The 57,671-nt window shown below is 71.6% G+C and carries 45 protein-coding genes and 1 pseudogene (1 of these 46 running past the window's edge); 32 read left to right on the top strand and 14 right to left on the bottom strand.

Annotated features, from left to right (window positions below; genetic code table 11):
- Nucleotides 1-1,279, bottom strand: the 5' portion of a protein-coding gene (locus IG08_RS0143855) for an MFS transporter (RefSeq protein WP_030617061.1). 263 nt of this gene lie to the left of the window's left edge; 1,279 of the gene's 1,542 nt are visible here — the first part of the coding sequence; the start codon lies at nt 1,277-1,279; its stop codon lies beyond the left edge, outside the window.
- A 95-nt stretch (nt 1,280-1,374) separates the two neighbouring features.
- Between IG08_RS0143855 and IG08_RS0143850 the strand changes: the two genes are divergently transcribed.
- Nucleotides 1,375-1,968, top strand: coding sequence for a TetR/AcrR family transcriptional regulator (locus IG08_RS0143850; protein WP_030617058.1), 594 nt, complete (start codon nt 1,375-1,377; stop codon nt 1,966-1,968).
- A gap of 21 nt (nt 1,969-1,989) precedes the next feature.
- Here the strand turns inward: IG08_RS0143850 and IG08_RS0143845 are convergent, their stop codons facing one another.
- Nucleotides 1,990-3,213 (bottom strand): helix-turn-helix domain-containing protein, encoded by a 1,224-nt coding sequence (locus IG08_RS0143845; RefSeq protein WP_030617056.1) that lies wholly within the window; start codon nt 3,211-3,213, stop codon nt 1,990-1,992.
- Between the two features lie 140 nt (nt 3,214-3,353).
- The gene (locus IG08_RS60355) at nt 3,354-3,500 is read right to left on the bottom strand and encodes a hypothetical protein (protein ID WP_158812341.1); all 147 of its coding nucleotides are present in this window, start codon (nt 3,498-3,500) and stop codon (nt 3,354-3,356) included.
- A gap of 214 nt (nt 3,501-3,714) precedes the next feature.
- On the opposite strand from IG08_RS60355, the gene IG08_RS0143835 reads away from it, so the two are divergent.
- The 11 genes from IG08_RS0143835 to IG08_RS0143785 all read left to right on the top strand — a co-directional run bounded on the left by IG08_RS0143835 (nt 3,715) and on the right by IG08_RS0143785 (nt 19,509).
- Nucleotides 3,715-4,920: an NAD(P)-dependent malic enzyme gene (locus tag IG08_RS0143835; protein ID WP_030617054.1), complete on the top strand. Its 1,206-nt coding sequence runs from the start codon at nt 3,715-3,717 to the stop codon at nt 4,918-4,920.
- A 284-nt stretch (nt 4,921-5,204) separates the two neighbouring features.
- Complete coding sequence (locus tag IG08_RS0143830; protein WP_030617052.1) at nt 5,205-6,491, top strand: adenylosuccinate synthase; 1,287 nt, start codon at nt 5,205-5,207, stop codon at nt 6,489-6,491.
- Between the two features lie 82 nt (nt 6,492-6,573).
- A complete protein-coding gene (locus IG08_RS54970) occupies nt 6,574-8,103 on the top strand; it encodes an FAD/NAD(P)-binding protein (protein WP_043456640.1) in 1,530 nt (509 codons plus the stop codon).
- A 35-nt stretch (nt 8,104-8,138) separates the two neighbouring features.
- Nucleotides 8,139-9,056, top strand: a complete 918-nt coding sequence (locus IG08_RS56130) for a formyltransferase family protein (protein WP_052425126.1) — start codon at nt 8,139-8,141, stop codon at nt 9,054-9,056.
- Between the two features lie 43 nt (nt 9,057-9,099).
- Nucleotides 9,100-10,179: a thioesterase domain-containing protein gene (locus IG08_RS0143815; protein ID WP_052425125.1), complete on the top strand. Its 1,080-nt coding sequence runs from the start codon at nt 9,100-9,102 to the stop codon at nt 10,177-10,179.
- Between the two features lie 43 nt (nt 10,180-10,222).
- Nucleotides 10,223-11,518 carry an MFS transporter gene (locus IG08_RS0143810; RefSeq protein ID WP_052425124.1) on the top strand — a complete coding sequence of 432 codons (1,296 nt, stop codon included), beginning with the start codon at nt 10,223-10,225 and terminating at the stop codon, nt 11,516-11,518.
- A 108-nt stretch (nt 11,519-11,626) separates the two neighbouring features.
- Entirely contained in the window at nt 11,627-14,731 is a 3,105-nt protein-coding gene (locus tag IG08_RS0143805) for a non-ribosomal peptide synthetase (protein WP_043456639.1), read from the top strand.
- A gap of 32 nt (nt 14,732-14,763) precedes the next feature.
- Nucleotides 14,764-16,350, top strand: a complete 1,587-nt coding sequence (locus tag IG08_RS0143800) for an amino acid adenylation domain-containing protein (protein WP_030617044.1) — start codon at nt 14,764-14,766, stop codon at nt 16,348-16,350.
- Nucleotides 16,347-17,651 carry a hypothetical protein gene (locus IG08_RS0143795; RefSeq protein WP_030617042.1) on the top strand — a complete coding sequence of 435 codons (1,305 nt, stop codon included), beginning with the start codon at nt 16,347-16,349 and terminating at the stop codon, nt 17,649-17,651. The genes IG08_RS0143800 and IG08_RS0143795 overlap by 4 nt, the downstream gene beginning before the upstream one ends.
- Complete coding sequence (locus IG08_RS59520; protein ID WP_052425123.1) at nt 17,648-18,136, top strand: nucleotide triphosphate diphosphatase NUDT15; 489 nt, start codon at nt 17,648-17,650, stop codon at nt 18,134-18,136. The genes IG08_RS0143795 and IG08_RS59520 overlap by 4 nt, the downstream gene beginning before the upstream one ends.
- Nucleotides 18,133-19,509 (top strand): MFS transporter, encoded by a 1,377-nt coding sequence (locus IG08_RS0143785; RefSeq protein WP_052425122.1) that lies wholly within the window; start codon nt 18,133-18,135, stop codon nt 19,507-19,509. The genes IG08_RS59520 and IG08_RS0143785 overlap by 4 nt, the downstream gene beginning before the upstream one ends.
- A 228-nt stretch (nt 19,510-19,737) precedes the next feature.
- Here the strand turns inward: IG08_RS0143785 and IG08_RS0143780 are convergent, their stop codons facing one another.
- The 5 genes from IG08_RS0143780 to IG08_RS0143760 all read right to left on the bottom strand — a co-directional run bounded on the left by IG08_RS0143780 (nt 19,738) and on the right by IG08_RS0143760 (nt 25,328).
- Nucleotides 19,738-20,415 carry an ATP-binding cassette domain-containing protein gene (locus IG08_RS0143780; protein WP_030617034.1) on the bottom strand — a complete coding sequence of 226 codons (678 nt, stop codon included), beginning with the start codon at nt 20,413-20,415 and terminating at the stop codon, nt 19,738-19,740.
- Nucleotides 20,412-21,347, bottom strand: a complete 936-nt coding sequence (locus IG08_RS0143775) for an ABC transporter ATP-binding protein (RefSeq protein ID WP_030617031.1) — start codon at nt 21,345-21,347, stop codon at nt 20,412-20,414. The genes IG08_RS0143780 and IG08_RS0143775 overlap by 4 nt, the downstream gene beginning before the upstream one ends.
- Entirely contained in the window at nt 21,337-23,118 is a 1,782-nt protein-coding gene (locus IG08_RS0143770; RefSeq protein WP_043456636.1) for an ABC transporter permease subunit, read from the bottom strand. The genes IG08_RS0143775 and IG08_RS0143770 overlap by 11 nt, the downstream gene beginning before the upstream one ends.
- Entirely contained in the window at nt 23,115-24,605 is a 1,491-nt protein-coding gene (locus IG08_RS0143765; protein ID WP_030617027.1) for an ABC transporter substrate-binding protein, read from the bottom strand. The genes IG08_RS0143770 and IG08_RS0143765 overlap by 4 nt, the downstream gene beginning before the upstream one ends.
- Before the next feature lie 78 nt (nt 24,606-24,683).
- On the bottom strand, nt 24,684-25,328 hold the full coding sequence (locus IG08_RS0143760) for an HAD family hydrolase (protein ID WP_030617025.1): 645 nt from the start codon (nt 25,326-25,328) through the stop codon (nt 24,684-24,686).
- A gap of 138 nt (nt 25,329-25,466) precedes the next feature.
- Between IG08_RS0143760 and IG08_RS0143755 the strand changes: the two genes are divergently transcribed.
- The 4 genes and pseudogenes from IG08_RS0143755 to IG08_RS60865 all read left to right on the top strand — a co-directional run.
- On the top strand, nt 25,467-25,829 hold the full coding sequence (locus tag IG08_RS0143755) for a hypothetical protein (RefSeq protein WP_199821039.1): 363 nt from the start codon (nt 25,467-25,469) through the stop codon (nt 25,827-25,829).
- A 303-nt stretch (nt 25,830-26,132) separates the two neighbouring features.
- Entirely contained in the window at nt 26,133-26,777 is a 645-nt protein-coding gene (locus tag IG08_RS0143750) for a CatB-related O-acetyltransferase (protein WP_030617021.1), read from the top strand.
- Nucleotides 26,778-27,037: 260 nt separating this feature from the next.
- Entirely contained in the window at nt 27,038-27,889 is an 852-nt protein-coding gene (locus IG08_RS0143745) for a methyltransferase domain-containing protein (protein WP_030617019.1), read from the top strand.
- Nucleotides 27,825-28,077 (top strand): annotated as a pseudogene (locus tag IG08_RS60865) (transposase); the annotation flags it as partial. The gene IG08_RS0143745 and the pseudogene IG08_RS60865, both read left to right, overlap by 65 nt.
- 154 nt (nt 28,078-28,231) lie before the next feature.
- Here IG08_RS60865 and IG08_RS0143740 read toward each other — a convergent pair.
- A complete protein-coding gene (locus tag IG08_RS0143740) occupies nt 28,232-29,452 on the bottom strand; it encodes a PucR family transcriptional regulator (protein ID WP_030617015.1) in 1,221 nt (406 codons plus the stop codon).
- 128 nt (nt 29,453-29,580) lie between these two features.
- On the opposite strand from IG08_RS0143740, the gene IG08_RS0143735 reads away from it, so the two are divergent.
- From IG08_RS0143735 to IG08_RS0143725, 3 genes are all read left to right on the top strand, one after another.
- Nucleotides 29,581-30,507, top strand: coding sequence for a proline dehydrogenase family protein (locus tag IG08_RS0143735; protein WP_030617012.1), 927 nt, complete (start codon nt 29,581-29,583; stop codon nt 30,505-30,507).
- 37 nt (nt 30,508-30,544) lie between these two features.
- On the top strand, nt 30,545-32,176 hold the full coding sequence (gene pruA, locus IG08_RS0143730; RefSeq protein ID WP_030617011.1) for an L-glutamate gamma-semialdehyde dehydrogenase: 1,632 nt from the start codon (nt 30,545-30,547) through the stop codon (nt 32,174-32,176).
- A 92-nt stretch (nt 32,177-32,268) separates the two neighbouring features.
- Nucleotides 32,269-33,102 (top strand): alpha/beta fold hydrolase, encoded by an 834-nt coding sequence (locus IG08_RS0143725; protein ID WP_030617009.1) that lies wholly within the window; start codon nt 32,269-32,271, stop codon nt 33,100-33,102.
- On the opposite strand, the gene IG08_RS56125 is transcribed toward IG08_RS0143725, so the two are convergent.
- Both IG08_RS56125 and IG08_RS0143710 read right to left on the bottom strand, forming a co-directional pair.
- Nucleotides 33,092-34,399 (bottom strand): alcohol dehydrogenase catalytic domain-containing protein, encoded by a 1,308-nt coding sequence (locus IG08_RS56125; RefSeq protein ID WP_052425121.1) that lies wholly within the window; start codon nt 34,397-34,399, stop codon nt 33,092-33,094. The genes IG08_RS0143725 and IG08_RS56125 overlap by 11 nt on opposite strands.
- Before the next feature lie 199 nt (nt 34,400-34,598).
- Nucleotides 34,599-35,591: an NADP-dependent oxidoreductase gene (locus IG08_RS0143710; RefSeq protein WP_030617005.1), complete on the bottom strand. Its 993-nt coding sequence runs from the start codon at nt 35,589-35,591 to the stop codon at nt 34,599-34,601.
- A gap of 102 nt (nt 35,592-35,693) precedes the next feature.
- Between IG08_RS0143710 and IG08_RS0143705 the strand changes: the two genes are divergently transcribed.
- Together IG08_RS0143705 and IG08_RS62625 are read left to right on the top strand one after the other, a co-directional pair.
- Nucleotides 35,694-36,590 carry a LysR family transcriptional regulator gene (locus tag IG08_RS0143705; protein ID WP_052425127.1) on the top strand — a complete coding sequence of 299 codons (897 nt, stop codon included), beginning with the start codon at nt 35,694-35,696 and terminating at the stop codon, nt 36,588-36,590.
- A 223-nt stretch (nt 36,591-36,813) separates the two neighbouring features.
- Nucleotides 36,814-36,945, top strand: coding sequence for a hypothetical protein (locus IG08_RS62625; RefSeq protein WP_106981133.1), 132 nt, complete (start codon nt 36,814-36,816; stop codon nt 36,943-36,945).
- Nucleotides 36,946-37,026: 81 nt separating this feature from the next.
- Here the strand turns inward: IG08_RS62625 and IG08_RS0143695 are convergent, their stop codons facing one another.
- The gene (locus tag IG08_RS0143695) at nt 37,027-38,595 is read right to left on the bottom strand and encodes a purple acid phosphatase family protein (protein WP_030617001.1); all 1,569 of its coding nucleotides are present in this window, start codon (nt 38,593-38,595) and stop codon (nt 37,027-37,029) included.
- A 143-nt stretch (nt 38,596-38,738) separates the two neighbouring features.
- Between IG08_RS0143695 and IG08_RS0143690 the strand changes: the two genes are divergently transcribed.
- Nucleotides 38,739-39,782 (top strand): 3-isopropylmalate dehydrogenase, encoded by a 1,044-nt coding sequence (locus IG08_RS0143690; RefSeq protein WP_030616997.1) that lies wholly within the window; start codon nt 38,739-38,741, stop codon nt 39,780-39,782.
- 247 nt (nt 39,783-40,029) lie between these two features.
- Nucleotides 40,030-41,118: a branched-chain amino acid aminotransferase gene (locus IG08_RS0143685; RefSeq protein ID WP_030616994.1), complete on the top strand. Its 1,089-nt coding sequence runs from the start codon at nt 40,030-40,032 to the stop codon at nt 41,116-41,118.
- Nucleotides 41,119-41,415: 297 nt separating this feature from the next.
- Here the strand turns inward: IG08_RS0143685 and IG08_RS0143680 are convergent, their stop codons facing one another.
- Entirely contained in the window at nt 41,416-42,837 is a 1,422-nt protein-coding gene (locus IG08_RS0143680; RefSeq protein ID WP_030616991.1) for a cytosine permease, read from the bottom strand.
- Nucleotides 42,838-42,968: 131 nt separating this feature from the next.
- On the opposite strand from IG08_RS0143680, the gene ureA reads away from it, so the two are divergent.
- The 7 genes from ureA to cimA all read left to right on the top strand — a co-directional run bounded on the left by ureA (nt 42,969) and on the right by cimA (nt 52,421).
- Nucleotides 42,969-43,670, top strand: a complete 702-nt coding sequence (ureA, locus tag IG08_RS0143675) for an urease subunit gamma (protein ID WP_030616988.1) — start codon at nt 42,969-42,971, stop codon at nt 43,668-43,670.
- A complete protein-coding gene (locus IG08_RS0143670; RefSeq protein ID WP_030616987.1) occupies nt 43,667-45,340 on the top strand; it encodes an urease subunit alpha in 1,674 nt (557 codons plus the stop codon). The genes ureA and IG08_RS0143670 overlap by 4 nt, the downstream gene beginning before the upstream one ends.
- Nucleotides 45,341-45,355: 15 nt before the next feature.
- Nucleotides 45,356-46,372 (top strand): agmatine deiminase family protein, encoded by a 1,017-nt coding sequence (locus IG08_RS0143665; RefSeq protein ID WP_030616984.1) that lies wholly within the window; start codon nt 45,356-45,358, stop codon nt 46,370-46,372.
- Nucleotides 46,373-46,392: 20 nt separating this feature from the next.
- A complete protein-coding gene (locus IG08_RS0143660; RefSeq protein WP_030616981.1) occupies nt 46,393-46,992 on the top strand; it encodes a TetR/AcrR family transcriptional regulator in 600 nt (199 codons plus the stop codon).
- Between the two features lie 123 nt (nt 46,993-47,115).
- The gene (locus tag IG08_RS0143655; RefSeq protein WP_030616977.1) at nt 47,116-49,203 is read left to right on the top strand and encodes a TolB family protein; all 2,088 of its coding nucleotides are present in this window, start codon (nt 47,116-47,118) and stop codon (nt 49,201-49,203) included.
- A 72-nt stretch (nt 49,204-49,275) separates the two neighbouring features.
- Nucleotides 49,276-50,514 (top strand): TolB-like translocation protein, encoded by a 1,239-nt coding sequence (locus IG08_RS0143650; protein ID WP_030616974.1) that lies wholly within the window; start codon nt 49,276-49,278, stop codon nt 50,512-50,514.
- A 302-nt stretch (nt 50,515-50,816) separates the two neighbouring features.
- A complete protein-coding gene (gene cimA / locus IG08_RS0143645) occupies nt 50,817-52,421 on the top strand; it encodes a citramalate synthase (RefSeq protein WP_030616971.1) in 1,605 nt (534 codons plus the stop codon).
- Nucleotides 52,422-52,428: 7 nt separating this feature from the next.
- Here the strand turns inward: cimA and IG08_RS0143640 are convergent, their stop codons facing one another.
- Entirely contained in the window at nt 52,429-52,917 is a 489-nt protein-coding gene (locus tag IG08_RS0143640; protein ID WP_052425120.1) for a hypothetical protein, read from the bottom strand.
- Nucleotides 52,918-53,161: 244 nt separating this feature from the next.
- Between IG08_RS0143640 and IG08_RS0143635 the strand changes: the two genes are divergently transcribed.
- Entirely contained in the window at nt 53,162-56,182 is a 3,021-nt protein-coding gene (locus tag IG08_RS0143635; protein ID WP_030616964.1) for a glycoside hydrolase family 3 N-terminal domain-containing protein, read from the top strand.
- A gap of 34 nt (nt 56,183-56,216) precedes the next feature.
- The gene (locus IG08_RS0143630; protein WP_030616960.1) at nt 56,217-57,557 is read left to right on the top strand and encodes a hypothetical protein; all 1,341 of its coding nucleotides are present in this window, start codon (nt 56,217-56,219) and stop codon (nt 57,555-57,557) included.
- Nucleotides 57,558-57,671 lie beyond the last annotated feature (114 nt).

The raw sequence follows: 57,671 nt of genomic DNA, 5'->3' as shown, positions 1-57,671 counted from the left end.
CCGTACCGATGGAGCCGAGGACCGCCATGCCGAGGGCGCCGCCGAACTCGGCGCCCGTCTCCAGCAGGGAGGACGCGGCGCCCGCCCGTTCCACCGGGGCCGTGCCCATCGCGAGGTCGGTGATCTGGGAGACCACGGTGACGATCCCGACGGCGAGGACACCGCACGCCACCAGCACCAGCCACATCGAGTCCGTACCGGCGCAGGCCAGCAGAGCGTAGCCGCACGCGGCGATCGCGAAGCCCGCGGTGACGACGTGGGCGCGGTTGACGCCCTTCTGCACCAGCGAGGTCGCGATCGGCGCCGCCGCCCCGATCGGCACCGACGGCAGCAGCGCCCACAGGGCCGCCTCCAGCGCGCTCTTGTCGAGCACCGACTGCAGGTACTGCGTGGTGAAGAACGCCGAGCCCATCATCCCGAAGACCGAGATCAGGTTGAGGACGACCGCGGGGGCGAAGCCGCGACCGCGGAACAGGGCCGGGGAGATCATCGGCGAGGCCGCCGTGCGCTGACGGTGGACGAAGAGGGTCGCGAAGAGCAGGCCGACGGTGATCGAGATGACGTAGAGGACGTTCCAGCCCTCGTTCGTGATCTCCTTGAGGCCGTAGATCACGGGAAGCACCGCGGCCATCGACAGCGGGACGCTCAGCCAGTCGAAGCGACCGGGGGAGGGGTCCTTCGACTCGGGGAGCAGGATCGGGCCGAGGACCAGGAGCAGGGCCATCGCGGGCAGGTTGACCAGGAAGACCGAGCCCCACCAGAAGTACTCGACCAGGACGCCGCTCATCACCGAGCCCAGTGCGACGCCGGCCGTCATCACGCCGGACCACAGGCCGATCGCCTTCGCGCGCTCGCCCGGGTCCGTGAACATCGTGCGGATCAGCGCCATCGTCGACGGCATCAGGGTCGCGCCGCCGATGCCGAGGACCGCGCGGGCCACGATCAGGGTCTCGGCGCTGTTGGCGTACGCCGCCACCAGCGAGGCGGCGCCGAACGCGGTCGCGCCGATCAGGAGCAGCCTGCGGCGGCCGATGCGGTCGCCCAGCGAGCCCATCGTCATCAGCAGGCCGGCCAGCACGAACGCGTAGATGTCGAAGATCCACAGCTGCTGGGTGCCGCTCGGCTCCAGGTCCGCGCTGATCGCCGGGATGGCGAAGTAGAGGACCGAGACGTCCATCGAGACCAGGAGCAGCGGAAGCATCAGGACGGCGAGGGCGGTCCATTCGCGGCGCCCGGCGCGGGCTCCGGGGGAGGTGGTCGTGCTCGTCGGATTCGTCATGCAAGGAATGTACGGGCGTATTAAACGCTTGTCTAGAACGTTTGTATAAGTCGTGTGTCTAGGACGGTTGTATGGGCGGCGGTAGGGTGCTTCGCATGGGACACCGTGAGGATCTGCTCGAGGGCGCCAAGCGCTGCCTGCTGGAGAAGGGATTCCTGCGCACGACGGCGCGCGACATCGTCAAGGAGTCGGGGACCAACCTTGCGTCCATCGGCTACCACTACGGCTCGAAGGACGCGCTGCTGGTGCAGGCGTACGTCGCACTGGTCGAGACGACGGGGCATCGCTTCGAACCCGGTGGGGAGGGGGAGGCGGTGACGGCGACGCCCGCCGGATCGCTCGAGCGCTTCCAGCAGGTGTGGACGCACATCACGAGTGCGGTGGGTGAGTCGAAGGCGATCTGGCTGCTGAGCTTCGAGCTGATCCTGCAGGGCGACCGGATGCCGGAGGTGCGCCGGATGCTCGTCGCGGCGGAGGAACAGGGCCGGTCGGGGCTGCTGCCCCTGTTCAACGGCATCCCGGAGGAGGAGCAGCCCAAGGAGGTCGTCGACACCGAAGGCCGCTTCTACCAGACCCTTCTCCAGGGGCTCATGGTCCAGTGGGTGTTCAACCCGGACACGGCGACCGACGCCGAGCAGCTCACCGAGGGCCTGCGGCGCGTGCTCGCGGGCGTGCGCGGCGAAGCCTGAGCCCTGGCACCACCGGTCACCTCACGTCCGAGGCGCCGACCCCTCCGCCACCGCGCGCCAGATCTCGGCGGAGAGGTCGGGGATGGCGGACTGCTGGACCGTCGCGGCGAGTTCGCGCAGGCGGTCGAGGGCGCCGGGCACGTCGGCCCGGGTGTCGAGGAGGCCGCGCAGGGCCCGGAGGCGGATGCGGTCTCGGTAGCCGAACAGGGCCGCGCCCTCCTCCGCCCGGCCGCACAGCTCCTCTGCCGTGAGCAAGTCGCCCTGCTGGTAGTGGAGTTGGGCGCGCAGGAACAGGAACTCGTGCCGGTGCAGTTCGGAGCCGACGAGGCCGAGCGCCGGTTCGACCGCGTCGAGGTACGCGGCGGCCTCCTCGACCCGCGGCGGGTCCGTCTGCAGCGCGAGTGAGGTCGCCGCCAGCCGCAGCCGCATCCACAGGGTCAGGTCCTCGTGGCTGTCCAGGGCGTCGAGGGCCTGCGCGAGCAGTTCGGCGGCCCGGTCGTGGCGGCCGAGACGGGTGTGCGCGGTCGCGGCGACCCAGAAGGACTCCGCGGCGACGGCGCCCTTGGTCCGGGGCAGTGCGTCGCACACCTCCAGGCTCAGCCGGGCGGCTTCGGCGAGGTTGCCCAGCTCGGCCTCGGTCGAGGCCAGCAGCAGTCTGCTGCGGGTGATGTCGGCGGCGGGCACCTGGAGGTGGTGCTGCTCGCACAGGCGCAGTGCCTCCCACACCAGACGGCGGGCCTCGGCCGCCTCGCCGAGGTTGCGCAGGCAGCGGGCGAGCCGGATGAGGGCGTGCACCTGGAGCGCGGGGCGTGCCATCGCGTCGCTGAGCCGGCGCAGCTCGTCCAGGGCGGTGCGCTCGTCCGCGTGGTCGCCGAGGGCGCCGTGGAGGCGCGCCAGATGGGCCTGCGCCTGCCAGCGGGTCTGCGCGTCGGTGGCGCCGGGCTCCGCGAGGGCCAGCTGGAGCATGTCTCTGAGCTCGGCGTCGCGTTCGCTCCCGGAGAGCGTCAGCAGCGTCGCCAGTACGTCGCCGAGATCGCTCGCCGGCGGCTGCTCGAACGATTCGACGGGAAGGCCGAGTCGTTCCGCGAGATAGCCGATCGCGCGGGGCGTGGGCGGGCGCGCGCCGGACTCCAGGCGGGACAGATAGGTGGCGGACATGCCGGTGCCGGTGAGGTCCACCTGTGACTTGCCCTGCTGCAGGCGCAGTTGCCGCAGACGTCGGCCGAACTCCGGTTGTTCCAGCAACCCGCTGTCACCACCTCAAAGAAAACGTTGTCGTGCGTGGAGCGCGGACGGCGGGAACGCCCGCGGTCCGCCTCCCTGGCAAGAATTGCCGAAGTGAGGCAATCACTCTACAGGGAGGCGAACGGCGGGTTGGAATGGGGTTACGGCCAGTCGATGTCGCTCAGCGTCGTGACCATGCCTGCCCGGACGGTGGTCGTGTGGCCCGCCGTCCCGGCGATTTCAAGGGTCAGCAGGGACAGGACGGCCGAAAGGGCCAGGGTCGCCGTTATGCGCAGCGCACTCTTCACTTGGATTGAGCTTTCTGTTGTGTCTTCCTACGGCACCGCCCCTGCCTGTGACGGCCGGGCGCCCCCCTTGGGCCGATGGATGCGAGGGAACGGTAGTCGCAGGTCACGAGGTTTGGCAATGCTTGACAAGATTGGCAAGTTGTTCGTAGCGTCAGGGCGAGCCGCTGAGGCCAGGGCGTGAGACCGCACGTCGGGCCGTGACGAAAGGGCGTCGATGACCAGCCGGACGACCAGCCAGCCGACCAGTCAGTCGGACCGCACCGCAGTGACCGAGGACGCGGTCCTGGCCTACCACCGGGGCGGGAAGCTCGCCGTGTGTGCCACGGCCCCGCTGGCGGACGCGGCCGACCTCGCGCTCGCCTACACGCCGGGCGTGGCCCGGGTGTGCACGGCCATCGCCGAGCGGCCGGAGCTGTCGTACGACTACACCTGGAAGTCCTCGTCGGTGGCCGTGGTCAGTGACGGGACCGCCGTCCTCGGTCTCGGGAACATCGGCCCCGAGGCCTCGCTGCCGGTCATGGAGGGCAAGGCGATCCTGTTCCGGCAACTCGCCGGCGTGAACGCGGTGCCGATCGTGCTGGACTGCACCGACGTCGACGAGATCGTGGACACCGTGGCGCGGCTCGCCCCGGCCTTCGGCGGGATCAACCTGGAGGACATCTCGGCGCCCCGGTGCTTCGAGATCGAACGCCGGCTCCAGGAACGCCTCGACATCCCCGTCTTCCACGACGACCAGCACGGCACGGCCGTCGTGACGCTCGCCGCGCTGTGGAACGCGGCCCGGGTGACGGGCCGTGAGCTGCGCGAGCTGCGGGCCGTGGTGGCCGGTGCGGGCGCCTCGGGGGTCGCGGTCGCGCGGATCCTGCTGGACGCCGGGATCGGCGACATCGTGGTCTGCGACAGCAAGGGCATCGTCCACGAAGGGCGCACGGACCTGAACCCCGCGAAGCGGGATCTGGCCCGGGACACCAACCGGCGCGGGCTGACCGGCGCGATCGCGGACGCCATGCTCGGCGCCGACGTCTTCATCGGCCTGTCCGGCAGCCCCATGGCCGAGGAGCCCTTCGCCACCATGGCGCCCGGCGCGATCATCCTCGCCCTGTCCAACCCCGATCCCGAGATCCTCCCGGACCGCGCCCGCCGGTACGCGGCCGTCGTCGGCACCGGGCGCTCCGACTTCCCCAACCAGGTCAACAACGTCCTGGCCTTCCCGGGCATCTTCGCCGGCGCCCTGAAGGTGCGCACCCCGCGCATCACCGAGTCCATGAAGCTGGCCGCGGCCCGCGCCCTGGCCGACGTGGTCGCCGGCGAACTCACCCCCGACCGCGTCCTGCCCGACTCCTTCGACCCCCGGGTGGCCCCCGCGGTCACGGAGGCCGTCGCGGCGGCGGCCCGCGCGGAGGGCCTGGCCCGCGTCTGACACCGGGACCGGACGCCGCATCGTCCCGCGCGCGGATCGCGGCCGCGGGGCACCGCCGTTGTACGACCGGCGAACGCGACCTGCGGCCGTGCCGTACCGCCCTTCGGACGACCTGCGGCCGTGCCGTACCGCCCTTCGGACGACCTGCGGCCGTGCTGCACCGCCCTTCGGACGACCTGCGGCCGTGCTGCACCGCCCTTCGGACGACCCGCGGCCGCGCCGCACCGCCCCGGGCCCGCCACACCGCCCGCTCCACCCAAGCAACCGAGGAACGAGACACCGTCATGACGCTGCACGCCGTCGTCGGCATCAACTGGGGAGACGAGGGGAAGGGCCGGATGATCGACTACCTGGCCCGGGACGCCGACCTCGTCGTCCGCTACCAGGGCGGCAACAACGCCGGTCACACGGTCGTCAACGATCTGGGCACCTTCAAGCTCCGCCTCGTCCCGTCCGGCATCTTCCAGCCCGGCACGGTCAACGTGATCGGTCCCGGCACCGCCGTCGACCCGGAGTCGCTGGACGCCGAGATCGCCGAGCTGCGCGAGCGCGGTATCGACACCTCCGGGCTGCTGATCTCCGACCGGGCCACCGTCTGCTTCCCCTTCCACCGGGACCAGGACGCCTGGGAGGAGGACCGGCTCGCCGACCGCCCCTTCGGCTCCACCCGCCGCGGCATCGCCCCCGTCTACGGCGACCGCCACCTCAAGCGGGCCATCGCCCTCGGCGAGCTCTTCGACGAGGAGCTGCTGCGCGAGCGCCTCGCCCCGGTCGTCGAGTGGAAGAACCTCGCCCACGCCGGGCTCTACCCCGACCGGCCGCCGATCTCCCTCGACGACATGGTCAAGTGGGGGCTGGAGTACGGCGGCCGACTGCGCCCGTACGTCCGTGACGTGCTGCCCGAGCTCGCCCGCGCCGAGCGCGAGGGCGCCCGCATCATGTGCGAGGCCCAGCTCGGCGCGCTCCGGGACGTCCTGTACGGGATCTACCCGTACACCACCTCGGCCAGCACCCTCGCCGGCTTCGCTCCCGTCGGCTCCGGGCTGCCCGGCGCCCCGCTCGCCCGCGTCACCGGCGTGATGAAGGCCTTCTCCACCTGTGTCGGCGAGGGCCCCTTCGTCACCGAGGAGCACGGCAGCTGGGCGGACGCACTGCGCCGCGCCTCCGGCGAGTACGGCGTCAACACCGGACGCCCGCGCCGCATCGGCCACTTCGACGCCGTCGCCTCGCGCTACGGCGTGCTGCTCCAGGGCGCGGGCGAACTCGCGCTGACCAAGCTGGACAGCCTCAGCGGCCTGCCCGAGCTGCGGATCTGCACGGCGTACGAGATCGGCGGCGAGGCCACCGGGGACTTCCCCATGAACCACCTCCTCGACCGCGCCCGGCCCGTCTACGAGACCGTGCCCGGCTGGGACGAGGACGTCACCGGCATCCGCGACTTCGACCGGCTGCCGCCGGCCGCCCGGGCCTACGTGCTGCGCGTCGAGGAGCTCGTCGGCGCCCGGGTGCGCTGGGTCTCCGTGGGTCCCGAGCGCGACCAGCTCATCGACCGCGGCCCACAGGGCCGTTGACCCCTGCAGGCCCTCCCGGCCCTCTCTCCTCCGCATCCGCATCCGCTGCGACCGTCACGACGAAAGGCTCGACCCAACCACCATGTCAGCCGAAAACGGGGTACTACGGCCGCCCGGCGCGGGTCGCCGCTTCGCGGTCGCCGGCATGGGAGCGACCGGAGTCGGCGTGTTCGTCGCCCTCGTCCGCTCCCTGGCGGCGGGCGGCCACACGGCCGGAGCCGAGGTCCACATCTTCGAGACCAAGGAACGCCTCGGCGCCGGCGTCGCCTACAGCACGCCGCACGACTGCCATCTGCTGAACATGCGCGCCGCCACCATGAGCGTGCGCGCCGAGGACCCCGACCACTTCGTGCACTGGCTCGCCGAGCGGAACGCGCTCGGCCCGGCGGGCGCGGGGGAGTACGTGCCGCGCCGGCTGTTCGCGGAGTACCTCCAGGAGTTCTTCGACGAGGCGCTGGCCGAGGCACGGCAGCGCGGCATCAAGGTCGTCACCCACAAGTCCGTGGTCAGCGACTGCCGCGAGGACGCCCTGGGGGTCCATCTGATCGCGGGCCTGGACCACTTCGTCTTCGGCCACGTCTTCCTGTGCCTGGGCGACCTGCCCTCCACGGAGTACCTGGAGTTCACCAAGCTCCCCACCTACGTGCACTCCATGTGGCAGGGCGCCGGCCTGGAGGCCATCGACCCGGACGCCACCGTCGGCATCCTCGGCACCAGCCTCACCGCCGTCGACGCCCTGCTCCAGCTGCGCGCCGCCGGCCACCGCGGACCCGTCACCTGCTTCTCCCGGCGCCGCTCGCTGCCCAAGGTGCAGGGGCCCCGGGTCCGGCACACCCTGCGGCACGTCACCGAGGACAACCTGCGCCGCCTCACCGGGGACTTCACCCGGCAGCTGGAGTTCGCCGAGGTCGCCGAGCTGTTCCGGCGCGAGCTGGAGGACGGCCTCGGACTCGCCATCGACTGGAAACGCGTCCTGGCCCGCCCCGCGGACCCTGTCACCCACACCCTCGCCAAGGACGTCGAGCTCGCCGAGAACGGCCAGACCCTCTGGTACTCGATCCTCGACGCCACCTCGGAGATCGTCCCGCTGGTGTGGCGGAGCATGTCGCCCGGGGCCCGCGCCTCCTTCATGACCGAGCACCTGTCGATCTGGTCGATGTTCCGCCACTGCATGCCGCTGGACAACGCCCGCCGCCTGCTCGACATGGCCACCGACGGCGCCTTCGCCGTCGCGAGCGAGCTCACCTCGGTGACCTACGACGAGGAGGACGCGGCCTTCCGGATGGAGGCGGGCGGCGCCGCCCACCGCGTCGAGTGGCTCGTCAACGCCACCGGCACCGGCTTCGCCCTCGACTGCAGCGACTCCTCCCTCATCCAGAACATGCTGATGCGCGGCGACATCACCCCGCATCCGCTCGGCGGCATCGACGTCGACTTCGACACCCTGCGCGTGGTGCGCCGCGACGGCTCGCTGTCCGAGCGCGCCCACTACATCGGCCCCCTCACCCGGGGCGTGCACTTCTACACCAACTCCTTCGAGACGAACCTCGCCAACGCCCACAGCGCCGTGGCGGCGGTCCTCACCCGTCTCGACTCCGCTGCCGCGGCCTGACCGGGCCGCCGTACCCCACCGTCAGGAGATCCCTCATGCGGGTGGCGTTCCTCGTCGGCAACGACCTCACGTCCCATCTGATCGTCGGCCAGGCCATCGACGACGTCCTGCGGGCCGGCCACACCCCGTACGTCTGCTACACCCACCAGCGGCCCAACCCGAAGGCCGAACCCGAACTCCGGGACCTGTTCACCTACGAGCGCACCCTGCTCGGCAGCTGCGTCCACCCCTACCTCGACAGCCTCCCGGCACCGCTGCACGGCGCCCTGCTGTCCCCGGCCGGCATCGCCAAGCTGTACCGCGACAAGGTGGTCGTGCGGGTCGTCGAGGACGTCAACTCGCCCGCCTTCATCGACTACTTGGCCGCCGAGGACGTACGCGCCGGCTTCTCGGTCCGCTGCTACCAGAAGTTCCGGGCGCCGCTCATCGACCACTTCCGGCCCGAGCCGGGCGCGCCCGCGCTCTTCGCCAACCTGCACCCCGGCATCCTGCCCCGCTACCGGGGCGTGCTGACCTTCGCCCGGTCCATGCTGCACCGCGAGCGGGAGGCCGGATTCACCCTGCACCGCGTCAACGAGGACTGGGACGCGGGCGGCGTGATCGCGATGTCCAACTCGCCGCTGGACTACGGCCGTTCGGTGCTGGAGAACATGGCCGCCCAGCGCGGACAGGCGGCCGGCCTGCTCCTCGACGCCGTCGAGGCGGCCGCCGCGGACGGCAACTGGACCGACATCCCGCAGGACCCGGCCGAGGCCGGCTACTACTCCCACCTCACCCGCGCCGACCTCGACGAGCTGCACCGCGAGGGCATCGAACTGTTCCGCCCACGCGCGGTCATCGACCTGCTCACCGGCGCCTACACCCCGCCCGGCTCCCCGCAGCGCCTCGAACTCGGCGGCATTCTCGCCGGGATCACCAGCCGCCGCCCGGACATGGCCGGCCTGTCCGTCTGATCACCCCGCTGTCATTCACCCCACCTCACGAAAGGACGCCCCCATGGCGCTGGACCGCGACGAGATCGTGCAGATCGTCAGCGAGATCTGGGAGGAACTCCTCGACGTGGACGTCGAGGACGACGACGACTTCTTCGACCTCGGCGGCTACTCGCTGCTGATCGTCAACGTCGTCACCGAGGCCCGCAAGCGCGGCCTGGAACTGTCGTCCAACGACATCTACACCCACAAGACCCCGGCCGCCCTCGCCGACGCCCTGAGCGCGGCGGCCGCGGGCGCGCAGGCCGACGGCCCCGCCGACCCCGACTTCAGCACGGTCTGGGAGACCGGTCTGAGCCCCCTGGAGACCGAGCCGTCCCCGACGCTCGTCCCGCTCGCCCCCGAGGGCACCGGCACGCCCGTCTTCTGCTTCCACTGGGGCACCGGCAACGTCCGCTTCCTCGCGGACCTCGTCGACTCCTTCCGCGGCGAACGGCCCGCGTACGGCCTGGAGATGGTCGGCATGTGGAGCCGGGAGCGGCCCGCGCTCTCCCTCGTCGAGATGGCCTCCCGCTATCTGCGCGAGATCCGGACCGTCCAGCCCGAGGGGCCGTACCTCTTCGTCGGGCCCTGCGCCGGCGGCCGGATCGCCTACGAGATCGCCCGGCAGCTGGAGGAGCAGGGCGAGCGGGTCGCCGTACTCGCCGTCGTCAACACCATGCCGCCCGGCACCACCGAACTCGACCCGGCCTGGGGCCTGCGCGAGCTGTACGACTTCCGGCTCGCCTCGCTGCGCGAGCGCTACGAGGTGCCCGACCTGCTCACCGACCAGGAGCGCCTGATGCGCGGCATGGTCGAGATCGCCTGGCTCGACGAGCAGGTCGACCCGGCCGACCTGCACTGGCGGCAGGCCGTGTGGGCCGCGGGCATCTTCGCCCAGGAGCACTACGAACCGCGCCCCTACGGCGATGAGGTCACCGTCTTCCAGCTCGCCGAGCACGCCGACCGCCCCGCGGCCGACTGGGGCCGGGTGGCCGCCGCCACCGAGACCCACACCTACGAGTCGGCGGGCACGCTGCCGCTGCTGCGCGACCCGGCCTTCGCCCAGGTCCTCGCCAAGAAGCTCGCGTCGTACGAGAACTGACGCTCCCCGTACGCCAACCCCCGCCCAACTGAGGTGAATTGACATGGCAGGCAACGCAGGCAACCGGGTCGCCACGGCGGTCCGTACCTGGGCCGCCGACATGGTGCCCGCCCCCGGGCCGGCCCGCGGACTCGCCGTGCTGACCGTGGTGCAGTCGGTCGGCTTCGGGCTGTTCCTCAGCTCCAGCGCCATCTTCTTCCGTACGACGGTCGGTCTGACCGCGGGACAGGTGGGGCTCGGGCTGTCCGTCGCGGGCCTGGCCGGGCTGCTCTTCACGGTCCCGGTCGGCAGGCTCGCCGACCGGTTCGGCGCGCGGCGCCCGCTGCTCGCCGTGTACGCGGCCCTCGCCGTGCTCTTCACCGGCTACGGCGGGGTCGGCGGCTTCGCCGGGTTCGTCGCGCTGGCCTGTGCGATCTCGGTGTGCGAGACCTCCTCCCATCCGCTGCGCATGACCCTCACCCACGAGGTGTTCGAGGCGGACGAGCGGGTGAAGGTCAGCGCCCAGATGCGGTCGCTGTTCAACCTCGGCTTCATGCTGGGCGCCGCGGTGGCGGGCGGGGCACTCGCCGTCGGCGGGCGGGACGGCTTCCTCGCCGTGATCCTGCTGACGGCGGCCGCGCACGCGCTGTGCGCGGTGCTGACGGCACGGTTGCCGGGGCGTGGCCGCTCCGACTCCGCCGTCGAGGAGCCGACGGGGCCGAAGCGGCGTTCGGGACTGCGGGACGTCCGCTTCGTGGGGCTGTCCCTGCTGTGCGGGGTGCTGGAGCTGTACCAGCCGATCCTCACGGTGGCGCTGCCGCTGTGGATCATCGGGCGGACGCAGGCGCCGGGCGCGGTCAACTCCGTGCTGCTGATGCTGGACACGGTCCTGGTGATCGCCTTCCAGGTCGCCGCGAGCCGGGGTGCCGAGACCGCGCCCGGTGCCGCGCGGCTGCTGCGCCGCTCCGGGGTGCTGCTCGCGGTGTGCTGCCTGCTCTTCGCGCTCACCCAGGACGCCGGCGCGCTGGTCGCCGTACCGCTGCTGCTGCTCGGCACGGCGGTTCTGGTGCTCGGCGAACTCGGCCAGGCGGCCGGCTCGTGGGGTCTGTCCCTGCACCTGCCGCCACCGGGCCGACAGGGCGAGTACCAGGGGGTGTTCGCCCTCGGCCGCGGACTCCAGCAGACCGTGGGCCCCTACCTGGTCACGGCCCTCGCGGTGACCCAGGGCCGGGTCGGCTGGGCGGTCCTGGCCGTCCTGCTCCTCCTGGCCGGCCTGGCCTGCCCGCCCCTGACCCGGGCGGCGGAGAAGGCCCGCGAGTCGGCCGGGGACCGCCACCCGGAACCCGCACCGACCCCCTGACCGCCGGTCACCTTTTTCTCCGCCGCGACGGCGCTCGACCACGACGCACCCGACCGGCGGTGCCCGACTGCCCTCGCCCCCCTCCCGACACAGGACAAGAGAGGACGCATGCAACCCGACCCGCGCTGGAACCGCACCGCCCGCCCCTACCCGCGGGGCGCGTCCGTGCACGGCATCGTGGCCGCGACCGCGGCCGCCACCCCCGACGCGGTGTGTCTCGTGGACGGCGACAGGACCGTCACCTACGGCCTCCTCGACCGCGCCTCCGACGCCTACGCCGTCCGCCTCGCGGCCCTCGGCGTGGGCCGCGGCGACCTCGTCCCGGTCCGGCTGCCCCGCGGCACCGACCTCGTCGTCACCGTGCTCGCCGTACTCAAGCTGGGCGCCGCCTACGCCCTGGTCGACGGCGCCTGGCCGGCCTCCCGCGTGGCCGACGTGCTCGAACAGCTCGACGCACGCGTCCTGGTGGACACGGCGGACGGCGCACCCGTCCCCGCCGCCCGGGCCGCCCGCTGGAGCCCGCCGCCCGGCGGCCCGGAAGCCGTCGACGGCGAGGGCACCGGCTTCGCACCGGTGGCCGCGGACGGCGACGACCCGTGCTGCGTGTTCTTCACCTCCGGCACCACCGGCCGCCCCAAGGGCGTCCTCACCCCGCACCGGGCGACCGTACGGCTGTTCCGGCCCGGCGCCGGTGTCGCCCGCTTCGCCGCCGACACGGTGATGCCGCAGGCCGCGCCGGTGCCCTGGGACGGCTACTCGCTGGAGCTGTGGTCGGTGCTCCTGAACGGCGGCACCTCCGTCTTCGTACCGGAGCCCTATCTGTCGCCCGGCGCCCTGCGGACAGCGGTGGCCCGGCACGGCGTCGACACGGTGTGGCTGACCGCGAGCCTCTTCAACATGACCGTGGACGAGGACCCGGACGCGTTCACCGGCCTGCGCCAGGTGATGACCGGCGGCGAACGCCTCTCCGTGCCGCACGTCCGCCGTTTCCTCGACCGGCACCCCGGTGTCGAACTCCTCAACGGCTACGGCCCGGTGGAGAGCACGGTCTTCGCGACGACCCACCGCATCCGCCCCGAGGACTGCGACCGGCCGGGCGGCATCCCGATCGGGCGGCCGGTGCCCGACACCCAGGTGCACGTCCTCGACGGCGACCGCGTCTGCGCGGTCGGCGAGAGCGGCGAGCTGTGCATCGCCGGCGACGGACTGGCCCTGCGCTACCTCGGCCGCCCGGAGCTGACCGCCGAGAAGTTCACCGAGGTCACGGTGGACGGCACCCCGGTGCGGGTCTACCGCACCGGTGACCTCGCCGCCTGGGACGAGGACGGCCTGCTGCGTTACTTCGGCCGCGCGGACCGGCAGGTCAAGATCCGCGGACACCGCGTCGAACCGGCCGAGGTGGAGCGGCAGATCGAGGCCCTGCTGCCCGCCGTGCGCCGCGCCACGGTGCTCGCCCTGCGTGACGACGCCGGTGCCTGCCGGGGCCTGGCCGCCTTCTGTCTCCCGGCCCGGCCCGGCGACCCCCTGGACGGGGCCCTGGACACCGTCCGCACCGCCCTGGTCTCCTACCACCGCCCCGACCACCTGCTGAGCGTCGACGACCTGCCGCTGACCGGCAACGGCAAGCTCGACGAACGCGCCCTGCTGGCCCTGCTGTCAGACCCCGCGCAGGCCACTCCGGCACCGGAGACGGCACCCGCCGCCGCGAGCGGCGACCCCCTCGTCGACCTCGTCGCGGGCGTCTTCGCCGAGGTGCTGGGCCGGACCGCCGTACCCGTAGACGAGGAGTTCACCGCGCTCGGCGGGACCTCCCTTGGCGCGGGCCGGGCCTGTGCCCGGCTGAGCGCCCGGCTCGGCCGCCCGGTACCGCTGGCCGCGCTCTTCGAGCACCCCACGGCCGCCGCGCTCGGCGCCCGGCTGGCCGAGCTCGCCGGGGAGGAGGACGGCCCCGGCCCCGACCAGGCGCCCGCCGAAGTGCCGCTCACCGCCACCCAGTCGGGATTCCTGGTCCGCCACCTGCTGGAGCCGGACGACCGCTCGGCACACTGCCTGGCGGCCTGGACCCTGGACGGCGACCTGGACGTGGCCGCCCTGACCGGCGCCCTCGCCGACGTCCACGCCCGGCACCCCGCACTGCACTCCGCGTACCGCGCCCACAAGGCACGCACCTTCGCCGTCCCCGGCGACGCGACACCACCCCCGCTCGCCGAACTCCCGGCCGCGCCCTCGACCGAGGCCGCGCTGATCGCCGTACGAGAGGCGCTCGCGGCGCCACTCGATCCGACGGCCGGCGTCCTGTGGCGGGCGGTCCTCGTGCCGGTGACCGGCACACGCACCACGGTCCTCGGGTACGTCGTCCACCACATCGCCTTCGACGGCTGGTCCGAGTCCGTGCTCGCCGCCGACCTGGCCGCCGCGTACAACGCCCGGCTCGCCGGCCGGGCCCCCGCCTGGGCTCCGGCACCGACCGCCGCCCAGGTGTGGGCCGTACGCGAACGCCACACGCGGGCGGCCGACCTGACGGCTCAGCGGGAGCGGCTGAAGGCCGAGCTCGCCGGCGTACCGGAACTGCGTCTGCCGCTGCCCGCCGCCGGAGCGGGGCGCGAAGTCCTGCGCACCGAGGTGCAGTTGAGCGCGGAAGAGGTCGCAGGCCTCGACCGGCTCGCTTCGGACGCCGGGCTCACCCGGTTCGCGGTGCTGCTCTCCCGCTACGGCCGGGCGCTCGCCGACCTCACCGGGCAGGACGACTTCGGTGTCGGCGTGCCCGTCGCACAGCGCGTGGACCCGCTCCTCGAGACGGCCGTCGGCTGTCACATCGGCATGGTGTGCGTGCGCCTGCGCGGAGCGGCCCTGCGCGGCGACGCCGACGCGACCGGACGGCTCGTCCGGGAGGCCTTCGCCTGCCAGGACGTCGGCTTCGCCGAGGCCGTACGACTGGTCAACCCGCCCCGCGGCACGCGCAGTCCGCTGTTCCAGACGCTGCTCGCACTCCAGGACAACCACACCGCCGAGCTGCCCCTGACCGGGTCGGCCACCGCGTTCCACCGGCTGCCCTACCCGGGCATCCCCGCCGAGATCCAGACGGAGGTCTGGCCGCGAGCCGACGGCGGCCTGCACCTGGTCGTCAACTCCCGTTCGGACGCGGTGGATCCGGACGCGGCGACGGCCCTGACGAAGACGTTCGCGGACCTGATCCGCACCACCACGCCCTGACACACACCGACTCGAAGGACACCCCACCCCACATGACCACGACCTCCACGGCCGCGGCCCGGCTCGCATCCGTGCGTTCGCTGCCCGCCCTCTTCCGGCTGGTGGCCGCCGAACAGCCCGAGACCGTCGCCGTGCGCGACGACGGCCGCACCCTCACCTACGCCGAACTCGACCACGCCTCCGACCGGTTGGCCGCCCGCCTCGCCCACGCCGGCGTCCGCCCCGGCGACCTGGTGGGCCTGCTCCTGGAGCGCTCCGCCGACATTCCCGTCGGCATCCTCGGCGCCATGAAGGCGGGCGCCGCCTATGTGCCGCTGGACCCGTCCTACCCGGGTGAGCGGCTCCGCTACATGATCGAGGACGCCGGCGTCACGACCGTCGTCGGCACTCCGGAGGCGGCCGCCGAGCGCGGCCTGGACTCGGTCTCCGTACTCCTGCCGAACGACGACTCCCACCAGGAACTACCCGTTCCCGCACCGGAGTTGACCGGCGACGAGCCCGCCTACGTCATCTACACCTCCGGCTCGACCGGCAACCCGAAGGGCTGTGTCGTCGGGCACCGGCAGGTGCTCGCGCTGCTGCGGGCCGCGCTGCCCCTGTTCGACGTGGCGGCCGACGACCGGTGGGCGCTGTTCCACTCGTTCAGCTTCGACGTCTCCGTCTGGGAGTTCTGGGCGTCGATGGCCACCGGAGCCACCGCCGTCACCGTGCCCCTGCGCATCGCGCAGTCGCCGGCCGACTTCCTCGCCCTGCTCGCCGCCGAGCGGGTCACCGTGCTGGGCCAGGTGCCGTCCGTGTTCCGTTCGCTGGCGATGGCGTACGAGGAGGCCGGGCGCCCCGAACTCGCCCTGCGCTACCTGGTGTTCGCCGGCGAGTCCGTCGACCTGGACGTGGTCGGAGCCTTCCTCAAGGCCTACCCGGGCACCGCGCCGACCGCCGTGAACATGTACGGCCCGACCGAGACCACCGTCTACGCCACCCACCGCGCCCTGACCGAGGCCGACTTCGGCGGCACCGTCCGCTCGCCCATCGGCGCGAGCCTGCCCCACCTGCGGCTGGAGATCCGCGACGAGGACCTGCTGCCGCTGCCCGACGGGGAGAGCGGCGAGCTGCTCATCGCCGGCACGGGTGTCGCCGACGGCTACCTCGGCCGCCCCGAGCTGACCGCCGAGCGGTTCGTCACCCTCGACGGCCCGGGCGGCCCGGACCGCTACTACCGCACCGGTGACCTCGCCCGCCGCCTGCCCGACGGCTCCTTCGAGTACCTGGGCCGCAACGACCAGCAGATCAAGCTGCGCGGCTACCGCATCGAACTCGGCGAGGTCGAGGCGGCGTTGCGCGGCCACGACAACGTCAAGGACGCCGCCGTCACGGTGATCACCACCGCGGCCGGCGCCACCTTCTTCGTCGCCTGTGTCGTCCTCGCCGAGGGCGCCCCCGCCAAGCCCGCCGCCGAACTGCGCCGGCACGCCCAGACCGTCCTGCCGCGCTACATGGTGCCCGACCGCTACCAGGTCGTCGATGCGCTCCCGCTCACCGGCTCCGGCAAGCTCGACCGGGGAGCCCTCACCGAACTGGCCGCGACCCGCCCGGCCCGCACCCCGAAGGCGGCCCGGTGAACCGGAACGCGACTGCACCGTCGTACGACATAGCCGTCCTCGGCGCGGGCCCCGCCGGCCTCGCCGCCGCCCGCCGCCTGGCCGGTACCGGTGTTTCGACCGTCCTCGTCGACGGCGGCCGGCCCGTCGCCGAGCGCGACCGGTACGCCGCCGAGGACCTCACCCGCGGCCACGGCGGCGCGGGGCTGTTCTCCGACGGCAAGTTCTCCTTCTTCCCGTCCGCGAGCGAACTGTGGGAGCTGCCGCGCACGGACGACCTGCGCGCCGCGTACGACTGGACATGCGCGCTGCTCGGCTCGTACGGCCTCGACACCCCGCCCTTCCCCGAGGACCCGACCGCCTACACCGTGGGCACCGGGGAGTGGGTCCTGAAGGACTACCCCTCGGACTATCTCTCCCTGGACGCCAGGCTCCGGCTCACCGACGACCTCGTCGTCGGTCTCGACGCCACGGTCCTCAACGAGACGGAGGTCGTCGGCGCCGTCCACGACCCGGACGCCGACGTGTTCCGGCTGGCGCTGCGCGACTCCAAGGGCCAGGACGAGGAACTGACCGTGCGCCGACTGCTGTTGGCCGGCGGACGGTTCGGCCCGCTGGGGCTCCGCGAGGTCACCGGCCAGCGGTCGTTCCGGCGGCTGGAGGTCGGCTTCCGTATCGAGCAGCCCGCCGAGCGGGCGTTCTTCCGGGACATGACCCAGCTCGACCCGAAGCTGCGCTTCAGGGAGGCCGACGGCAGCGTCGAGTGGCGCACCTTCTGCGCCTGCCGACAGGGCGAAGCCTCGCTCACCGAGACCCAGGGCCTGTGGACGGTCTCCGGCCGCTCCGACTGCCCGCCCACCGGCCGCTCCAACGTCGGCTTCAACACCCGCATCCTCGACGAGACGGTCGCCGAACGCGCCCTGGCCCCGGCCCTCGCGGCCATGGCCGACGAGGAGAACCACTTCGTCCTGCCGCTGCTCGACCTGCTGGCCGGCCGCACGGAGGCCGTGGCGACCTTCGACCGCGTCTACGGCCCCGAACTGCGCACCGCCATGACCCGCGGCCTCACGCGGCTCGCCGAGGCGTTCCCGGAGATCGAGGACGCCGGCACCCGGCTCATCGGCCCGACCCTGGAGGGCGTCGGCTGGTATCCGGCGGTCGACGGCGACCTGCGGCTGCTGGACGCCCCCGCGTGGGTGGCCGGAGACGCGTGCGGGCTGTTCAGGGGTATCGTCGCCGCGTTCATCAGCGGTCACTACGCGGCGTCCGCGGCCCTGCGGGACCCGGCGATCGCACCGAACGGGGAGGCGGTACGACGATGACAGCCGTGGTCGGGGTCGGCGCGCTGCTGCTCGACCCCCGGGGCCGCATCCTCATCGGCCACCGGATCAAGCGGGGCGAACAGCCCACCTGGTGCCTGCCCGGCGGCCATGTGGAGCCGGGGGAGACCTTCGAGGCGGCGGCTCTGCGGGAGGTCACGGAGGAGACGGGCATCCCCGCGTCCGCCCTGCACGACGCCCGCGTCTTCGCCGTCGCCCTGCACACCGACGCCGCCCGTACGTCGGTGACGGCGTGTGTGGTGGCGCGGGTGGGGTCCGCGCACGACACGGCTGCGGACGACATGGCTGGGGAGGACACGGCCGCGGTCGTCACCGAGCCGGACGTGTTCGCCGAGTGGCGCTGGGTGGACCCCGGGCAGCCGCCGACCCCGTTGTACCCGGCGAGCGCCATGCTCCTCGCGACGTGGCACGGGAACCCCGCGCCGACGGGCTGGACGGTCCACCGGGTTCCGGAGGAGGCACGATGACGGCGCCCGTCTCCGAGGCGACCCCGCCCCGCGTCGCCTTCGACCGCCCCACCTGGATCCGGCTGCTCGTGCTCTGCGCGGCCGTGCTGTTCGAGGGCATGAGCCTGTCCGGGATCAGCATCCAGCTCGCCGACATCCAGCGGGACCTGGAACTGCCCGCCGACCGGCTCCAGTTGGTGGCGAGCGCCTTCCTCGCCACGTACGCCGGCTTCCTGCCCGCGGGCGGCAGGTTCGCCGACCGCTGGGGCCGACGCCGGATGTTCCGTACCGGAGTGGCCGTCTTCGGCGCGGGCTCCCTGGCGGCCGCGCTGGCCCAGGAGTCGCTGCTGCTCGTCGTGGCGCGAGCGGTGCAGGGCCTGGGCGCGGCGGCGACCGCGCCCGCGGCGGTCGCGCTGATCGTGACCGCGTTCCCGGAGGGCGCCGCCCGCAACCGCGCGCTCGGCGTCTTCAGCGCGATGGGCGCGGCCGGGTTCTCCCTCGGTGTCGTCCTCGGCGGTCTCCTCACCGCCGGCACGGGCTGGCGCGGCGGCTTCCTGCTGTACGTGCCGCTGAGCCTGCTCGTCCTGGTATTGGCCCGCCGACTGCCCGCCGACAGTGGACACGCGGCGCCCGGCGAGCGCACCGGCTGGGCGCAGCCCGCGCTGCTGGTGGCCGGCCTGATCACCACCGTCTACGCGGTCGGCCGGGTGGGCTCCGGCTCGCTGCCGGCCGTCGCCGCGGTCGCCGCCGCCGGGGTGAGCGCGCTGGTGGTGTTCGCGATCGTCCAGTCCCGCTCGCGCCGCCCGCTGCTGCCGCCGGGACTCGCGACCGACCGGCGCATGCTGGCCGCCTCGCTCGGTCTGGGAGGTGGCTTCGCCGCCGTCACCGGGGCGATGTTCCTGGTGGCGACCGCCCTGCAGGACGAGCGCGGCTGGTCGGCCCTCGACACGGGCCTGGGGTTCCTGCCCCAGGGCCTGGCCGTGGCGGCCCTGTCGACCGCGGCGGCCGGCCTCGCGAACGGCCGCCCGCCGGCCCGCCCGCTGCTGGCCGGCCTCGCCGTGCTCGCGCTGGGCCAGCTGCTCTACGTCACCGCCCCGACCGGCGCCTACCTCACCGGGCTGCTCCCCGCGGCGCTCCTGGTGGGCGCGGGCATCGCCCTGGCTTATCCGGCAGCGGCGCTGCTCGCCTCCGCGGCTGCGACCGCCCGGGACCAGGGTGCCGCCTCCGGCCTGTTGACGACCTGTCAGCAGGCGGGTAGCGCACTGGGTGTCGCCGCTGTCACCGCCCTGGAGAGCAGTGCTGCGGGCAGCGGGCTGTGGGGCTGCTTCGGCTGCGCGCTCGTCACCTGCGCGGGTTGCGCGCTGCTGTTGCGCCGCGGGGGGCCGAAGGTCTGACCGGGGCTCTCGCGCGGTGATCCGGCCGCCCGGGACCAGGGTGCCGTTTCCGGCCTGCTGGCGACCTGTCAGCAGGCGGGTAGCGCACTGGGTGTCGCCGCTGTCACCGCCCTGGAGAGCAGTGCCGCGGGCAGCGGGCTGTGGGGCTGCTTCGGCTGCGCGCTCGTCACCTGCGCGGGTTGCGCGCTGCTGTTGCGCCGCGGGGAGCCGAAGGTCTGACCGGCGCCCTCACGTGATGATCCGGCCGCCCCGCATCTCCAGCACACGGTCCGCGAAGTGCCGTACGACCGCCCGGTCGTGGCAGATGAACAGGTACCCGAGGCCGAGGTCGTCCTGGAGGTCGGCGAGCAGGTTCAGCACGCCGGCCCGGACGGACGGGTCCAGGGCCGACACCGGCTCGTCGAGGACGAGCAGGCGCGGGTCGGAGGCCAACGCCCGGGCGATTCCCGCGCGTTGGCACTGGCCGCCGGAGAGTTCGTGCGGGAGGCGGTCGCCGTACGCCGGGTCCAGGCCGACCCGGTCGAGGAGTTCGGCCACGCGGTCGGGGCCGCCTTCCCTGCTCCAGCGGCCCTGGACCTTCAGCGGCTCCGCGACCGCGTCACGGATGCGGTGGCGGGGGCTGAGGGAGCCGTACGGGTCCTGGAAGACGGGCTGCATGCGCGGGCGGAGGGGACGGAGCTCGCGTTCGGTGAGGGTCGTCAACTCCCGTCCCTCGAAGCGGACTTCGCCGCTGTCCGGGCGGCGCAGCTGGAGCACCGCATGGGCGGTGGAGGACTTGCCGCAGCCGGACGGGCCGTTGAGGGCGAGGGTCTCGCCGGAGTGCAGGGAGAAGGACACCTGGTCCACGGCGGTGACGGCGCCGTAGCGGACCACGAGGTCGCGCACGTCAAGCAGGGGCGTGTTCACGCGTCCTCCCAGTGGTGACAGGAGACGAGCCGCCCGTCCACCTGCTGCGGCTCCGGTTCCTCGTGGCGGCAGGTGTCCGACGCGAGAGAGCACCGCGGGGCGAAGGCGCAGCCCGGTGGCAGGACGCCCGGGGTCGGGGGCGTGCCGGGGAGGGTGGGGAGGCGGCGGCCGGGCGTGGCGTTCTGGGGGAGCGAGGCCAGCAGGCCCGCCGTATAGGGGGCCAGGGGCCGGGTCAACACCTCTTCCGCCGGGCCGAGTTCGGTCAGGCGTCCGGCGTACATGACGAGCGCGCGGTCCGTGTGCTCTCGTACGACGTCGAGGTCGTGCGTGACGAGAACGAGCGCCGCCCCGGCCGCCTCGCGCTGCTCTGCGAGCACCTTCAGCACCTGGTCCCGGCGCTCCTCGTCGAGGGCGGTGGTCGGTTCGTCGGCGACCAGCACATCGGGGTTGTTGATCGCCGCCATCGCGATGACCGCCCGCTGCCGCATCCCGCCGGAGTACTCGTGCGGGTACGCGCGGGCCTTGCGGGCGGCGTCGGGGATGCCGACGCGTTCGAGCGCGGCGACGGCCCGGGCGCGGGCCTCCTTGCGGGGAACGCGGCTCACCGACCGTACGGCGGCGGCGAGTTGGTCGCCTACGGGATGGACCGGGGAGAGCGCGGACAGGGCGTCCTGGGGGACGAGGGCGATACGGCGGCCGCGCTGGGCGGCGAGGTCGGTCTCGCCGAGGAGCCGGACCTCCCCGCCCGTCGTCGCACCCGGCGGCAGCATCCCCAGCAGCGCCCGCGCGGTGAGCGACTTGCCGGCGCCCGACTCGCCGACGATCGCGAGGACTTCGCCGGGGCGGACGTCGAAGGACAGGCCGCGTACGGCTTCGATGCCGTCGAAGGCGATCCGAAGATCGCGGACGGACAGCAGCACGTCAGACCTCAACGAGGGCCTCCTTCTTCTTGCCGGTACTGCCGGTACTGCCAGCACCGCCGGTACGAGGGACTCGTCGTCCTTGTGCGTACGCCGCCCCCGACACCGCCAGCCCCGCCAGCAGGGCCAGTGCCACCGCCGGGGCGAGGGCGGCCCAGGGGGCGCGTTCCACGTAGGCGCGGGACTCGTCGAGGAGCAGGCCCCACTCGGGGGCGGGCGGCTGGGCGCCGAGACCCAGGAAGCCGAGGGAGGCCAGGGCGAGGGCGATGCCGGGCAGCCGGAGCAGCGCGTGCCGGGCGACGGGGGCGGCGACCGACGGGAGGACGTGCCGGGTCAGGATCCACGACGGGCTTGCTCCGATGGCCCGTTGGGCGGTCAGGAAGGCCGAGGCTCGCACCTCCTGCACCAGTGCCGCCGCGTGTGCGGCCAGCGGTGGCCAGGAGATCAGGGCGACGGCGAGGGCTGCCCCGCCGGTGCCGGGTCCGGCGGCCGCGGCGACCAGGATGCCGACGATGACCGGGGGCAGCGCGTTGGCGATGTCCGCCGCGCCGGCCGCGACGCCCGGCAGGAAGCCGAGGATCAGGGCGACCAGCAGGCTCAGCGCGCAGACGGCCGCCGCCGTGCCGACCGTCGGGGCGGCGCCGTGGCCGAGCCGGGCGATCACGTCGCGGCCGAGGCCGTCCGTGCCGAGCGGGTGTGAGAAGGAGGGCGCGGCGAGGCGGGCGGCTGTGTTCACGGTGTACGGGTCGCGCAGCAGGCCCCAGCCGATGGCCACGGCGAGGACTGTGAGCAGTGTCAACGGGATCGCCGGGTGTGTACGGACCGGACGGGCCGCGGGCAGCGCGAGCGACGCGTCACGCAGAGCCGGGCCCAGCAGTCGACGCCGTGTGAACGCCGCCACCGCGCCCATGACCAGTCCGAGCAGCAACAGCGCGAGTACCGCCCCCTGGAGCAGCGGCAGGTCCTGCGACTTGGCCGCCCCCAGCGCCGTACGCCCGATGCCGGGCACGGCGAAGACGGTCTCCACCGCGACCGCGCCACCGGTCAGCCCGACGGCCGCCATGCCGAACTGCGGTACGAGCTGGGGGAGTACGCGCTTGAGGGCCGCCGCAGAGATGCGCGCACGGCTGACTCCCGCACCCCGCCACAACTCCACCCACCGCTCGTCGAGCACAGCGGGCAGCGCGTCCGCGACCAGCCGGCCGAGCAGCCCGCCCGCCGGAACGCCGAGGGCGAGCGCGGGCAGCACCATGTACGCGGGCCCCTGCCAGCCGGACGTCGGCAGCCACCCCAGCCACACCCCGCACACCAGCAACGCCACCGTGGCCAGCAGGAACTCGGGCACCGCGGCCAGCATCGCGGCGAACGCCCCGGCCGACCGCCGCCCCCGCACCAGCACGGGAGCGACGAGCGCGGCCGCCAGCAGGAGGGCCAGAGCGAAGGCCGCACCCATCAGCGCGAGCGACACCTGAAGCCCGGACACCACGGAGGGCAGGACGTCCGTCCCCGACACCCAGGACGTGCCGAGGTCGCCGTGCAGCAGGTCCGCCGCCCAACTCCCCAGCAGATCAAGGGGACCCGCATCCAGCCCGAGATCGCTGCGTACGGCGTCCAGGGCCTCCTTGGTCGGCTCCTGCTCGGCGGAACGGGCCCGCAGGACGGTCAGCGCGGGGTCCCTGCCGGAGAGCCAGGGGAGGAGACCGACGGCGGCGACAACCGCGAGAAGACTGAGGACGCGAGTCACCCCGGCGGCGGTCGGCAACCCCTGTACACGGAGCCTCACTTGACGTAGGTGTCCGCCGTGACGAGCTCCCGCTCACGCGGGTCATGGGCAGCGCCCACGACCCCGGCGGCGTCACCCTGGATCACGCGCTCGTGGAGCATCGGCACGGCGCCGTCGGTGGTGAGCACGGCGGCCTCGGCGGCGACGACGGCCTTGCGACGGGCGTCACCGGTCGCGGTCCCGCCGGCCTTCTTCAACGCTTCGTCGACCCCGGTGTCCGCGAGCTGGGCGATGTTGAAGGAGCCGTCGGAGGCGAAGTCGCTGTAGAGGTAGGCGGCCGGGTCGCCGGAGTCGAGGACGGTGGCCCGGGACAGGATGAAGGCGTCGAACTCGCCCGCCAGCGCGTCGGATTCGATGTTGGCGTACTCGCGCACGTCCAGCTTGACCTTGAAGCCGGCCTTCTGGAGCTGCTGTTGGAGGGTGGCGGCGACCTCGGGGAGTTCGGCGCGGTCGGTGAAGGTGCCGATGGTGATGGTCTGGCCGGTGGGGGTGCCCGCCTTGGTGCGGGACACCGGCGTGCGCAGCTCGGCCGCCCAGGGCAGCGCAGGCCCCAGCAACCCCTCGGCGACGTCGGCCCGCCCCTCGTACACGCCCTTGACGATCGACTCGGCGTCCACGGCCTCCCGAGCGGCGGCCCGCAGCGAGGCGTCCTTGAAGGGGCCGCTCTCGGTGTTCAGGTACAGCGTGTTCGTCCGAGGCATCGGCACCTCGGTGATCAGGTCCTCGTCGAGCAGCGCGGCCTGCGAGACGGGTACGGCCTCGACGATGTCGGCCTCGCCGCTGCGGAGGGCGGCGGCGCGGGCGGTGCCGTCCGGCACGAACTTCACGTCGATCCCGGGGGACTTGGCCTTGCCGCCCCAGTAGGAGTCGTAGCGGTCGAGGGTGGCGGAGGAGGTGCCGTTGACCTTGGTGAGTTCGAAGGGGCCGGTGCCGGCGCCGACGGGATCGACGGTCTTCCCCGTGTAGGCCTTCGCCGCGAGGATCGACAGCTGGGGCGAGCTGAGCCGCTGCGGTACGAGGGGGTCCTCGGTGCCGGTGGTGACGACGACGGTGTCCGCGTCCTCGGCCTTCGCGGTCAGCTCGACGCCGTCCAGGATGCGGGGCTTGGGGGAGGCGGAGGCGGCCTTGGCGAGGGACCGTACGACGGCCTCGGCGTCCAGCTCGGTACCGTCGTGGAAGGTGACGCCGTCGCGTATCTCAAAGGTCCAACTCCGGCCGGACTGCTCCCACTTGGTGGCGAGCGCGGGCTCGGCGTCCCCGTCCGCGTCCAGCTTCACGAGCGTCTCGGCCGTCGACCAGCGCGACAACTTGAACGCGTCGTCGGACAGCGGCGACAGCCCTGATCTCGGGGGCTGCATCATCGCGACGCGGATGCGCTTGCCGTCACCGTCCCCCTCTGCGGAGGTCCCCGAGAAACAGCCGGTGAGCAGCGCGGAAACGGCCGTGAGGGCGGTGGCGGGGAGCAGGCGACGGGCGGGCAGGCGCACGGGACCCTCCGGGTAAAGGGGTGGTCAAGAGTGGGTGCGCAGACCGTAGCACGATGATAATCGTTTTCAATAATTGGCTCAGGTGCTGGTCACGTACCGGATGGCGGAGGCGGCGTCCTGGGCGATGTGGGTGGGCCGGAAGCCGGGCTCCGGCCACGCCTGCCCACCCGCGACCCAGACGCTGCGCGCTCCGATCTCCAGCGCGCCCCGGATGTCGGCGTGGGCCGCGTCCCCGATCACCCAGGCCCCGTCGAGTGAAGCCCCGACAGCGGCCGCCGCCGCGTGGAAGATCTCCGGCGCGGGCTTCTTGTGACCGACCCCCTCGGAGACGACCCAGCCGTGGACGAGGCGGTCCAGGCCGGTGTTCCGGATCTTCGTCTCCTGTTGCGCCACACGCCCGTTGGTGACGATCACGCACGTCCACCCGCCGTCGCTCGCCGTGCGGAGCGCGTCCCGGGTGGCCTCGGCCAGGACGACATGCTCGGCGACGCCGTGGTCGAGCAGATGCCCGATGACGCCTGTGGGGAGCCCGTAGCGCTCCGACATGGCTCGGGCTACGTCCTGCCGTGGCGTGTACCCACTGCCGTCGAGACCGGTCAGCCACGCCAAGTCGCCCTCGGGCAAGGCGTGTTCGGCCAGAAACCCGATCGCCGCCTCCCGAAACGCCGCGTCCCGGTCGACCAGCGTGTTGTCGAGGTCGAGCATGATGAGGCGGGATTGCATCAGATGCAACACTCCGCAGAGTGACCGGACACCCGTCCCCCTGGTCGAATGCGTGGGCCTCCAGCGAGCACTGGAAGCACTCCCTGCTGTGACCTGCACCCTAACGGGCAGACTCAAGAATGTTGCATCTGATGCAACGTGGCTGTGGGCACTCAGGCGCCAGGATCGGCGCAACTCGTTCTGGCGCGCAATGTCGTTCACCTCGACCTGGCCGCAGCCGTCTTCAGGGCCATGAAGGAGGGCTGGGCTCGGCAGCAGTCCGCCCGGTTCCTGAACCGGAGCGTGGATGAGATCACCCGGCTCATGAAGCAGCACGGGCTACCCGGCCTGAGCGCGCGCAACACCGCCAGGCTCGAATCCGTGGCCGACCTCCCGCCCATCGTCATCAGCGACCTGTTCGGCATCGCCCCCGGCACCGCACACAAGTGGGCTCAATACGCGCAGAACAGCTGGGCGGACTACCTCGCCGCCTGCCAGAGCACCGAAGGCACGAAGGACTGACTCACCTCCCTCGACGAAGGGCCGAGCGGGGAGCACCGACGAGTCGGCACGGGAGGACGATGTAGTCCTCGACCCCCGCCTCCAGCACGGCGGCCAGGCCGGCACCTCGTCCGCTCCCGCTTAGCCTCATCGATCAGAGATCTGCTTCGCGTCGAGCGTCCTCTTGGCGTGTCGGTCGGACCCGGACGTCACTGATGGGCAGTAGGTGCATGTTCTTGCAGGTGATAAATCGTTGTTCCGGCTGGCGCAGTACCGCGACCATGGGACCGGATACCGACCGCAACCCATGAGGAATCGCTCGCCATGCCTGTGCCTGCCGACCCGACGGTCCTCCATCCGATGCCTGAGCAGCCGCGGGTGGTGCTGCTCAGGCCGCTGGTGAAGTCTCCTTTGATCGAGGTCGGGGAGTACTCCTATTACGACGACCCGGACGACCCGACCGCGTTCGAGACGCGCAACGTGCTCTACCACTACGGGCCGGAGAAACTGGTCATCGGCAAGTTCTGCGCGCTGGGGACGGGAGTGCGGTTCATCATGAACGGCGCCAACCACCGCATGGACGGCCCCTCGACCTTTCCCTTCCCGACCATGGGCGGCTCGTGGTCCGAGCATTTCGACCTGCTCACCGGCCTGCCGAATCGGGGGGACACCGTCGTCGGCAACGACGTCTGGTTCGGCCACGGCACGACGGTGATGCCCGGCGTGCGGATCGGACACGGCGCGATCATCGGCTCCGGCGCCGTGGTCACCACAGACGTGCCCGACTACGGGATCGTCGGCGGCAATCCGGCCCGTCCCATCCGCACCCGGTACAGCGACAAGGACGTCGCCCGGCTGCTGGCAGTGGCCTGGTGGGACTGGCCCGCGGAGCACATCACCGAGCACGTGCGGACGATCATGTCGGGCAGCATCGCCGACCTTGAAGCCGCCGCCCCGGAGGCCGGCTAGGTCGTCTCTCTCAACTTCGGTGGGGCATGAAGGGCTTCGCCGATGCTCGTAGACTCATGGTGTGGCATTCATGAGCACCCCGCACTGCTGCTTCCTGTGATCGGAAGGCGTTGAGGGCGATGCCGGACGGCGTCGCCCTCCTTGGTGTGCCTGCTGCGTGAACTACGTTCCCGGCGCTGCCCGTTCCTTGCTGGAGCAGTGACTTTCTGAGTGTGCGTGCAGGCACGGTCTCTTCCCCTCACGCTTGCCAGGAGTGCCTCGTGCCCGTGTCGCTTCCCCCTGCCCTCGAACTCTCCCTCGACCTGTTGCGCTGCCCAACGTGCCGCACGCGCCGCCTGCACCCCGACCGCGGCGCACTGCGCTGCCCGGTGGGCCACACCTTCGACATCGCCCGCCACGGCTACGCCGGCCTGCTGACGGGCACCCGCGCCACCAGCGGCGACGACGCGACCATGGTCCAGGCCCGGGGCCGATTCCTCTCCACCGGCACCTATACGCCCCTCCGCCAGGTCGGGGCCCGCCTGGCGGCCGACGCCGTGTCTGAGCAGGCCACGGTTGTGGACGTGGGCTGCGGCACGGGCTACTACCTGGCCGGCGTACTCGACCAGCTGCCCGGCGCCCGTGGTCTGGGCCTGGACACATCGGTGCGCGCGCTGCGCTCGGCAGCCCGAGCCCACGACCGAGCCGCCGCAGTGGCCTGGGACATTTTCCGTCCCTTCCCGCTGGCCGACGGGGTGGCCGATGTCGTGCTGGACGTGTTCGCCCCGCGCAACCCCGCCGAGTTCCACCGCGTGCTGCGCCCGACCGGCCGGTTGATCGTGATCCGTCCCACCGGGCGGCACCTGGCTGAGCTGCGCGGCCGGTTGCCTGCGATGGTCACGATCGACCCGACCAAGGAACAGCGCCTGCACCGGGCGCTGGACCCCTTCTTCGAGGCCGCCGTCACCGAACAGGTGGAGTATCCCGTGACCCTGACGAGGCCAGGTGCCCTGGACCTGGTAGCGATGACGCCGAGCGCACGCCACGTGAGCCGTGCAGACCTGAACGATGACGGCGTCCTGCCCGATCAGGTCACCGTCTCCGTGCTGGCCACCGCCTACCGGCCTCGGTGACCATCAGCGGGCGCGCCTGGCGCCCTGCCTTCCCCGCAACACGGGGAAGGCAGGGCGTCCGTTCGCCGACCACCGTCGCATCATCGAAGGGATCATCTACCGGTACCGCACCGGAATCCCCTGAAGGGATGCCTCGCGAAGCGTTCGGGCCCTGGCAGACGGTAGCGAAGCGCCATCGCAGGTGGGCACCTTGAGTGAACCCGTCGCCGACCCGGAGGTCACCCGCCGCTCGGCGCTGCTCCGTGCCGACGCCCCAGGAGACCGTCTCCAGTACGAAGTCCTCAGGCCCCGAACAGCGCAGGCACGGAACATTGCCTCTTCACCAGTCCAGCAGGGGCATGGCTAGAGCCGCGCCCCCTTCAGCGCCATGTGCAGCAGCAGCCGGTCCTCCCCGTCGTCCAGGTCCAGGCCCGTCAGCTGCTCGACCCGGGACAACCGGTAGTACAGCGTCTGCCGGTGGATCCCCAGCTCGGCGGCCGTGCGGCCGGCCTGGCCCGCGCAGTCGAGGTAGATCTCGGCGGTGCGGGCGAGTTCGCGGTGGGTGGGGGAGAGGAGGGGGCGTACGGCGGAGTCGTGGGCGGTCTCCGGTGGGAGCGAGGTCAGCAGGCGGTACGGGCCGATCGACGCCCACTCCGCGACCGGGCCCAGCCGGGGCTCCGCCAGGGCGGCGCGGGCCGCGGCCGAGGCCTCCTGCCAGGCGGCGGGCAGTTCCGCGAGGCCGACTCGCGGGTCGCCGACGCCTGCCGTCCGAGCGCTCCCGCCCCGCGGTTCTCCGACGCCCGCCGTGCGCGCTCCCTCGCCGAGCAGGCGGGACGCCGCTGTCAGTGCCGGTGTCCGTACCTCCGGGGAGCGCAGGCGGACGAGGACCGCGAGGCTCTGGCCCGTCGTGCCCCACGGGACCGTGCACAGGGCGGTCGTGTGGGGCACCGTACGCGGTGAGGGCGCGTCGTCCGGGTCGGCGGACGGCCAGGGGGCGACGCACACCACCGCGTGCGGTCCGTCGCCGCGTGTGCCGAGGGCCGTACGCAGCGCCGCCACCGCCATGTCGCCCTGCCAGCCGCGCTCGGCGGTCAGCACGGCCCGCAGCTCCCGGCTGAGATCCGCCCCGTGCTGCGCCTCGTCCGCGAGCAGCGCGCCGATGCGGACCGTCACCGCCATGGCGGCGGTCAGTTGGTGCTCGGTCGGGCCGGGGTCGGACTCCAGCAGCCAGACATAACCGAGGACGACACCCCGATGGCGTACGGGGAGGCAGATCCGTCCGCGGTAGACCCCTGCCTCCGGGGTGGGCGGGATACGGACCGGGCCCGTTGCCCGCGTGATGCCGAAGCCCTCGAACCAGGTCCGGACCGTCGCCGTCGAGCGGCGGGTCAGGATCGAGCGGGTTCGGACCGGGTCCAGCGCCGACGGATCGAGGTCGCCCTCACTGTCGTACGCCCCGAACGCGATCAGCTCGAAGTCACGGTTCTCCAGCGTCGCGGGCACGCCGAGGAGCTCCGAGATCTCGTCGACCAGTTCCTCGTAGTCACCCTTGAATTCCGACGTCACTCGGGCATTCTCCCGCATAACCGCACCCGCTTCATACATCTGTCTGAGATCTGTGGCACGGATGCGTGACAGCTGTCGATGGTCGACGATCGGAGGGATCCTTAGGTTTCACGGTGGTTCTATCTGCTGGTTTGTGGAGGTGCCCCGTGCTGGGTCCCGTGATTCTTGCCGCGTCGCGCAGCGACCGGTTGCGACGCCTGATCTCGGCGGCCCCGGTGACGAAGCAGGTCGTCGACCGCTTCATCCCCGGCGAGACGGTGGACGAGATCGTCCCGATCGTCCGGGACCTCACCGACCGGGGCCTGGAACTGACGATGGACGTCGTCGGCGAGGACATCATCACGCCCGAGCAGGCCGCCGCCGCCCGGGACGCGTATCTGGAGCTCGTCGACCGGCTGAAGCAGCTGGAGCTGGGCACCCGCGCCGAGATGTCGGTGAAGCTGTCGATGTTCGGTCAGGCGCTGGAGGGCGGTCACGAGCTCGCCCTCGCCAACGTCCGGCCCGTCGTGGAGGCCGCAGCCGCCATCGGTACGACCGTCACGCTCGACGCCGAGGACCACACCACCCTCGACTCGATGTTCGCCATCCACGAGGAGCTGCGGAAGGACTTCCCGCAGACCGGCTGCGTCATCCAGGCCTACCTCTTCCGCACCGAGACCGACGCCCGCCGCCTCGCCGCGGCCGGCAGCCGGGTGCGGCTGGTGAAGGGCGCGTACAAGGAACCCGCCGAGGTCGCGTACCAGCAGAAGCACGAGATCGACAAGGCGTACGTCCGCATCCTGAAGGCTCTGATGGAGGGCGAGGGGTACCCGATGATCGGGTCCCACGACCCGCGCCTCATCTCCATCGCGCAGGAACTCGCCCGCCAGGCCGGCCGCAAGCTCGACGAGTACGAGTTCCAGATGCTGTACGGCATCCGGAGCGACGAGCATCTGCGGCTCGCCGCCGAGGGCCACCGGATGCGCGTCTACACCGCCTACGGGACGGACTGGTACGGCTACTTCATGCGCCGACTCGCGGAGAAGCCGGCCAACCTCCTCTTCTTCGCCCGTTCCACCCTCACCAAGGGCTGACCGAACACCCGCTCACGTACAAGGAGTTACGGAACCCATGGACGCTGTGACCCAGGTCCCCACCCCCGTCAACGAGCCGGTGCACGGCTACGCCCCCGGCTCCCCCGAGCGCTCCCGCCTGGAGGCCAAGCTGAAGGAGCTGGCCGAGAACCCGATCGACCTGCCGATGACCATCGGCGGCGAGAAGCGGCTGGGTGGCGGCGACCGTTTCGACGTCGTGCAGCCGCACAACCACAAGGCCCGCCTCGGCACCTACGCCAATGCCACCCAGCAGGACGCCCAGGACGCCGTCGACGCGGCCCTCGCCGCCGCGCCCGCCTGGCGTGCGATGGCCTTCGACGACCGCGCGGCGATCATCCTGCGCGCGGCCGAGCTGCTGGCCGGACCGTGGCGCGAGACGCTCGCCGCCTCCACGATGCTCGGCCAGTCCAAGACCGCCCAGCAGGCCGAGATCGACACCCCCTGTGAGCTGATCGACTTCTGGCGCTTCAACGTCCAGTACGCCCGTGACCTGCTCGCCGAGCAGCCCCCGGCCAACTCGCCGGGCGTCTGGAACCGCCTCGACCACCGCCCGCTGGAGGGCTTCGTCTACGCGATCACGCCGTTCAACTTCACGGCGATCGCGGGCAACCTGCCGACCGCGCCGGCTCTCATGGGCAACGTCGTCGTCTGGAAGCCGTCCCCGACCCAGACCCACGCCGCCGTGCTGCTGATGCAGCTCCTCGAGGAGGCCGGTCTGCCCAAGGGTGTCATCAACCTCGTCACCGGTGACGGCATCGAGGTCTCCAAGGTGGCCCTTGAGCACCGTGACCTCGCGGGCATCCACTTCACCGGCTCGACCAAGACCTTCCAGTACCTGTGGAAGACGGTCGGCGCCAACATCGAGAAGTACCGCTCCTACCCGCGCCTGGTCGGCGAGACCGGCGGCAAGGACTTCGTCGTCGCCCACCCGAGCGCCGACCGCGCGGTCCTCAAGACGGCGCTGACTCGTGGCGCGTTCGAGTACCAGGGCCAGAAGTGCAGCGCGACGTCCCGGGCGTACGTCCCGGCGTCCATCTGGAACTCCGGCTTCAAGGAGGAGTTCGCGGCCGAGGTCGACTACCTGACCATGGGTGACGTCACCGACCTGTCGAACTTCATCGGCGCCGTCATCGACGAGCGCGCCTTCGCCAAGAACAAGGCGGCCATCGACCGCGCCAAGTCCGACCCCAACTGCATGATCGTCGCGGGCGGTTCGTACGACGACTCGGTCGGCTACTTCGTCCGTCCGACCGTCGTCGAGTGCTCGGACCCGGAGAACGAGGTCTTCACGACCGAGTACTTCGGCCCGTTCCTCGCGGTGCACGTCTACGAGGACGAGAAGTACGACGAGATGCTGGCCCAGATGGAGTCGGTGTCCGACTACGCGCTGACCGGCTCGGTCGTCTCGGGCGACCGCGCGGCGGCGGCGTACACCATGGAGAAGCTCCGCTACGCGGCCGGCAACTTCTACATCAACGACAAGTCGACCGGCGCCGTCGTCGGCCAGCAGCCCTTCGGCGGCGGCCGCGCCTCCGGCACCAACGACAAGGCCGGCGCCCCGCAGAACCTGATGCGCTGGACGCTGACCCGCGCCATCAAGGAGACCCTGGTCGCGCCCACCGACTACACGTACCCGCACATGGGCTGACGGTTGGTCATGTCGCACGAGGGGCCGGGCGATTGCCCGGCCCCTTGCGTTTCCCGGCCCTCAGGCTTCCCGAAGCGGGCAGACTCGACTCCATGACGGAGACGGTGACGACCGACGACGGTGTACGGCTCTGGGCGGACAGCTCGGGCGACGGGGTGCCGCTGGTGCTGTGTCACGGCGGGCCCGGGCTGTGGGACATGTTCCCGGACGTGGCGGACATGGTGGACGACCTGGCCACCGTGGTCCGCTGGGACCAGCGCGGGTGCGGACGGTCCGAGCGGTGTGCCGGGCCGTGGACGAGCGAGCGCTTCGTGGCCGATCTGGAGGCCGTACGACGGCACTTCGCGCTCGATCGGATGGTGCTGCTCGGCCATTCCTGGGGTGCGCAGCTGGCGCTCAGCTACGCGCTGGCGCATCCGGAGCGGGTCGCCGCGCTCGTGTACGTGAGCGGCGTGGGCATCGACCCGGTGTCCTCCTGGCACGGGCCCTACGAGAAGAACCTCCTCGCCAGGCTCGGTGAGGTGCCGGAACGGCTCGCCCGTTGGCGGGAGTTGAAGGACTGGGGACCTGAACGGGCGGTGCTGAACTGGTCGGTGGAGTTCGAGGACCGGGAGCGGGCGATCGAGCACGCCGGGCGCATGGCCGACCCCTGGTTCGAGATCAACTCCGAGTGCAGCAAAGCCCTGAACACCGAGACCAAGCAGACCTGGGGCACCCCCGAGCTGTACGAGGCCTGCCGGGCCCTCGACCTGCCCGTGCTGATCGTCGACGGTGAGCGGGACATCCGGCCGCGGTCGGCGGTCGACTCGCTGGAGCGGGCGCTGCCTCAGGTACGGCGGGTGATCCTGCCGAACGCCGGGCATCTGCCGTGGATCGAGGATCCGAAGGGCTTCCGGGAGGCGGTGGCGACCGCGCTCAGGTGGTGAGGTTCCGGGCGAGGAAGTCCCGTATGAGCACGGCGATCTCGGGCGCGTGGGTCTCCAGGGCGAAGTGGCCCGTGGGGAGGAGGTGGACTTCGGACTTCGGCAGGTGCTGCCGGTAGGCGAGGGCACCTGCCGGGACGAAGATCTCGTCGTGGGCGCCCCAGACGGCCAGGAGGGGGACCTGGCTGGTGCGGAAGTAGTCGTGGAAGGCAGGGTAGAGGGCGAGGTTGGAGCCGTAGTCGGAGATCAGGTCGAGCTGGATCTCCGGTTGGCCGGGGCGGGACATCAGGGCGGCGTCGTGTGCGTAGGCGTCCGGGCTGACGAGGTCCTGCTGGTCCTCCGGAACGCCGTGCAGGTACTGCCACTTGATGCCTTCCGGGCTGCTGATCTCCCGTACGGGGGCCTCCGTCTCCGGCGTGCGCTCCGCGATGAGCGCGAGCACCGGCGCCCAGGCCGCCTCGCCCAGCCCCTCCTCGTACGCGTTGCCGTTCTGCGTGACGATCGCCGTCACCCGCTCCGGCGTGACGACCGCGCAGCGCATCCCGCGGGCCTCGGCCTCCTCCGGGGACAGGCCCAGGTCACCGGGGACCGCGGCGAGCAACAGGCCCTTCGGGCGCAGGGTGTTCAGGGTGCGGGGGCCGTGGTCGCCGCCGATCAGGTCGAGGGCGACGTCGATGTCGTGGACGGTGGCGGCGAAGTCGGTGGTCGTCACGTCGACGAGCTCGTCGGCGCCCAGGTCGCGCAGGAAGTCGTGCTCGTCGGGGTGGGCCGTGGCGACGACGTACGCGCCCTCCGCCTTGGCGAGTTGCACTGCCGTATGGCCGACGCCGCCCGCTGCCGCGTGGATGAGGACGCGGGTGCCCGGGCCGACCCGGGCGATGTCGATCAGGGCCTGCCAGGCGGTGAGTGTGGCGGTGGGGGCAGCGGCCGCGTGGGTGTGGTCGAGGAGGGCGGGCTTCGCGGCGAAGTGGGTGGCGGGGGCGGTGACGTGTTCGGCGTAGCCGCCGCCGTCGATCCTGCCGAACACCTCGTCGCCGGGGCGGAAGTGGGTGACTTCCCTGCCGACCGCCTCCACCACGCCGGACACGTCCTGGCCCAGCGTGAACGGGGGGTCCCCGTACAGCGGGGCTGTGCCCGAACGGGCCAGCCAGTCCTCCGGGGTGACGCCCGTCGCCCGTACGCGGAGGAGGATCTCGTCGTCGCCGGGGGTGGGGCGGGGGCGGGCCTCGAGCTGCAGGACTTCCGGGCCGCCGAAGCGGTGCTGGGTCATCACCTGTGTGTGGGGGTGTTCCGTGGCCATCGGGGCTCCCTCCCGGGTCCGGACCGACTCCTGTCCATGGTGGCTGAGGTCGGGCCCTTTTCGCCCCCGCCGCCCCTACCCGTCCCGTCCCTGGGGGCTGCTGCCCCCAGACCCCCGCTTTCGGCCCGAAGGGCCTCGTCCTCAAACGCCGGACGGGCTGAAATGCACCGGCCGGCGCCTGGAAGCGGCGCCCCCCGCCTCAGGCCCGCACCAGGATCTTTCCCGTGTTCCCTCCCCGCAGCATCAGCAGAAACGCCTCCACTATCCCCTCGAACCCTTCCACCACCGTCTCGTCCAGCGCGAGCGCCCCGCTCTGCAGATGCGGTACGGCGAACTCGTACAACTCCTCCTGTACATCCCGGTAGTCGCTCACCAGGAAGCCCTCGACGCGGAGGCTCTTCTCCACCACGTCGGCGTGGTTGAAGACGGCCGGAGGGGCGTCCGGGGTGTTGTACTGGCCGACCGTGCCGATGCGGACCACCCGGCCGCGGCCCCGTAGCGCGCCGATCGCCGCCGCCAGGTGGTCGCCGCCGACGTTGTCGACGAAGACGTCGATGCCGGTGGGGGCGGCTTTCGCCAGGAGGTCGGTCACCGGGGCCGTGTGGTAGTCGAAGGCGGCGTCGTAGCCGACCTGTTCGGTCAGGTACCGCACCTTCGCCGGTGAACCCGCGCTGCCGACCAGGCGCCCCGCGCCCAGCAGTCGTGCGAAGCGGCCCGTCGCCGTGCCGACCCCGCCCGCCGCCGCGGAGACGAAGACGTCGTCGCCCTCGCGCAGACGGGCGACGCGGGTGAGGCCGACGTACGCCGTGAGGCCCGTACCGCCGAGGATGCTCAAGTAGGCGGACAGGGGTACGCCTTCGTGCCGCGGAAGGCGTCTGATCTCCTCCGGGGCCACCACCGCGTGCGTCCGCCAGCCCTTGCGGTGGAAGACGATCTCGCCCTCCGGGAGTGCCACCGGGTCGCGGGTCGCGATGATCCGGCCCAGGGCGCGGCCTTCCAGCGGCGCGTTCAACTCGAAGTCGCCGTCCATCATTTCGCGGTGGTACGGGTCCACGGACCAGTACAGGTTCTCGACCACGGCTGTGCCGGGGCTCGGATCCGGCACCGGCGCATCGATGAAACGGAAGTGGTCGGGAGTGGGGAAGCCCGTCGGGCGGGACGTCTGGTGCACGGTGAGCGCGGTGTCGGTCATGGGAGGGACCGTAGGGAGGAATGCGACGGGGTGGGGAGGGGGTTGGGCTCATGCAACGGGCGGACCCATGAGCCGCTCGCATAGATGCAGGTGGGGGAGTGGATGGGCAGCGCCGTCGATCTTGTGCCGCAGGAGTTGCGGGTTCTTGTCGCCGTGGCGGACGAAGGTGGGTTCTCCGCGGCCGGTCTCCGGCTCGGCGCCACCCAGTCCGCCGTCTCGCACGCCGTGCGCGGCATCGAGCGCAAGCTGGGGGTCGTGCTGTTCGAGCGGGGGCGATACGGCGCCCGGCCCACTCCGGCCGGTGCGCGGGCCGTCACCCACGCCCGCCGCGTCCTGCGGATGCTGGAGACGCTGGTCGTCGAGACCCGGGGCACCCAGAAGGGCGAGGTCGGCGGCCCTCTCCGGATCGCCGCCTTCCGCAGCGCGGCCCTGTATCTGCTGCCGCCCGTGCTGGAACGGCTGGCCGCACGGCACCCCGGCATCGAGGCCACCGTGACCGTCGTACGAGAAGTCGGTCCCGGGACGGCCGGGGAAGTGGTCGAAGGGCGGGCCGACCTGGGCATCGCCACCCTCGGCACCAGCTCGCCGATCCCGCCGGAGCTCATAGGCGACGTGCTCCTGGAGGAGCCGTACGCGCTGGTGCACCCGGCCGGTCACCCCGACCCGCGTTCGCTGCCCCTGGTCGACTGGCGGGAGAACTGCTCCTCCTACACCCGCACCTGGTGGGCCGCGCAGGACTGGATCCCCGCCGCGACCGTCCGCGCCGAGGACGACGGAGCGGTGCTGTCGATGGTGGGCAGTGGCCTCGGCATGGCGATCATGCCCACGCTCTCCCTCACCGGAGCTCCGGCCGGCATCGAGATCACCGGCCTCGGCCCGGATCGCCCCACCCGTCGCGTCGGCTACGTCACCACACCCGAACTCGCGACCACCTCAGCTGTGCGCGCCTTCGTCCGCGAGCTGCGTGCACACGCGAAACCGCAGGTCAGGGCCGTGTGACCCACTGCACTGTCTCAGATAGTAGGAAGTCCGAGTAACTGTGGAGACAGACAGGCCCTCCTCCCTTAGCTTTGTAGGAGCCGAACGTCTCGCTCGACCAAGCGAATGGCGGTCGTGAGCCGGGCCCCGTGCAGGCAACCCCTGCGGCCCATCGCTCCCCGCCTCTTCCGGCGTCTCGCACCCCCCTTTCCGCACTCCCGGATTTCGAAGGAGTCGATTTCCCATGGCCGAGACGACCGCACGCCGCCGAGTCCGTCACAGTTCCCGCACGAGCGAGTCCGACCGCAAGAACGCCGCAGCCGCCCTCCAGCGCGCCCTCGACCGCCGCGACAACGGCGGCTCGACCGGCCACTGAGCAGCAGCGACAAGCAGCAGCAACAGAGCAACAACCCATAAACCGGGAGCCGCGCCCGCACGAGGTGCGGCGCGGGCCTGTTCAGGCCCCGCGCCGCACCTCGAAATGGTCGATGCGCTCGCCGCTCTGCGCGAGCGCCGACACCTTCAGCCGTGGCCGCGTACCGCTCTCCGCCTCCACCGAGAGGAAGGAGAACCCGCGGTAGCGCACCCGCGACCACTCCACCGTCTCCTTCTCGGACTCCTTCGACCTGTTCCACTGGAAGGTCTCGACGGACTCGTGGTCGTGCACGTGCCCCTCGTAGCTCTCCTTCACGCCCGCCGGAAAGCCGTACAGGTCCTTGCCGCCTCCGCCGGCCGTGACGTACACGATCCCGTCCCGTGTGGGATCCGTCGACGAGCCGATCGGCACACTCCTGCCCACCTCGCCGTTCCTGATGGCGTCGGTCCGCTCGTACACGTGGTTGTGGCCGTTGATCACCAGATCCACCTCGTGCCGCGTGAACAGCGGCAGCCACTCGGCGCGCACGCCGCCGTCGGAGGCGTGCGAGGAGGTCGAGTACGTGCAGTGGTGGAAGAAGACGACGATGAAGTCGACGTCGGCGGAGGCCCGCAGCTCGCCCAGCCTCCGGTCCAGCCAGGCCGTCTGCCTGCCGTCCGTGTAGCCGAGGTTCGCGGGGATCTCGTACGACACGTCGTTCGCGTCCAGCGCCACGACGCCGACGTTGCCGTACGTGAAGGAGTACACGCCCGGCGCCGAGCGCGGGTCGAAGCCGCTGTCCGGGAGGGACCAGCGGGCCAGCTGGCCGCCGTAGCCGTCGGGCGAGTACCAGGCCTCCATGTCGTGGTTGCCGGTTGTCACCATCCACGGCACGGACTTCGAGACCTCCTCGTTCTGCTTGAGGAACAGGTCCCAGAAGCCGGGGTCGTAGCCGTCCGACTTCTCGCCCCGGCCGTTGACGTTGGCGTAGCAGATGTCGCCGGCGTGGAGGTGGAAGGCGGGGTTCTGGCGCAGCAGGACGTCGTCGTTGGCCGCGGCCGCCCGGCTGACGCCCTGGTCGCCGAACGCGGTGAACACGAACTTCTCCGGGGCCGCCGGTGCCGTACGGAACGAGCCGATCGTCGAGCGGCGCTTCGCCGAGGCCGGGTCGAAGCCGTCGTGGCCGACGCCGTAGTAGTACGTCGTGCCGGGGCGCAGGCCGTCCAGGGCCGCGTGCAGGTAGTACTGGTCGAGGGCCGACCGCACGCCTTCCACTCCGGGTGTGTGCAGGTCGCGCACCTCGGCGTCGATCTTCCGGCTCAGGTCCTCGGGGCGCGTCCCGATGCGGACGTACGGCTTCTTCACCGCGAGCGGCACCTGCCAGGAGATCCGCATCTGGGTCTTCGGGTCCGCGCCGAAGGCGAGGTGGCGGCCGAAGGGGGAGACGACCGAGCCGTGCACCCGGGTCGCGGGGGAGGGCGTGGCGGTGGTGGTCGTGGTCGTGCCGGACGATCCGCTGCCCGAGCAGCCGGTCAGCAAGCCGCTCGCCACCGCGCCCGCCGTCACCAGCGTGCGGCGCCGGGACAGCTTGGTGCGCAGGTACTCGTACTGCTCGGCCATGCTCATCCGGCCTGCGAGCTGCGGCGGGATACCGAAGTCGGGTGTCTCCATGTGAGTGAACTTCCCAGCGGACCTCAACAGCCGCCATACGTACGGGTGAACGGGTGGCGAAGTGCTGGCTGGGTGTAGCTCGTCCGTGTCCGAATCGCGGACACCGCGTGTCATCCCATGGGACGAAGGAGTACGGTGCCGACATGTCTCGCAGCATCAATCTCGCAGTGATCCCCGGTGACGGCATCGGGCAGGAAGTCGTGGCCGAAGGCCTGAAGGTCCTCTCCGCCGTCCTCCCGCAGGATGTGAAGCTGGAGACCAAGGAGTACGACTTCGGCGCCAGGCGCTACCACGCCACCGGTGAGACCCTCACCGACGCGGACGCGGAGGCGCTCAAGCAGCACGACGCGATCCTGCTCGGCGCGATCGGCGACCCGACCGTCCCCTCCGGCGTCCTGGAGCGCGGCTTCCTGCTGAAGCTCCGCTTCCTCTTCGACCACCACGTCAACCTGCGGCCGAGCAAGCTGCTGCCGGGTGTCGAGACTCCCCTCAAGGGTGAGCCCGCCATCGACTTCGTCGTGGTCCGTGAGGGCACCGAGGGCCCGTACACCGGCAATGGCGGCACCATCCGCAAGGGCACCCCGCACGAGGTCGCCACCGAGGTCTCCGTGAACACGGCCTTCGGTGTCGAGCGCGTGGTCCGCGACGCCTTCGCCCGCGCCCAGGCCCGCCCGCGCAAGAAGCTCACGCTGGTCCACAAGAACAACGTGCTGTCCTTCGCGGGCCACCTGTGGACCAACGTCTTCAACAAGGTGGCCGAGGAGTTCCCGGACGTCACCACCGACTACATCCACGTCGACGCGGCGACGATCTACCTCGTCACCGACCCGGCCCGCTTCGACGTGATCGTCACCGACAACCTCTTCGGCGACATCATCACCGACCTCGCCGCGGCCGTCTCCGGCGGCATCGGCGTCGCCGCGAGCGGGAACATCAACCCGTCCGGTGAGTTCCCCTCGATGTTCGAGCCCGTGCACGGCTCGGCCCCGGACATCGCGGGCCAGGGCAAGGCCGACCCCACCGCCACGGTCCTGTCCGTCGCCCTCCTGCTGCGCCACCTCGGCTACGAGTCCGAGGCCGCCCGCATCGAGGACGCCGTCTCCGCCGACCTCGCGGAGCGCTCCGGCAAGCCCGCCCGGTCCACCTCCGAGATCGGTGACGCGCTCTCCGTACGAGTAGCCGGCTGACCCGCCGCGCTTGCTTTGCACGAAGCCGTCGGGTCGCATCCGCACCCGGCGGCTTCCGCATGTCCCCCGCCGGGTGCCACCATCATCCCCTGGGCCGCATTCACGCCGTTTTCGTCCCTGGCTCCCCGCGCGCGATAATCGAACGCGGAGCCGCGGAATGAGGGAATGCTCGGACGTCCTGACACTGGCCACTGGCAGTACGGGCGTGAGCGCGGCCCGTCACTACAACCGGTGAAGGACACCACTCATGACGACGCCCACGATCGAGCTCAAGCCCTCGGCCTCGCCACTCTCCGACGCGGAGCGCGAGGCGATCCTGGCCAACCCCGGGTTCGGCCGCCACTTCACCGATCACATGGTGACCATCCGGTGGACCGAGGGCCGTGGCTGGCACGACGGCCAGCTCGTGCCGTACGCCCCGATCTCCCTCGACCCCGCGACGATGGTCCTGCACTACGCGCAGGAGATCTTCGAGGGCCTCAAGGCCTACCGCCAGCCCGACGGAACCGTCGCCACCTTCCGCCCGGACCGCAACGCCAAGCGCTTCCAGTCCTCGGCCCGCCGCCTCGGCATGCCGGAGCTGCCGGTCGAGACCTTCATCGAGGCGTGCGACGTGCTGGTGAAGCAGGACCGGGCGTGGGTGCCGGCGCACGGCGGCGAGGAGTCCCTCTACCTCCGCCCGTTCATGATCGCGACCGAGGTCGGCCTGGGCGTGAAGCCCGCCAACGAGTACCTCTTCATGGTCATCGCCTCCCCGGCCGGCGCGTACTTCCCCGGCGGCGTCAAGCCCGTCTCCATCTGGCTCTCCGAGGACCGCGTCCGCGCCGTCCCGGGCGGCATGGGCGACGCCAAGACCGGCGGCAACTACGCCGCCTCCCTGCTGGCCCAGGCCGAGGCCGCCGCCAAGGGCTGCGACCAGGTCTGCTACCTCGACGCGGTCGAGCACAAGTGGGTCGAGGAACTCGGCGGCATGAACCTGTACTTCGTGTACGGCGACAAGATCGTCACGCCTTCTCTGACGGGTTCGATCCTGGAGGGCGTCACCCGTGACTCCCTGCTCACCGTTGCCCGCGACCTCGGCTACGAGTCCGAGGAAGGTCGTGTCTCCGTCGACCAGTGGCAGCGCGACGCGGAGAACGGCACGCTGACGGAGGTCTTCGCCTGCGGTACGGCGGCTGTCATCACGCCGGTCGGCACGGTGAAGCGCGCGAGCGGCGAGTGGCAGCAGGCGGGCGGCGAGCCTGGTGCGGTCACCCTCAAGCTGCGCGAGGCACTGCTGGACGTCCAGCGGGGGACGGCCTCGGACACGCACGGCTGGATGCACAGCCTGGGATGAGGCACCCGGAGCCGCTGCGGGGCGTTTCTGGGGGCTGCCGCCCCCAGACCCCCGCTTCGGCCCTGAAGGGGCCTCGTCCTCAAACGCCGGACGGGCTGAAATTGCCTGCCCGGCGCTGGGAAAGCTCGGGAAAATCCAGCTCCTCCGGCAAGTTCAGCCGCTCCGCCAAATCCAGCCCGTCCGGCAAAATCCAGCCCCTCCGGCGTTTGAGGAGCGGGGGTTTGGGGGCGGAGCCCCCAAGTACGGGACGGGTAGGGGCGGCGGGGGCGAAAACATCACGCGCCGGACGGACCGAAGTCACCTGACCGCCGCCGGCAAGTCGGCCTCGGACTCCACCGCAACGGGGCCCGGGGCCGTCAGCACGTAAGCCACCCCTCCCACCAGCCCCGACAGCAGAAAACTGCAGTCCACCCCGCCGGTCAGCCCGAGCAGCGGGCCCTCGTACGACGGCAGCGACACCGCCAGGACACCTGTGGCCGCCCCCAGCGCCCAGGACACCGCCGCGGGGACGTTCCAGCCCGCGCGGTACCAGTAGATCCCGCCCCGCGCACGGCGGTTGAACACCTGGAGGGCGTCGGGGTCGTACACCCCACGGCACCGCACGAAGCCGATGAGGGTGATGACCGCCCACGGCGTGCCGATCGCCGTCAGCAGCAGGACGAACGACGTCATCGCGTCCTGTGCGCTGGAGGCGTAGTGGCCGACGAAGACGCAGACCGTGGCGACGACGGCGACCGCGCAGGTCGCCTGGGCGCGGGAGGCGCGCGGCAGGATCGCGTCCAGGTCGAGGCCCATGGAGTAGAGCATCAGACCGGCGTTGCCGACCGAGCCCGCGGAGGCGGCGAGCAGGAGCGGGACCAGGTACCAGGCGGGGGAGGCGGTCACCAGCGGCCCGGCGTAGTCGAGGGCCGCGCCGGCCGCGTACGCCGTGAAGGTGCCGAAGAGCTGCGGGACCAGCAGGCCGAGGATCAGGCCGAGCCAGGTCGCGCGCAGGACGGTACGGGAGGAGTGGCGGACCGGTGAGATGTAGCGGGTGTAGTCGCCGAGGAGCGTGATGAAGGCGATGGGGCCCGACAGACCCGCCGCCACCGTGGCCAGGAACCAGGTCGGCCAGAAGCCGCCGAGCAGGTAACCGCCCGTCTCCGCCAGCGCGGACGTCGTGAAGTGCGGGGCGTACGCGATCACACCGAGGACCAGCAGGACCGTCATGCCGATCGCGAGGACGCGGGACAGGGCGAGCAGCACCCGGTAGCCGTACACCGCGCCGGCCACCGTCGCCGCCGCGAGCAGCGCGTACACGACGCCGTACGACAGACCACCCGTCGGCAGGCCGAAGAGCCGCCCGAGGGCGCCCACCATCACGTCGCCGCCGATCCAGACGGTCAGCGCGGTGTAGCCGAGGGCCAGGAGCAGGCCGACAACCGAGCCGACGAGCCGCCCGCGCACCCCGAACTGGGCGCCGGAGGACGTGGACAGGTTCGTCGCCGTGCGCAGGGAGATCAGCGCCAGCGGGGCCGTGAACGCCGTGCCCACCACAGTGCCCGCGACGATCGAGCTCACCGACGCCCACCAGTCCAGGCCGAAGGACGGCGGCAGCCAGCCGAAGACGATCACGCCCAGGCAGAGGTTGGAGCCGAGCAGGATCGAGACGAGGTCGCGGGGCCCGCTGGTGCGTTCCTCGTCGGGGATGGTGTCGACTCCGCGCTGTTCCATCGGCATGGGCTGGTCTCCCTCGGTTAGAGCGACGTTCAATGTGATGTGTCCGATGGCCTGCCGTCAACCTTTTGGATGCGCCGGTTTCTCGTTTAGAGTGATGCTCTAAAGCAGGGAAGGCAAGGAGGTGCCGCGTCGTGAGACTGACCCCCACGGAACGTGACCGGCTGTTGCTCTTCGGGGCCGCCGAACTGGCCCGGGCGCGAAAGGCCCGCGGTCTGCGGCTGAACGTCCCGGAGGCCACCGCGCTCATCGCGGACACCGTCTGCGAGGCCGCCCGCGACGGGGCGCGGCTCGCCGAGGCGATCGAGCGGGCCCGGTCGGTCCTAGGCCCCGACGACGTCCTCCCCGGCGTCGCGGACGTCGTCACCGAGGTGCACGTCGAGGCGGTCTTCGACGACGGCTCGCGGCTGGCGGTGGTCTCCGACCCGATCGGAGGGGGCGGGCTCGCGGATCAGGCTCCGGGTGCGCTGCTGCCGGGCCCCGACCATGCCGAGCCCGAGGCGGTCGTACGGCTGACGGTCACCAACACCGCGACCGTCCCCGTCTCCGTCACCTCCCACTTCCACTTCTTCGAGGCCAACCCGCGGCTCGACTTCGTACGGGCGGCGGCCTACGGCATGCGGCTGGCCGTCCCGGCCGGGTCCTCCGTCCGTTTCGGACCCGGCGAGAGCGTCGAGGTCGGGCTGCTGCCGATCGGGGGCGCGCGGATCGCGATCGGGTTCGCGGGGCTCGTCGACGGGGCGCTGGACGCGCCGGGGGCGAAGGAGGAGGCCCTGCGCAGGGCCGCAGCCTGCGGCTATCTGGGAGCCGACCGACACCGGGGAGCCGAGCTGTGAATCCGTACGAGTACGCCGCCACGCACGGGGCGCGGGCCGGTGACCGCATCCGCCTCGGCGACTCCGGCCTGACGATCCGTGTCGAGTCCGACTCCCAGCGGTACGGCGACGAGTTCCTCGCCGGCTTCGGCAAGACCGCCCGCGACGGGCTGCACCTCAAGGCCGCGGCCGTCCGCGAGACCTGTGACGTCGTGATCAGCAACGTCGTTGTGATCGACGCCGTGCAGGGGATCCGGAAGGTGTCCATCGGGATCCGGGAAGGCCGGATCTGCTCGATCGGGCGGGCCGGGAACCCCGACACCCTCGAAGGGGTCGACGTCGTCGTCGGTACGGGTACGTCGATCGTGTCCGGTGAGGGGCTGATCGCCACCGCCGGGGCCGTCGACACCCACGTCCACCTGCTGTCGCCGCGCATCATGGAGGCCTCGCTGGCGTCCGGGGTGACCACGATCATCGGGCAGGAGTTCGGGCCGGTGTGGGGCGTGGGGGTCAACTCGCCCTGGGCGCTGCGGCACGCGTTCAACGCGTTCGACGCGTGGCCGGTCAACATCGGGTTCCTGGGGCGGGGTTCGTCCTCCTCGGACGCACCTCTGATCGAGGCCCTCGCCGAGGGTGGCGCGTCCGGCTTCAAGGTGCACGAGGACATGGGCGCCCACACGCGGGCGTTGGACACGGCACTGCGGGTCGCCGAGGAGTACGACGTCCAAGTCGCCCTGCACAGCGACGGGTTGAACGAGTGCCTGTCGGTCGAGGACACGTTGAGGGCGCTGGAGGGGCGCACCATCCACGCCTTCCACATCGAGGGGTGCGGCGGCGGTCACGTCCCGAACGTCCTGAAGATGGCGGGCGTTCCGAACGTCATCGGCTCCTCCACCAACCCCACCCTGCCCTTCGGCCGGGACGCCGTCGCCGAGCACTACGGCATGATCATCTCCGTCCATGACCTGAAGACCGACCTGCCCGGCGACGCCGCCATGGCCCGTGACCGCATCCGCGCCGGGACCATGGGTGCCGAGGACGTGCTGCACGACCTGGGCGCGATCGGCATCACCTCGTCGGACGCGCAGGGCATGGGACGCGCGGGTGAGACGGTCCGCCGTACCTTCGCGATGGCCGGGAAGATGAAGGCCGAGTTCGGCGCCCCGGACGAGGACCACGACAACGAGCGCGTCCTGCGCTACATGGCCAAGCTGACCATCAACCCGGCCATCGCACACGGCCTTTCGCACGAGGTCGGGTCCGTCGAGGTCGGCAAGCTCGCCGACCTCGTGCTGTGGCGGCCGGAGTACTTCGGCGCGAAGCCGCAGCTGGTGCTGAAGTCCGGCTTCCCGGCGTACGGCGTGGTCGGCGACCCCAACGCGGCGACCGACACATGTGAACCTCTGGTCCTGGGCCCGCAGTTCGGCGCGCACGGTACGACGCCCGCCGACATCTCCGTAGCCTTCGTTGCCCAGGCCGCCCTCGACCAGGGCAACGACTCGATGCCGACGCGTCGCCGCAGGGTCGCCGTGCGCGGCACCCGGGGCATCGGACCGGCCGACCTGCGCCTCAACTCCCGTACGGGAGCGGTGGATGTCGACCAGCGCACCGGCCTCGTCACCCTCGACGGCGAACCGCTCCACTCCGAGCCGGCCGAGTCCGTCTCCCTCAACCGTCTGTACTTCCTCTAGGACTTGGGACTTCTCATGAGCTTCCGTATGCCCCCCGAGTGGGCCCCGCACGAGCGCACCTGGATGGCCTGGCCCGGACCCAACCCGACCTTCACCAATGACGAGGAGTTGGCAGAGGCTCGCGCCGCCTGGGCGTCCGTGGCCCGCGCCGTACGCCGCTTCGAACCGGTGACGATGGTGCACGGGCCGGGTCAGGGCGAGCCGGCGCGCGAGCTGCTCGGCCCGGACGTCGACCTGGTCGAGTGCGAGCTGGACGACGCGTGGATGCGGGACATCGGCCCCACGTTCGTCACCGATGGTCATGAACTGGCCGCCGTGGACTGGGAGTTCAATGGGTGGGGCGCTCAGGACTGGGCCCGCTGGGAGCATGACTCCAAGATCGCCCGCCATGTCGCGGACCTCGCCGGGGTGCCGGCGCTGAGCAGCGCCCTTGTCAACGAGGGCGGTGCGATCCACGTCGACGGCGAGGGCACGGTCCTGCTCACCGAAACGGTCCAACTCGGCGCCGGGCGCAACCCCGGCTGGACGCGCGAGCAGGTCGAGGCGGAGATCCACGCCAAGCTCGGCACCACCAAGGCCATCTGGCTCCCGCACGGCCTCACCGGCGACTACGGCGTCTACGGCACCCAGGGCCACGTCGACATCGTCGCGGCCTTCGCCAGGCCCGGCACCGTACTGGTCCACAGTCAGCGCGACCCGGCCCACCCGGACCACGCCCGCTCCCAGGAGTACATCGCACTCCTCCGCGCCCAGACCGACGCGAAGGGCCGCCGTCTGGAGGTCGTCGAGATCCCCGCCCCGACGGTCCTCAAGGACGAGGACGGCGACTGGGTCGACTACTCCTACATCAACCACTACCTCTGCAACGGCGGTGTGGTGCTCTGCGCCTTCGACGACCCGGGCGACGAGATCGCGGCGGGCATCTTCCGCCGGCTGTTCCCCGAGCGGACGGTGACGCTGGTGGACGCCCGTACGATCTTTGCCGGTGGTGGTGGCATCCACTGCATCACGCAACAGCAGCCGAAGATCTAGAAGAGTCAGGGGAGCAGCAGATGGCCGGTGGGCGCAGGCAGGCCCCGCCCCGCGAGGACGTCCTCGCCGCCGCCATGGAGATGATCGCCGAGCGCGGTCTGGAGAAGCTCACCATGGCGGCGCTCGGCCGCGAGGTCGGCATGAGCAGCGGCCACCTCCTCTACTACTTCCACTCCAAGGACGAGCTGCTGCTGCAGACCCTGGAGTGGAGCGAGGGCCGGCTGGGCGTGGAGCGGAGCCGGCTGCTGGGCCGCACGGGGACGGCCCGTGAGCGGCTCGACGCGTACGTCGACCTGTACGTCCCCGACGGCCACCGCGACCCCCACTGGACCCTCTGGCTGGAGGTCTGGAACCGCTCGCAGAACGCGGATGAGGACGCCCGCGACCGGCAGGCCGCGATCGAGGGCGCCTGGCACCGCGACCTGGTGGCGCTGATCGCGGAGGGGGTGTCCCGGGGGGAGTTCAGGCCGGTCGACCCCGACCGTTTCGCGACCCGGTTGCGGTCGCTGATGGACGGCTTCTCCATCGACGTGGCGGTCGGCCTGCGAGGGGCCGACCGAGCGCAAGTTCTCGGCCATGTACGGGAGTTCCTGGACGAGGGCCTTCTCGCGGACGCGTGACCTTCCGTCCCGGTTGTACGCAATAAGGCCGATTGACCCTGTGGCGGTTGGTGCGTTTGCCTCGAAGAGGGCCCTCGGCGCGGGGCCGGGGGTGAAGCGTCAACGGGGACCACAGGGGGGAACATGTCCAGAGCCGTACATGTGTCCAGAGGCTGCTTAGGTGCGGTGCTGTTGCTCGCGCTCGCCGGAGCCGCCGTTCCGAGTGCCACCGCGGCACCGCACGCACCGCACACACCGAGCGTCGATCGGGTCAGCACCGCCGCCGACGGCACCCAGGCCGACGGGCCGTCCTACGAGGCCGCGCTCAGCGCCGACGGCCGGACCGTCGCGTTCACGTCGAGGGCGGCGAGCCTGGGCTGCGCGCAGTTCATGTGTCTGCGCGTGAAGGACCTGAGCACCGGCGGGCTCACCGCGATCGACCTCGGTCCCGGCTACACGTACGGCTCGCCGACGGTGAGCGGGGACGGGCGGATCGTCGGGTTCTCTGCGGGCACCCGGTTCGCCGCCCCGTACGTGTACGACCGGACCACGGGCCAGGCGGAGCGGCTGTGGCCCGAGAACCCGCCCGGTTCCGACGAGTTGGGCGGCGTGCAGTCGATCAGCCCGGACGGCACGCACGTCGCCTACACCATCGGCAACCGCAACGGCCCGCAGGGCACGCGGCTCCTGTACGTCCGCGACCTGGCCACCGGCACCGACGAACTGATCTCACCCGCCGAGGAGGGCTCGAAGCGCGGGGCCTCGGTGAGCGGCGACGGCGAGCGGGTCGCCTACCAGGTCCCGGGGCCCGGCGACGACGACCCGAACGACGTCTTCGTCAAGGACCGGGCGACGGCCGAGCGGACCCAGGTCGACGCGGGCCTCGGCCAGGGTGAGCTGGTCCGCATCACCGACGACGGCCGCCGCGTCCTCCTCAACGCCGAGGGCTACGTGTACGTCCACGACCTCCGCACCGGCGACTCACGGCGCGTGTCCGAGGGGCGTGCCTTCTCGGCCACGGCGGACGGCCGGTACGCCGTCGTCGCCGGCGAGGACGGCGTGCGGGTGCGTGACCTGCGGACGGGGTCGCGCGGGGCCGCCCTCCCGGCGGACGCCCGGACGGGAACGGACGCGCTGGCCGTCAAGGGGCGTGCGGTGGCGTTCCTTTCGGAGGCGTCCCACCTGGTGCCGGGCGACACCAACCGGGAGCCGGACGTGTTCGTCTTCTCGGGCGCACTCGGGACACGCCCGGCCCCGATGCCGTCCGTCACCGAACGGATCAGCATGACGTCGGACGGGCAGCAGCGCCCCGGGGCGTCCTACGGCCCGGTCATGGGGGAGGGCAGGGTCGTCGCCTTCACCTCGCAGGGGACGGACGACCCTCAGGACACGAACGTGTTCGTCGACGCGGGCGCCGGCATCTCCCAGGTCAACTCCACTTCCCAGGGCCCCGCGCACGAGGGCACGCCCTGCTACAGCGGACGCATGGTCGGCTACGTGGCCCCTTCCGACGCCGACGGCGGCCCGGAGGTCCACATCCGCAACCGCTCGGTCGGCAAGCTGACCGGCCTGGGCTCCTACCAGGGCGTCCGCTTCACCTGGATGGGACAGCCCCAGGTGGATCCCACCTGCTCGTGGATCACCTACGCCGCCACGCTGCCCGCCACCGACACCGACCCGTCACCCCAACCCCGCGTCTACCGCTTCAAGTTCAACGGCGGTACGACCGACGTGGTCAGCGATCCCCTGGGCGAGGCGGCGGGCAACCCGTCCATCAACTACGACGGCCGGTACATCGCCTTCGAGCAGGGCGGCGATGTCTACGTCCGCGACCTGGACACCGGCACCCTGGAGAAGGTCAGCGGCGACTCCTCTGACCCGTCGATCAGCGCGGACGGGCGCAAGGTCGCCTTCCAGCAGGGCCGTGACGTCTACGTCCGTGACCTCGACGCCGGGACCACGACCCGGGTCAGGGGCACGCAGCCCTCGCTCTCCGGGAGCGGGACGCATGTCGCGTACGTCTCCCGTGGAGCCGTGTACCTGCTCGAACTCGGCACCGGAGAACGCCAGTTGATCAGCGTCGACCGCTGGGGCGGCCGCAACGACCTCCCGGCCCGGCACCCCTCCGTCAACGCCGACGGCACGGTCGTCGCGTTCGAGTCGGCGTCACCCGATCTGGTGGAGGGCGACACCAACGGGGTGTCGGACGTGTTCCTGCGGACAGCGCAATGAAACCGACCAAGCAAATGCGATGAAACCGACCAAGCAAGTGCAATGACAACGACCAATCACGGGGGAACAGCCATGCACAGCACAAAGCACCTGGTCGCCGTCGCCCTCGCGGCTCTCGCCGCGGCGGCGCTCACCGCGCCCACGGCGACCGCCGCGCCCAGGGCCCCGTACACCGAGAAGGTGAGCGTGGCCCCGGACGGCACGGACGGCAACGGCGGCTCCGGCGGGCAGAGCATCAGCGCGAACGGCCGCTACGTAGCCTTCCGCTCCGGTGCCGACAACCTTGTCGCGGGCGACACCGACGGCACCGCCGACGCCTTCGTCCGCGACCTGAAGACCGGCACCACCCGCCTGGCGAGCACGGCAGGGGACGGCAACGTCGTGGACGTCTCACTGAGCGCGAACGGCCGCTATCTCGCGTACACGATCAACCCCACCTACAACACCACCGACAATCACATCTGGATCAAGGACCTGAAGACCGGCGCCGTCCAGCCCATCGACGACGCCATTGGCCCCGGCTACACGGCCGCCTCCAGCCCCGCCCTCAGCGCCGACGGCCGCTACGTCGCCTTCGTCGCCCTGCGCACGAGCAGCGAGGGGACGCCGGGCGACAGCTCGAGCCGGGTCTACCGCGTCGACCGCGTCACCGGCGAGCGGGTCCGCATCAGCCAGGTGCCGGGCGAGGGCGCCTGGAAGTCCGCCGCCATCAAACCGTCCATCAGCGCGGACGGCAGCCGGGTCGGCTACCAGTTCTTCGTCCCGTACCCCACTTCGGGAGACTGGAGCGACGCCTACGTCCGTGACGTGCCGAGCGGCGAACTGTTCCAGGTCGACAAGGCGCCGGACGGCAGGGTGTCCGACGGCCAGACCGAGTTCCCGCAGGTCAGCGCGGACGGCCGGTACGCGGTGTTCAACTCGCTGGACTCGCAGCTGACACCGGATGACACCAACGACAGCCACAACGTCTTCGTCCGCGACCTGAAGACGGGGTCGGTGAGCCGGATCGACGGGGCCGACCCGGCCGCCTACACCGCCTATCCCCAGCTCAGCGCCGACAGCAGGTACCTCGCGTTCGGCTCGGCCGCCCCGGCCTCGGACGAAGCGCGGCAGGTGTACGTACGCGATCTGCGCACCGGACGCACGGTGCTCGTCAGCGCCGCGGCGCAGGGAGGTCCGAGCGCCGACTACGCGGACTTCCCGGTGATCGACCGGCACGGCCGCACGGTCGCCTTCAGCAGCTGGGCCACCGACCTGGTGCCTGGCGACACCGACACCACCACTGACGTCTACGTACGCCACCTGAAGTGACCGACCGCATCCTGAGACAGCCGTGAGCGAGGCGCGGGGGTTGTGCCAGACTGCCCCCGTGCTCTCGTTCGCCATGATTATTGGCAGCAGGCGCGCCGGTCCGCAGTGACCGCCACGTACGACCAGGTACGGGCGGACACCGTCGTCCTCGACCCGCGCGCAGACCTCTCGCACCCGCGAGAGGTTTTTCGCTTTTCTGGCCCACCCGCAGCCGGAGGCGAGAGCGCGAGGGACCATGTGGGGACGGTGGAGCCGGTCATTCCGGTACAGACCGAGATCCAATCCTCAGGAGCCTTGAGACCATGACCGCAACCAGCGAGCTCGACGATCAGTTCCACGTCTTCGACACCACCCTGCGCGACGGCGCCCAGCGCGAGGGCATCAACCTCACCGTCGCGGACAAGCTGGCCATCGCACGGCACCTGGACGACTTCGGCGTGGGCTTCATCGAGGGCGGCTGGCCCGGCGCCAACCCGCGCGACACGGAGTTCTTCGCCCGCGCGCAGCAGGAGATCGACTTCAAGCACGCCCAGCTGGTCGCCTTCGGCGCGACCCGCCGCGCGGGAGCGAAGGCGGCGGAGGACCCGCAGGTCAAGGCGCTGCTGGACTCGGGTGCGGAAGTGATCACCCTCGTCGCGAAGTCCCACGACCGGCATGTCGAGCTCGCGCTGCGCACCACGCTGGACGAGAACCTGGAGATGGTCCGCGACACGGTGTCGTTCCTGACGGCGCAGGGCCGCCGCGTCTTCGTCGACTGCGAGCACTTCTTCGACGGCTACCGCGCGAACCCGGAGTACGCGAAAGCGGTCGTCCGTACGGCGTCGGAGGCCGGCGCGTCCGTCGTGATCCTCTGCGACACCAACGGCGGGATGCTCCCGGCGCAGATCCAGGCGGTCGTCTCGACGGTCCTCGCGGACACGGGCGCCCGGCTCGGCATCCACACCCAGGACGACACGGGCTGCGCGGTCGCCAACACGCTCGCCGCGGTGGACGCGGGCGCGACCCACGTCCAGTGCACGGCCAACGGCTACGGCGAGCGGGTCGGCAACGCCAACCTGTTCCCGGTGGTCGCGGCCCTGGAACTCAAGTACGGCAAGAAGGTCCTCCCCGAGGGCAAGCTGCGCGAGATGACGCGCATCTCGCACGCGATCGCGGAGGTGGTGAACCTGACCCCGTCGACGCACCAGCCGTACGTAGGAGTGTCCGCCTTCGCGCACAAGGCCGGCCTGCACGCCTCCGCCATCAAGGTCGACCCGGACCTGTACCAGCACATCGACCCCGAGCTGGTCGGCAACACCATGCGGATGCTGGTCTCCGACATGGCGGGCCGCGCCTCGATCGAGCTCAAGGGCAAGGAACTCGGCATCGACCTGGGCGGCGACCGCGAGCTGGTCGGCCGGGTGGTCGAGCGGGTGAAGGAGCGCGAGCTCAGGGGCTACACCTACGAGGCCGCGGACGCCTCCTTCGAGCTGCTGCTCCGCGCCGAGGTCGAGGGCAAGCCTCTGAAGTACTTCGAGGTCGAGTCCTGGCGCGCGATCGTCGAGGACCGCCCCGACGGCAGCCACGCCAACGAGGCCACGGTCAAGCTCTTCGCCAAGGGCGAGCGCATCGTCGCCACGGCGGAGGGCAACGGCCCGGTCAACGCGCTGGACCGCTCCCTGCGCGTGGCCCTGGAAAAGATCTACCCCCAGCTCGCCAAGCTCGACCTCGTCGACTACAAGGTCCGCATCCTGGAGGGCGTCCACGGCACCCAGTCCACGACGCGGGTCCTGATCTCCACGTCCGACGGGGCGGGGGAGTGGTCGACGGTGGGGGTTGCGGAGAACGTGATCGCCGCGTCCTGGCAGGCACTGGAGGACGCTTACATCTACGGCCTGCTGCGCGCCGGCGTGCAGCCCGCCGAGTAACGCCGCTTCAGCAGGAGTCCTCGGCGAGCTCCTCGAACTCGCCGAGGCTCATCGCCCGGCCGTCGGCCCAGACGTGACCGGGTTCGAGGGCGGCGAGGTCGGCTGCGCGGAAGGTGACGAGGCCCGTGTACTCGTAGTCGGATTCGCCCTTTCCGAAGGCGAGTCGGTACGAGTACGTCGGTATCACGCGCTGTTGCCCCACCGCCTGTGCGCGCCATGCGGCCGGAGGCTCGAACAGAGGGAACTCGGCGTCGGATCCGTGCCGTTCGCCGGGCACCTTCCAGCCGGACAGGTTCCGGTCGGAGTCCTCCTCGGCCGGGGCGCCGGTGAGCGACAGCCCGTGGATGAGGTCGTCACCGCACGGCCGCAGCACAGCCTGAGGTGCCCCCGAGGCGTCCAGTCGCACCGCGGCCAAGGGCAGCAACTCCGCACCGCACCCACTGAGCAACAACACTCCACCCACGGCACCCGCCACCGCGACCCCCGCACGTCTCATGCCCGCCCCCTCCGACAGTCGTCCGCCGCGTATCGACCCCATCACTCGTCGCGGGGAGGTACGACCACCGTTGTGCACCGGTCCCATTGCGGTCGTACAACGTGCCTGGTGGAGGCGCGAGTTGGGGCTGGTTCCGAGGTGCCGGAATGGCTGACGTGATGCCTTGACGGCTCTCTGGGCCACCAGTTCACTCGCGCCGTGAGGTACGTCATGAGTGGACTACGAGAGCCAAGGGGGAAGCTCCATGCGAAGAACCGCCCTGCTCGCCTCCGCCACACTGTTAGCGGCCCTGATCCCGATGGTGTCCGCGCAAGCGGCCGACGATCCCGCCCCGGTACCCATCGATCGCTTCGAAGGTGAAGTCCCCTTCGCCTCCCCGCCCGCCGAGGGCATCTTCACCTGGGGCAGCGACACCGACGACCCGCCCACCCTCCAGCTCGGCCCAAGGCCGGACGCCCCCGAGGGCGATCAAGTCCTCACCGGCACCTACGACATCAGCGGCTACGGCGGCTTCACCCATGACTTCGCTTTCGCCGAGCCCGCCCACGACTGGTCCGCCCACAAGGGCGTCCGCTTCTGGTGGGAGGGTCAGAACAACGGCAAAAAGGTCGCCTTCGAGATCAAGGACGGCGGGGCCGACGGAGAGGCCTCCGAGCTGTGGACGACCTCCTTCACCGACGACTTCACCGGCTGGAAGCAGATCGAGATCCCCTTCGGCGACTTCGCGTACCGCACGGACTACCAGCCCGTCGGGGGCATTGATCACGTCCTCGGGCTGACCGAGGCGTGGGGGTACGCCGTCACCCTCCCCGTGGGCATCAAGGGCCAATTCGCCATGGACGGCGTCGAGTTGTACGGAAAGGCCGACCAGTCACTGCGGGCCTCCGTCACCACCGACTCCGCCGTCCATCCCACGGACGAGGGCAGGACGGCGTCCGTGAAGCTCTCCCTCGGCACCATCGGCTCCGCCCCCATCGACGAACCCGTGACCGTCGCCTACGAGACGACCGCGACCGGCACCGCCACCCCGGGCAAGGACTACACCCCCGTCACGGGGACCATCACCTTCCCCGCGGGTACCGCCTCCGGCGCCTCCCGAACCGTCGACGTCCCCACCCTCAAGGACAAGACCGCCGAGTCCGCCGAGACCATCCCGCTCAAGCTCACCGTCACCGGAGCGAAGCCCCCGGACGAGACACCTCAGGTCGTCGTCGACGCGCACGGACTGCCGTATCTGAACAGCAAGTTGCCCGTGCAGCAGCGCGTCGCCGACCTCCTCTCCCGGATGTCCCTCGCGGAGAAGGCCGGCCAGATGACCCAGGCCGAGCGCGGAGCCGTCGGGAACGGGGGCGACATCGCCGCGTACGACCTCGGCTCGCTCCTCTCCGGCGGCGGCTCCACCCCGACGCCCAACACCCCCGAGGCCTGGGCGAAGATGATCGACTCCTTCCAACTCCGGGCGCAGGCAACCCGGTTCCAGATCCCGCTGATCTACGGCGTCGACGCGGTGCACGGCCACAACAACCTGGTCGGCGCCACGGTCATGCCGCACAACATCGGGCTCGGGGCATCGAGAGATCCCCAACTCGCCCAGAAGACAGGGGCCGTGACCGCCGCCGAGGTCCGCGCCACCGGCATTCCGTGGGACTTCGCCCCCTGCCTCTGCGTCAGCCGCGACGAACGCTGGGGCCGTGCCTACGAGTCCTTCGGCGAGGACCCGGCGCTCGTCGAGTCCATGGAGACGGTCATCCAGGGCCTCCAAGGCGCCCGTGACGGAAGGGACTTGAAGGACGACGACAAGGTCCTCGCCACCGCCAAGCACTTCGTCGGCGACGGCGGCACCGAGTACGGATCCTCCACCACCGGCACGTACACGATCGACCAGGGCGTCACCAAGGTCACCCGGCAGCAGCTGGAGGCCGTGCACCTCGCGCCGTACGAGACGGCCGTGAACCGCGGAGTCGGCACGGTCATGCCGTCGTACTCCTCGCTCGACCTCCTCGGCGACGGCCAGGGGCCGGTCAAGATGCACACCCGTGCCGACATGATCAACGGCGTGCTGAAGGGCCGTATGGACTTCGACGGCTTCGTGATCAGCGACTGGGACGGCATCGACCAGATCCCCGGCGACCGCGCCTCCGACGTCCGTACGTCCATCAACGCGGGCCTCGACATGATCATGGTCCCGTACGCCTACAAGGACTTCCACTCCACCCTCGTCGCGGAGGCGGAAGCCGGGCGCATCAGCGAGGAGCGCGTCGACGACGCCGTGTCACGCATCCTCACGCAGAAGTTCCGGCTGGGGCTCTTCGAGAAGCCGTACGCCGACACGAGCGGCGCCTCGGAGATCGGTTCCGCCGAACACCGGGCCGTCGCGCGCAAGGCGGCCGCCGAGTCGCAGGTGCTGCTGAAGAACGCGCAGGGCGTGCTGCCGCTGAAGAAGTCGCAGAAGGTGTACGTCGCCGGCTCCAACGCCGACGACATCGGCAACCAGAGCGGCGGCTGGACCGTCACCTGGCAGGGCGCGTCCGGCGACATCACACCCGGGACGACCGTCCTGGAGGGGATGCGGAAAGCCGGGGGAGACGTCACCTACTCCAAGGACGCCTCGGCGCCTTTGAGCGGTCACGACGTCGGTGTGGTCGTCGTCGGCGAGACCCCGTACGCCGAGGGCCTCGGAGACGTCGGCAACGGCCATGACCTGGAGCTGTCCGCCGCCGACCAGGCAGCCGTCGACAAGGTGTGCGCGGCCATGAAGTGCGCGGTGCTGATCGTCTCCGGGCGTCCCCAGCTGATCGGCGACCGGCTCGGCGACATCGACGCCCTGGTCGCCTCCTGGCTGCCGGGAACGGAAGGCGACGGCGTCGCGGACGTGCTGTACGGCAAGCGCGCCTTTACCGGTCAGCTCCCCGTCACCTGGCCGAAGTCGGAGGCCCAGCTGCCGATCAACGTCGGCGACGCGTCGTATGACCCGCAGTTCCCGTACGGCTGGGGGCTGACGACCCTGACCAAGGTGCCGGAGGGCGGGACGGCGACGCTGAAGGCGCTCGGCATAGCGGCCAGGGCGGCGGAGAGGGCGGGCGCGGAGGAGGCCGGCCGCGCGATCGTCACCCGGGTGCGGCTGATCGTCCAGCAGGCCGGGCAGAAGAAGATCACGGCGGCGTTCGCCAAGCCCTTCGCCGACGCGGACCATCTTCTGCTGACCGGACGGTACGGAGAGGCGGTGGAGAAGCTGATGGCGGCATATCGGGTGGCGACCGACTGAGGATGTTTTGGGAGGCTTCGGGTAACTTCGAAGTATGAAGTCCGTCCTACGGACCCGAAGCCTCCCAGGACTGCTGGCGGCCCTGGTGCTCGCGGCCCTGACCGTACTGTGGGTGGGCCCCTCGCCCGCCTCCGCCGCGACGAGCGTCTCGGCGATCGGCGAGGCCCTCCGCGAGAGCCCCGTCTACGTCGACCCGGCCGCGTCGGAGCAGCTGTCCGCCGCGGACGCCGACACCCTCGCGCAGCAGATCGAGAACGCCGACAAGCCGCTCTTCCTCGCCGTGCTGCCCGCCGACTATCCCAAGCAGGACCTCTTCACGAAGCTGCGCACCGCCACCGGGATCACCGGTCTGTACGCGGTCCGCGTCGGCGACGACTTCGACGCCCGCGCCGACTCCTCGGTCCTGTCACGCGCCGCCGTGCAGAACCTGGTCACCACCTACAAGGGCGAGGACACCAGGGCCCAGCTGAGCGACTTCACGAACAGCGCCCTCACCAACATGGGCGGCTCGGCCCCGTCCGGCTGGAGCTCCTCCGACGATGACGGGGGCGGGGTCTCGACCGCCGCGCTGGTCACCGTCGGTGCCGTGCTGGTGGCCGGTGGTGCGGGTGCGTACACCCTCGTACGGCGGAACCGGCGCCGGCACGAGGAGGAGCAGCGGGCCGCCCTGGAGAAGCTGCGGGTCGTCGTCGACGAGGACATCACCGCCTTCGGCGAGGAGCTCGACCGTCTCGACTTCCATCCCGGGGAGGCGGGGGCCGACGACGCGATGCGCGCGGACTACGAGCGGGCGCTGGACTCGTACGAACAGGCGAAGACGTTCATGGCGGCGGCCCGCCGGCCCGAGGAGGTGCGCGCCGTCACCCAGGCCCTGGAGGACGGCCGCTTCTCGCTCGCGCAGCTCGCCGCCCGACGCGAGGACCGGCCGCTGCCGGAGCGCCGGATGCCCTGCTTCTTCGACCCGCGCCACGGTCCGTCGGTCGCCGACGCCACCTGGATCCCGCCGGGCGGCGCCCCGCGCGAGGTTCCGGTCTGCGCGGCGGACGGGACCCGCCTGGCGGACGGCCGCGATCCGGTGATGCGCGAGGTGGACACCGACCATGGCCGCCGCCCCTACTGGGACGCGGGCCCGGCCTACGGCCCCTGGGCAGGCGGCTACTTCGGCGGCGGCATCCTGCCGGGCCTCCTCATCGGCACCATGCTCGGCAGCATGATGGCCACCTCGGCCTACGCGTCCGACTACGGCTCCGGTTACGGAGACTTCGGCACGGGCGGCTACGAGGGCGGCGATGTGTCGGGCGCCGACTTCGACTCCGGGGACTTCGGAGGCGGCGGAGACTTCGGCGGGGGCGGGGACTTCGGCGGCGGGTTCTGAGCGGACCCCGGGCTGTTCTCGCCCCCGCCGCCCCTACCCGTCCCATCCTTCCGGGGCTCCGCCCCAGACCCCGCTCCTCAAACGCCGGAGGGGCTGGATTTTGCCGGCCGAGGC

Source organism: Streptomyces fulvoviolaceus (genome assembly GCF_000718165.1).
Classification (GTDB): domain Bacteria; phylum Actinomycetota; class Actinomycetes; order Streptomycetales; family Streptomycetaceae; genus Streptomyces; species Streptomyces fulvoviolaceus.
The sequence above is the reverse complement of the archived record's forward strand: the minus strand, read 5'-3'. Positions and strand labels throughout refer to the sequence as shown.

Bases quoted from the DNA above. Each gene is read 5' to 3' on its own strand.
- IG08_RS0143850 (WP_030617058.1), top strand. From the start codon at position 1,375: ATGGGACACCGTGAGGATCTGCTCGAGGGCGCCAAGCGCTGCCTGCTG.
- IG08_RS0143835 (WP_030617054.1), top strand. From the start codon at position 3,715: ATGACCAGCCGGACGACCAGCCAGCCGACCAGTCAGTCGGACCGCACC.
- IG08_RS0143830 (WP_030617052.1), top strand. From the start codon at position 5,205: ATGACGCTGCACGCCGTCGTCGGCATCAACTGGGGAGACGAGGGGAAG.
- IG08_RS54970 (WP_043456640.1), top strand. From the start codon at position 6,574: ATGTCAGCCGAAAACGGGGTACTACGGCCGCCCGGCGCGGGTCGCCGC.
- IG08_RS56130 (WP_052425126.1), top strand. From the start codon at position 8,139: ATGCGGGTGGCGTTCCTCGTCGGCAACGACCTCACGTCCCATCTGATC.
- IG08_RS0143815 (WP_052425125.1), top strand. From the start codon at position 9,100: ATGGCGCTGGACCGCGACGAGATCGTGCAGATCGTCAGCGAGATCTGG.
- IG08_RS0143810 (WP_052425124.1), top strand. From the start codon at position 10,223: ATGGCAGGCAACGCAGGCAACCGGGTCGCCACGGCGGTCCGTACCTGG.
- IG08_RS0143805 (WP_043456639.1), top strand. From the start codon at position 11,627: ATGCAACCCGACCCGCGCTGGAACCGCACCGCCCGCCCCTACCCGCGG.
- IG08_RS0143800 (WP_030617044.1), top strand. From the start codon at position 14,764: ATGACCACGACCTCCACGGCCGCGGCCCGGCTCGCATCCGTGCGTTCG.
- IG08_RS59520 (WP_052425123.1), top strand. From the start codon at position 17,648: ATGACAGCCGTGGTCGGGGTCGGCGCGCTGCTGCTCGACCCCCGGGGC.
- IG08_RS0143785 (WP_052425122.1), top strand. From the start codon at position 18,133: ATGACGGCGCCCGTCTCCGAGGCGACCCCGCCCCGCGTCGCCTTCGAC.
- IG08_RS0143760 (WP_030617025.1), bottom strand. From the start codon at position 25,328: ATGCAATCCCGCCTCATCATGCTCGACCTCGACAACACGCTGGTCGAC.
- IG08_RS0143750 (WP_030617021.1), top strand. From the start codon at position 26,133: ATGCCTGTGCCTGCCGACCCGACGGTCCTCCATCCGATGCCTGAGCAG.
- IG08_RS0143740 (WP_030617015.1), bottom strand. From the start codon at position 29,452: ATGCGGGAGAATGCCCGAGTGACGTCGGAATTCAAGGGTGACTACGAG.
- pruA (WP_030617011.1), top strand. From the start codon at position 30,545: ATGGACGCTGTGACCCAGGTCCCCACCCCCGTCAACGAGCCGGTGCAC.
- IG08_RS0143725 (WP_030617009.1), top strand. From the start codon at position 32,269: ATGACGGAGACGGTGACGACCGACGACGGTGTACGGCTCTGGGCGGAC.
- IG08_RS56125 (WP_052425121.1), bottom strand. From the start codon at position 34,399: ATGGCCACGGAACACCCCCACACACAGGTGATGACCCAGCACCGCTTC.
- IG08_RS0143710 (WP_030617005.1), bottom strand. From the start codon at position 35,591: ATGACCGACACCGCGCTCACCGTGCACCAGACGTCCCGCCCGACGGGC.
- IG08_RS0143705 (WP_052425127.1), top strand. From the start codon at position 35,694: ATGGGCAGCGCCGTCGATCTTGTGCCGCAGGAGTTGCGGGTTCTTGTC.
- IG08_RS62625 (WP_106981133.1), top strand. From the start codon at position 36,814: ATGGCCGAGACGACCGCACGCCGCCGAGTCCGTCACAGTTCCCGCACG.
- IG08_RS0143695 (WP_030617001.1), bottom strand. From the start codon at position 38,595: ATGGAGACACCCGACTTCGGTATCCCGCCGCAGCTCGCAGGCCGGATG.
- IG08_RS0143690 (WP_030616997.1), top strand. From the start codon at position 38,739: ATGTCTCGCAGCATCAATCTCGCAGTGATCCCCGGTGACGGCATCGGG.
- IG08_RS0143685 (WP_030616994.1), top strand. From the start codon at position 40,030: ATGACGACGCCCACGATCGAGCTCAAGCCCTCGGCCTCGCCACTCTCC.
- IG08_RS0143680 (WP_030616991.1), bottom strand. From the start codon at position 42,837: ATGCCGATGGAACAGCGCGGAGTCGACACCATCCCCGACGAGGAACGC.
- IG08_RS0143665 (WP_030616984.1), top strand. From the start codon at position 45,356: ATGAGCTTCCGTATGCCCCCCGAGTGGGCCCCGCACGAGCGCACCTGG.
- IG08_RS0143660 (WP_030616981.1), top strand. From the start codon at position 46,393: ATGGCCGGTGGGCGCAGGCAGGCCCCGCCCCGCGAGGACGTCCTCGCC.
- IG08_RS0143655 (WP_030616977.1), top strand. From the start codon at position 47,116: ATGTCCAGAGCCGTACATGTGTCCAGAGGCTGCTTAGGTGCGGTGCTG.
- IG08_RS0143650 (WP_030616974.1), top strand. From the start codon at position 49,276: ATGCACAGCACAAAGCACCTGGTCGCCGTCGCCCTCGCGGCTCTCGCC.
- cimA (WP_030616971.1), top strand. From the start codon at position 50,817: ATGACCGCAACCAGCGAGCTCGACGATCAGTTCCACGTCTTCGACACC.
- IG08_RS0143640 (WP_052425120.1), bottom strand. From the start codon at position 52,917: ATGAGACGTGCGGGGGTCGCGGTGGCGGGTGCCGTGGGTGGAGTGTTG.
- IG08_RS0143635 (WP_030616964.1), top strand. From the start codon at position 53,162: ATGCGAAGAACCGCCCTGCTCGCCTCCGCCACACTGTTAGCGGCCCTG.
- IG08_RS0143630 (WP_030616960.1), top strand. From the start codon at position 56,217: ATGAAGTCCGTCCTACGGACCCGAAGCCTCCCAGGACTGCTGGCGGCC.